We start from the raw sequence: 48,402 nt of genomic DNA, 5'->3' as shown, positions 1-48,402 counted from the left end.
AGGTTGGCCTGGGACGACAGCACGTCCATGACCTGGGCGCGGGTGATGCGCGGCATGAACTCCATGGCCATCGCCGTCACGCCCGCCTCGGCGTAGGCGCGCACCGCGTCGCGGTCGGCGTAGGGGTTGAGGATGGCGATCAGCGTGGCGCCGCGCCGGATCAGTCCCAGTTCGTCCGCCCCCCCCTCGGAGGCGAGCAGCGGGCGCTGCACCTTCAGCACCACGTCGGCGTCCTTCAGGGCCGCCGCGGCGTCCGGCGCGATCACCGCGCCCGCCGCCTCGTAGGCGGCGTCGGTGACGGCAGCGCTCACGCCCGCACCGGTCTCAACGACCAGGTCGAACCCCAGGGCCTTCAGTTTCTTCACCGTCTCGGGCGACGCCGCGACGCGCTTCTCGTGCGGCCGTCGCTCCTTCGGTATGGCGATCTTCAAGTTTTATCCCCCCTGCCGAGAAGACGCCGATGCGCAAGCGGATCGGCAAGAATGGTTAGGCTGAGCCTGCGGCAGGCATGTTTGCCGCATCCGCCGCGCTTTGTGAAGTCGCCCGCGCATCGGGCTAACCGGCACAGCGGCGCGGCACCCTAACGCGAGAGGCGTGAAAAGTGACCTACCCCAAAGGGCAGGAACGGTCCTCTCTCGCAGGACAGGCGTGGGATGGCGCCGGGGTGTGCCCGCGGCGCACACCGCCGCCGGGGATGCGCGCCCTGCGCGCCGCACCCCTTGCGGAGCGGCGGGCCGCCCGATATCGTCCCCGGCAGACACATGCACTCACCCATCTCGTTCAGTTCAGGGAAGTTTAACCATGACCGATGTCGGCGGCATCGCAGCGGAGCGTCTGAAGTCCTTCATCGAGCGCATTGAACGCCTTGAGGAGGAAAAGAAAGGCATCGGCGACGACATCAAGGAAATCTTCGCCGAGGCGAAGGGTACGGGCTTCGACACCAAAATCATGCGCCAGATCTTGCGCCTGCGCAAAATGGATACCGCCGACCGGCAGGAGCAGGAGACGATGCTGGAGCTGTACAAGCAGGCCCTGGGCATGGTCGACTAGGGGTTCCCGTGAACGCCGAGGCGGTGCGGCCGGACGGCCGCGGGCAGCGCGGGTTTGATCTGCGTCCCGTGCTCTACATCATCGGAGCGCTGGTCAGCGTCACGGCAATCGCAATGCTCGTGCCGATGATCGCCGACGTGGCATCGCGCAACCCCGATTGGATGGTCTTCGCCGCCGCCTCGGCGCTGACGCTGTTCTTCGGCGTCCTGCTGATGCTGACCAACCGGACGCCGGAGATGGCGCTGAACCTGCGCCAGGCGTTCCTGCTGACGGCGCTGAGCTGGCTGATCATCCCCGCCTTCGCGTCCGCTCCGTTCATGGTGTCGCAGATCGGCCTGTCTCCGGCCGACGCCTATTTCGAGGCCATGTCGGGCCTGACGACCACCGGGGCCACGGTGATCGTCGGCCTCGATTCGCTGCCACCCGGCCTGCTGCTGTGGCGGTCGCTGCTGCAATGGCTGGGCGGCATCGGCATCATCGCCATGGGCATCGCCATCCTGCCGTTCCTGCGGGTCGGCGGCATGCAGCTCTTCCGCTCCGAGTCGTCGGACCGATCCGACAAGGTGATGCCGCGCGCCGGCGATCTGGCGGTGGCCGTGGCGTGGGTCTACCTGACCCTCACGCTGGCCTGCCTGGCCCTGCTGGCGGTCGCCGGCATGTCGCTGTTCGACGCCCTCAACCACGCCATGACCGCCGTGGCCACCGGGGGCTTCTCGACCCGCGACGCCTCGGTCGGGGGGTGGCAGAACGATTGGGTCGAATGGATCCTGGTGGTGTTCATGCTGCTGGGGGGCATGCCCTTCGTGCGGTTCATCAGCGTCTCGCGCGGCGACCCCGCCCCCCTTCTGCGCGACACCCAGGTGCGCTGGTACGTCGGCTTCATCGCCGTGGTGTCCATGGGGCTGGCCATGTGGCTGCACGGGGTCGGCGACATCGAACTGCACGACGCGGTGCGTCTGGCCACCTTCAACGTGGTGTCGGTGGTGACCACCACCGGCTATGCCTCGGCCGACTACAGCCTGTGGGGGCCGATGCCCGTCATGCTGTTCCTGATCCTCATGACCATCGGCGGCTGCACCGGGTCCACCTCGGGCGGGCTGAAGATCTTCCGTTTCGAGATCCTCTTCATGGTGCTGCGGGTGCAGGTGCTGCGGCTCTACAGCCCGCACCGCATCATCCCGCTGCGCTACAACAACAAGCCGGTGGATGCCGACGCCATGGTGTCGGTGATGAGCTTCGGCTTCGTCTACATCGCCCTGATGTTCATCGTCGCCCTCATCCTCGGCGCCCTGGGGCTGGAGTTCGAGACCGCCTTCTCCGGCGCGGTCTCCGCCGTCGGCAACATCGGCCCGGCCCTCGGTCCGATCATCGGCCCCGCCGGCACCTTCTCCCCCCTGCCGGAAGCGGCGAAGTGGGTGCTGTCCTTCACCATGCTGCTCGGCCGGCTGGAGTTCTTCACCGTCCTGGTGCTGTTCAGCGGCGCCTTCTGGAAGCAGTAGGGGGAGGCGGCCGCAGCCGCCCCGCCCTCCCCCGTCACGCCGCCGCGGCACGGTCCCGCCGTCCGGCGAGCCCGGTCATCACCGCGGCGATCAGCCGCATGCCGATCCCGTCCTGCGCCGTCAGGATCGATTCCGGGTGGAACTGCACCGCCGCCACCGGCAGGGTGCGGTGCTCCAGCGCCATGACCAGCCCGTCCGCGGTCTGCGCCGTCACCGCCAGTTCCGGCGGCAGCGTCTCGCGCCGGGCGAACAGGGAGTGGTAGCGCCCGACCGCGAAGCGCTCCGGCAGGCCGGCGAACAAGCGGCCCCCCAGCAGCCGCACCTCCGACGCCTTGCCGTGCACCGGCTCCGGCAGGGTGCCCAGCGTGCCGCCGAACCGCTCGGCGATGCCCTGCAGGCCGAGGCAGACGCCGAACACCGGCACGCCCGCGGCCAGGGCGGCGTCCAGCGTGCCGGCCACGTCGAAGTCGGCGGGCCGGCCGGGGCCGGGCGACAGCAGCACCAGATCGGGCGGGTCCGCCGCCAGCGCCGCCCGGGCGTAGGGGTGGCGCAGCGTCGTTACCGCCGCTCCCGTCCGGCGGACGTAATCGGCCAGCGTGTGGACGAAGCTGTCGTCGTGGTCCACCAGCAGCACCCGCCGCCCCTGCCCCGCCGTCTCCTCCGGCCCGGCGGTCGCCACCGCGGGCGCCGATGAGGGGCGGATCGCGTCGAACAGGGCGGCCGCCTTCAGCCGGCACTCGGCGTCCTCCGCGTCGGGATCGCTGTCCGCCAGCAGGGTGGCGCCGACGCGCACATGGGCCATTCCGTCCTGCAGGCGGATCGTACGCAGGGTCAGCCCGGTGTCGAGGCCGCCGTCGAATCCCAGCCGCCCGAAGGCGCCGCCGTACCAGCGCCGCGGCGCCACCTCCGTATCCTCCAGGAACTGCATGGCCGCCCGCTTGGGCGCCCCGGTGACCGTCACCGCCCAGGCATGGGTGAGGAAGGCGTCCAGGGCGTCGAAGCCCGCGCGCAGCCGCCCCTCCACATGGTCCACGGTGTGGATGAGCCGGGAATACATCTCGATCAGCCGCCGCCCGATCACCCGAACGGAGCCGGGCTCGCACACCCGCGCCTTGTCGTTGCGGTCGACGTCGGTGCACATGGTCAGCTCCGCCGCATCCTTGGCGGAGTTGAGCAGGGCCAGCACCCGGCCTGCATCGCCCAAGGCGTCGGCGCCGCGCGCGATGGTGCCGGAGATCGGGCAGGTCTCCACCCGCCGCCCGGCGACGCGCACGTACATCTCCGGGCTGGCGGCCACCAGGAACTCGCCCCGCCCGAGGTTGATCAGCGCCTCGTAGGGTGCCGGGTTGGCACGGCGAAGGCGGCGGAACACGGCGGAGGGCGCGTCGGCGCAGGGTTCGCTGAAGGTCTGGCCGGGCACCGCCTCGAACAGGTCGCCGCGGCGGAAGGCGGCGCGCGCCCGCTCCACCACCGCCCCGTACGCGCCGGGTGCATGGTCGCAGCCGCCCTGCGCGTTGGTCATCGGGCGATAGGGATGATCGGTGCCGTCGCGGGGCAGCCCCTCGGTCGACCGCCCGTCCGCCGCGAACTCCCACGCGACGCACCGCGCCACGCCCGCCGCCGGGTCCACAGCGGTCAGCCGGTCCGGCAGGTACAGGACCAGGTCGCGCTGGTCGTCCGGCCGTTCCAGCCGCCGGCGCACCGGCTCGAACTGGAACGCAAGGTCGTAGCCGAACGCACCGTAGAGGCCGAGCAGCGGATCATCCGGCCCGGCGAACAGGTCGCGCACCACCCGCAACACCGAGAAGACCGAAGGCTGGCGGCTGCGCTCCTCCTCGGTGAAGGGACCGGCGGGCCGGCGGACGAGCGCCGTCAGGCGGGCCGGCGCCGCCTCCACCGCCGCCACCGCGTCGGTGCCCCGCAGAGCCACCGCCAGGGCCGGCAACAGAACGGTGCCGCGGTCGTTGAGCGCCTCCACCCGCACCGTGCGGCCGCGCGCGGTCAGGCACAGGGGCGGGTCGACGAACCCCAGGGCGGCGCGCCGGTAGCGCCCCGGCGCATCGACGCCGCAGGCCAGCACCAGGCCGCGGCGCCGGTCCAGGGCGTCGATCACCGGGTCGAGGGCGCGGGCGTACGGCAGCGGCTCGGCCGTACGCGTGACGGACAGGCCGCCGCCGGTGCTGCGGCGGCGGGGAAGCAGCAGGTCGGGATCGGCGAGGAACAGGTCGGGCGGGATCATGGGGGGCTCCGGGTATCCTGGTCGTTGATGACCGCGGCACACCCGGAGATCCCCCTGCGACGCAAGGCCCCCCCTGGATACGCGAGAGGCCGCCCGGGACATCCCCGGGCGGCCTCGATCTCGTTCACACGCGCACGCGCAGCGCTGGCCGCCCGGTCAGTCGGGCCACCACCAGCGGCGGGAAAGGGCGGGTGCGTTCGTGTTCATGGTGCCAAGCTTGACCCGCCGGGCCCGGTCCTGTCAACCGCCGATCCACCGTAGAGCGCTCGCATCCCGGCGCGCGCCTGCCGGATGGTGGACCACGCGGCGCTCAGGCACAGCGCGGCGATGCCGCCGGCGACGATGGTGTCCGGCCAGCCGGTGGCGGTGCTCCACACGCCGGCGGCCGCCGCCATCACCGCGATGCTGGCCATCGCGTCGTTGCGCGCGCAGAGCCAGACCGAGCGCAGGGTCGCACCGCCGCGCCGGCCGGCGAACAGCATCGCCGCCAGCGACAGGTTCACGCCCAGCGCCAGCAGACCCACCAGACTCATCACCGGCGCGTCGGGAACAGTGCCGGCGGCGGCGTTCCAGGCGGCCGAACCGATCACCCAAAGGCCCATGGCGCCCAGCAACAGCCCTTTTGCCAGGACGGCGCGCGAGCGCCACTCCAGCGCCCGGCCCAGCACCCACAGGCTGACGCCGTGGGTTGCGGCGTTCGCCAGGAAGTTCAGCGCATCGGCCCGCAGGGCCATGGAGTCCGCCGCGATGCCGGCGGCCGTCTCCACCGCGAACATCAGCGCGTTGATCACCAGCGCCGCGCGCAGGATGCGGCGGAAGTCCGCCTGCCGGTCCCCCGGCGCCCCCGTCCCGCACGACCCGCCGCAACACCCGGCCATGACCGCCCCTCCCGGCACCGCGCATAGGTCTTACCGCGTCGGTATCGGGGACAAAACCCTGACCGCCGGCGGCTCTTGCGGGAATGCTTATATGAACGAGGCCCCTTGCGTCATTGCGCCACATCAGTGTTACCCTTGATCGTTGGGCAGCCAAGCAAAGACGGGCGGCCGCCAACCGCCACCGCTGCCGCAGCCAGAGGGGAAGACGTTCATGACGACCATCGCCGATCTTCTGAAGTCGAAAGGCCACACCGTCGTCTCCATCCTGCCGTCGGAGACGGTGGACTTCGCCGCCCGCACCCTGACCGACAAACGCATCGGCGCCGTCTGCGTCCGGGACCGCCGCGGCAAGCTGGTGGGCATCCTGTCGGAACGCGACATCGTGCGCGCCATCGCCGAACGGGGCGAGGACGCCCTGAGCATCAAGGTGGAGGAGCTGATGACCAGCCAGGTCCGGACCTGCCGGCCCGGCGATTCCATCAAGGACCTGATGCAGATGATGACGACGCGCCGTCACCGCCACGTGCCGGTGTGCAACGACCTGGACGAGCTGGTGGGCATCGTCTCGATCGGCGACGTGGTCAAGGCCCGCCTGGAGGAACAGGCCCACGAGGTCGCGGTGCTGCGCGACCTCACCCTGGTCAAGGGCTGAGCGGCCGGGGGCGCCACAGCCCCCGGCCACAGCATCACTTGCCCCGCAGCGGCCGCTTGCCGCGGTCGTCGTGCGGGGTCGGCGGCACGTCGCTGAGACGGCCCGATGCCGGGCCGCGCGTCTGGCCGGTATCCTCGCCCACCGTGTCGGTGGTCCGCGGCCCGCCGCCCGAGGCGGGCGGCGCGTCGGTGTAGTCCCCGGTGCCGACCCCCATACCGCGTCCGGCGCGCCCGGACGTACCCCCGCCGGCGCCCATCGGCCCGAAATCGGGTGCGCGTTCGTTGGTCACCGTCTGCGCCTCGCGCTTCGGCTTATCGTCTTCAGCCATCTCCGAAATCCTCCGTTCGTCCCCGAAGGCCAACACCCCTGTCCGGGCGGAGTTCCGGATATCGGATTGGCACTACCCCCTCTCCACGCCGTGCGGTTGCAGGTCCCGGGACCGACATGGGGAAGCGAACGCCGCACTCTCCCCGGGACATTCGAGCCGCCGCCGACCGCCCATGCACACCGCCGCACCCCTCCCGTCCAACGGCCGTCTGCGCATCCTGGTTGTCGATGACAACCCGATGCTGCGGCGCGGCCTGCGCGACATGCTGAGCCTGTGGGGTCGGGCGACGGTGTCCACCGCGGCCGACGGGCTGGAGGCCAAGACGGTGCTGCGGCTGGAACCCATCGACGTGGTGCTGACCGACTGGGCCATGGCCCCGGTCAGCGGCGCCGCGCTGCTGGAGTGGATCCGCCGCAGCGACGACGGTCCCCGCCGCGACCTGCCGGTCCTGGTGCTGACCGGTCAGGCGGACGTGGCGACCGTGCGCGCCGCCTGGGACGCCGGGGCGGACGCCGTGCTGGCCAAGCCGGCCTCGGCCACCGCCATCGCCCGCCGCATCGAAGAGGTTCTCCGCCGTCCGCGCCGTCACGCGTTTGAACCGGACACACCGATGCCCGCCGGAACGGCGCCCGCCCCCGGCGACCCGCTGTTCCCCGGCCTGGAGGCGCCGAACCGCGCCGCGGTGCTGGCGGCCACCCGCCGCGCCGCCATCGCCGGCCCCGACGACCCGCTGCGCCTGCCGCTGCCGGGAACCGGAACGCCGGAGCGGCAGCGGCGGCGCCTGCGCCTGCTGATCGCCCTCGATCGGCTGGAGGCCCTGGCGGCGCAACCCCTGCCCGACCGCGACCGACTGCGCGACGCCGCCGCCGCGGTGCGCGACGCCGCCGACGACCCGCTGACGGAGGAGCTGGCGTCCGCGCTGGCCGCCTGCGTGCTGGAAATGCACCCCGGCGACGAGGGATTCGCCGAGGCGATGGCGGCTCACCTCGGCGCCTTCCGCTGGGCGCTGGCGGCCGACGACCGCAACCCCGGGACCCGCCGCAACCTGCTGGTTTGCCTGCGCGCCACCGTCCGCGCGCTGGCCAACCGCCGGCGTCCGCCGCAGGAGCACGGCCCCGCGCCCGACGACCGGCGGCCCGCCTCGCGCCCCGGCGGGCTCCCCCCGGGGCCGTTGCCGTCCTGATCGACGGAACGGGAATGTCCCGAACGCCCCTCAGCCACCATGTTGTGTTTCAGGCCGGGTGCGGGGACCCGACGCTTCCTTGCTTTTTGCACGGTCCCGCGCGCCGCCCGTTTACGGGTACGGCAGCAATGATTACCTTTCTTGAGCGCCAACAATAAGAACCACCGCGCAGCGGGCGCGCGCACCGGAAGGGGGAAAGACCATGGCTCTTGCGACCGTGACGTTGGAGGACAAGTACGCGCTCGAACAGGGACGCGTCTATCTCACCGGCACCCAGGCGCTGGTGCGCCTGCCCATGATGCAGCGCCGGCGCGATGCGGCGGCCGGCCTCAACACCGCCGGATTCGCCTCGGGCTACCGCGGCTCGCCGCTGGGCGGGCTGGACCAGGGCTTCTGGAACGCCCGCCGCTTCCTGGAAAAGCACCACATCGTCTTCCGCCCCGGCGTGAACGAGGAGCTGGGGGCGACCGCCGTGTGGGGCACCCAGCAGGTGGGGCTGTTCCCCGGCGCCACCCACGACGGCGTCTTCGCCATGTGGTACGGCAAGGGGCCGGGCGTCGACCGCTCCGGCGACGTGTTCAAGCACGCCAACGCCGCGGGCACGGCGCGCCACGGCGGCGTGCTGGTGCTGGCCGGCGACGACCACGCGTGCAAGTCCTCCACCTTCCCGCACCAGTCCGAGCACGCCTTCGTGCACGCCATGATCCCGGTGCTGAACCCCGCGGGCGTGCAGGAGATCCTGGACTACGGCCTGATCGGCTGGGCGATGAGCCGCTATTCCGGCTGCTGGATCGCCATGAAGACGATCGCCGAGACGGTGGACAGCTCCGCCTCCGTGTACGTCGACCCGCACCGGGTGGACATCCGCATGCCGGATGACTTCGTCATGCCGCCGGGCGGCCTCAACATCCGCTGGCCCGACCCGCCGCCGGAGCAGGAGCACCGGCTGATGCGGCACAAGCTGTACGCCGCTCTGGCCTTCGCGCGGGCCAACGCCCTGGACCGGGTGGTGATCGCCTCGCCGCGGCCGCGGCTGGGCATCGTCACCACCGGCAAGTCCTATCTGGACGTGCGCCAGGCACTCGACGAGCTGGGCATCTCCGACGCCATGGCCGCCGACCTGGGCATCACCGTCTACAAGGTCGCCATGCCCTGGCCGCTGGAGCGCGAAGGCGCCCGCCACTTCGCCGAGGGGCTGGAGGAGATCATCGTCGTCGAGGAGAAGCGCGCCGTCATCGAGAACCAGTTGAAGGAACAGCTCTACAACTGGCACCCCGACGTCCGCCCCCGGGTGGTTGGCAAGTTCGATGAGAACGGCGAGTGGATCCTGCCCTCGGCCGGGGAGCTGTCGCCGGCTCAGATCGGCGTGGTCATCGGCCGCCGCCTGCTGACTTTCGTCGACAACGAGCAGATCCGCCGCCGCGTCGAGTTCCTCGACCGGCAGGAGAAGCAGAAGGCCCACAAGGCGCGCGTGGAGCGCAAGCCGACCTTCTGCTCCGGCTGCCCGCACAACAGCTCCACCGTGGTGCCCGACGGCAGCCGGGCGCTGGCCGGCATCGGCTGCCATTACATGGCCACGTGGCTGGACCGCAAGACCGACACCTTCACCCAGATGGGCGGCGAGGGCGTGCCCTGGGTGGGCCAGGCCCCCTTCACCACGGAAAAGCACGTCTTCGCCAACCTGGGCGACGGCACCTACTACCACTCCGGCATCCTGGCGATCCGCCAGGCCATCGCCGCCGACGTGAACATCACCTACAAGGTCCTGTTCAACGATGCGGTGGCCATGACCGGCGGCCAGCCGGTGGACGGCACGCTGACGGTGCCGCTGCTGGCCCGGCAACTGTCCGCCGAGGGGGTGAAGCGCATCGTCGTCCTGTCCGACGAGCCGGAGAAGTACGACGCCGGCAGCGGCCTGCCGCCCTACACGGCGGTGGAGCATCGGGACGAGCTGGACCGCATCCAGCGGGAGCTGCGCGAGGAGGGCGGCGTCACCGTCCTGATCTACGACCAGACCTGTGCGGCCGAGAAGCGCCGGCGCCGCAAGCGCGGCCGGATGGCCGACCCGGCCAAGCGGGTGGTCATCAACGAACTGGTGTGCGAAGCCTGCGGCGACTGCTCCGTCAAGTCCAACTGCGTGTCGGTCGTGCCGGTGGAGACGGAGTTCGGGCGCAAGCGGCAGATCGACCAGTCCTCGTGCAACAAGGACTATTCCTGCCTCAACGGCTTTTGCCCCAGCTTCGTGACCGTGCACGGCGGCACCCTGCGCAAGCCCCGGCCGGCGGCCGGCGGCGGACCCGACGTGTCGGCCCTGCCGCAGCCGGTCCTGCCGGACATCGCGGTCAGGCCGTGGTCCATCTACGTCACCGGCGTGGGCGGCACCGGCGTGGTGACCGTGGGCGCCCTGCTGGGCATGGCCGCCCATCTGGAGGGCAAGGGCGTCGGCGTGCTCGACATGACCGGGCTGGCCCAGAAGGGCGGCGCGGTGACCAGCCACATCCGCATCGGCACGACGCCGGAGGACATCCACTCCGTGCGCATCGCCGCCGGCGGGGCGGACGCGGTCATCGCCTGCGACGTGGTGGTGGCGGCGGCCGGCGACGGGCTGTCGAAGATGGTGGCCGGGCGCACCCGCGCCGTGGTCAACGCCCACGAGACCATCACCGCCGACTTCATCAAGCGGCGCGACTTCAAGGTGCCGGTGGAGGATCTGGTCGGCGACATCCGCGCCGCCTGCGGCGGCGACGCCATGGTGTCGGCCGCCGATGCCACCCGGCTGGCCACGGCCCTGCTGGGCGACAGCATCGCCGCCAACCCGTTCATGCTGGGCTTCGCCTGGCAGAAGGGGCTGATCCCCCTGTCGGCCGAGGCGCTCCTGAAGGCGATCGAGCTGAACGGGGCGGCGGTGGCCATGAACACCCGCGCCTTCGAGTGGGGCCGGCTGGCCGCCCATGACCCGGCGGCGGTGGAGGCGGCCGCCCGTCCGCCGGCCGCTGCCGCGTCGGATGCGGCGATCCTCGACCAGCGCCGCCTGTCGGCGGGACCGGATGAGGTGATTGACCGCCGCGCCGCCTTCCTGACCGCCTACCAGGACGCCGCCTACGCCGGCCGCTACCGCGCCCTGGTCGACCGGGTGCGCGCCGCGGAGGCCAAGGCCATGCCCGGCTCCACCGCCCTGACCGAGGCGGTGGCCCGCGGCTTCTTCAAGCTGATGGCCTACAAGGACGAGTACGAGGTGGCGCGGCTCTACACCGAGAGCGGCTTCTTCGACCAGCTCGACCGCATGTTCGAGGGCGACTGGCGGGTGCAGTTCCACCTCTACCCGCCCATTCTCGGCGACCACGAGGCCGACGGGCGGGAGCCGAAGAAGAAGACCTACGGACCGTGGATGCGCAAGGCGCTGGCCCTGCTGGCCCGCGGCCGGCGGCTGCGCGGCACCGCGCTGGACCCCTTCGGCTGGCTGCCGGAGCGCCGGACCGAACGCCGTCTGATCGCCGACTACGAAGCGACGATCGCCGAGGTGCTGGGCCGTCTGACCCGCGCCAACCACGCCATCGCCGTGGAGATCGCCGGCCTGCCCCTGGACATCCGCGGCTATGGCCCGATCAAGGAGCGCAACCTGGCCGACGCCAGGGCGCGCGAAGCCAGGCTCCTGGACGCCCTGCGCCGGCCCGCCCCGCCGCAACCCCTGGCGGCGGAGTAAGAGGGGGCTTACCCACCGGCCCCCTCCGGCCTTCCCCCGTCGACGATGGGGGAGGGTCGGGTGGGGGCCCGGTGCGGGCTCTGCGCTCAGTATCCCTTGGCCAGACGGTCGAACGCCTGCAGGCGGGCCAGCAACTCCGGCATGTCGTTGAGCGGCACCATGTTGGGGCCGTCGCTGGGGGCGCGGTCGGGATCCTGGTGGGTTTCCACGAACAGGGCGGCGGCGCCCACCGCCAGGGCGGCGCGGGCCAGCACCGGGACGAACTCCCGCTGGCCGCCCGACGAGGTCCCCTGCCCGCCCGGCTGCTGCACCGAATGGGTGGCGTCGAAGACCACGGGAAAGCCGGTTTCGGCCATGATCGGCAACGACCGCAGGTCCGACACCAGCGTGTTGTAGCCGAAGCTGGCGCCGCGCTCGCACAGCAGGACGTTCTCGTTGCCGGCCGCCACCAGCTTGGCCGCCACGTTCTTCATGTCCCACGGGGCGAGGAACTGGCCCTTCTTGACGTTGACCGCCCGGCCGGTCTGCGCCGCGGCGACCAGCAGGTCGGTCTGACGGCACAGGAAGGCGGGGATCTGGAGGACGTCCACCACCTCGGCCACCGGGGCGCACTGGTGCGTCTCGTGCACGTCGGTCAGCACCGGGCAGCCGAAACGATCGCGGATCTCGGCGAAGATGGGCAACGCGCCGTCCATCCCCAGGCCACGGGCGGCGTTGATCGAGGTGCGGTTGGCCTTGTCGAAGGACGACTTGTAGATCAGCCCGATCCCCAGCCGCCCGCACATCTGCGCCAGAGCCTCCGCCATCTCCAGGGCGTGCTCCCGGCTCTCCATCTGGCAGGGGCCGGCGATCAGCACGAAGGGCCGGTCGTTGGCGACCGACAGCGGGCCGATGCGGACGGTGCGGGGGGTGGTCATGGGGACGTCCTCACAGGGTGCGGATCACACCAGCCGGCTCTGCGCGATCGCCGCCTTGATGAAGGAGGTGAACAGCGGGTGCGGATCGAACGGCTTCGACTTCAGTTCGGGGTGGAACTGCACGCCGATGAACCAGGGGTGTTCGGGGATCTCCACGATTTCCGGCAGTTCGCCGTCGGGCGACAGGCCGGAGAACAGCATGCCCACCTTCTCCAGCCGGTCCTTGTAGTAGACGTTGACCTCGTAGCGGTGGCGGTGCCGCTCGGAGATGTCGGTGGCGCCGTAGATGTCGGCGACCTTGGAATCGGGCAGCAGCCGGGCGGGATAGGCGCCCAGCCGCATGGTGCCGCCGAGGTCGCCGGCCTCGGCCCGCTTCTCCAGGCTGTTGCCGCGCATCCACTCCGTCATCAGCCCGACCACCGGGTTGCCCGGCCGGCCCAGCTCGGTGGAGCCGGCGTCGACGATCCCCGCGAGGTTGCGGGCCGCCTCGATCACCGCCATCTGCATGCCGAAGCAGATGCCGAAATAGGGCACGTTGCGCTCGCGGGCGAACTGGGCGGCGCGGATCTTGCCCTCGGTCCCGCGGGAGCCGAAGCCGCCGGGGACCAGGATGCCGTGCACCCCTTCCAGACGTTGGACGGCGCCGTCCGTCTCGAAGATTTCGGAATCGATCCAGTCCAGCCGCACCTTGACGTTGTTGGCGATGCCGCCGTGGGTCAGGGCCTCGCCCAGCGACTTGTAGCTGTCCAGCAGGCTGGTGTACTTGCCGACCACGGCGATGGTCACCTCGCCGTTGGGGCGGCGCACCCGCTCCACGATGTCGGTCCAGCGCGACAGGTCGGGCTCGCCGGTGGTGGGCAGGCCGAAATAGGCCAGTACCTGGGTGTCGAACCCCTCGTCGTGGTAGCTGATCGGCACCTGGTAGATGGTGTCCACGTCCAGCGCCGCGATGACCCGTTCCGGCCGGATGTTGCAGAACAGCGCGATCTTGCGCCGCTCGCTCTCGGGGATCGGACGGTCGGCGCGGCACAGCAGGATGTTGGCCTGGATGCCGACCGACAGCAGCTCCTTCACCGAATGCTGGGTCGGCTTGGTCTTCAGCTCGCCCGCGGTGGGGATGTAGGGCAGCAGGGTCAGGTGGACGAACAGCGCCCGCTCCTGCCCCACCTCGTTGCCGAACTGGCGGATGGCCTCCAGGAACGGCAGGGATTCGATGTCACCGACGGTGCCGCCGATCTCGCAGAGGATGAAGTCTTCGTCGCCCACGTCGGCGCGGATGAACTCCTTGATCTGGTCGGTGACGTGCGGGATCACCTGCACGGTGCCGCCGAGGTAGTCGCCGCGGCGCTCCTTCTCGATCACCGTCTTGTAGATGCGGCCGGTGGTGACGTTGTCGCCGCGCCGCGCCGACACGCCGGTAAAGCGCTCGTAATGGCCGAGATCCAGGTCGGTTTCGGCCCCGTCGTCGGTGACGAACACCTCACCGTGCTGGTACGGGCTCATGGTGCCGGGGTCGACGTTGAGGTAGGGGTCCAGCTTGCGCAGCCGGACCTTGTAACCGCGCGCCTGCAGCAGCGCCCCCAGTGCCGCCGACGCCAGGCCCTTGCCCAGCGAGGAAACGACTCCGCCCGTGATGAAGATGTAGCGCGTCATGACCGTCCAAAGACCTCAGATCCGGAATCCGTCCCCGACTCGCGGATCGCATGTTCCCCAAACGAAAGAGGCGGCTTCGGGGATGCCGCCTCTCGTGTCTTCGACCGCCCGGTCCCGGGCGGGATGGCGCCGGATCGCGGCGCCGCGGCCCTTTTATCACGGCATCGAAACGATACCGTCGCTATCACTGCGCGACCGGCGGGGCCGGCGCCGAGGGTGCCGCCGGAGCGGCGGGCTGCTCGACCGGAGACGCCGGGATGGTGTCGATGATCGAGGTCGGCGCACGGTGCGCGCCGGCGAGGATCGCCAGGATGATGCTGGTCGTCATGAAGCACGCGGCGAGGATCGCGGTGGTCCGCGTCAGCAGGTTGGCGGTGCCGCGCGCCGTCATCATGCCGCCCATCGTGCCGCCGCCGATCCCCAGCCCGCCGCCTTCCGACCGCTGGATCAGGATGACGCCGACCAGTGCGACGGCGATGAGCAGGTGAATGACCAGAACCACCGACTCCATGAACCCGCTTCCTTCCGAGTGACCAGATCCAATAGGGCAGAACTTCGCCCAAACCGAGAACGCGCCGCGGGCCACGTCGACCGTGGCCCGGGGCGCGCTTGCCCCGCCGTTTTAGCGCGCTCCGTCCGCGGACGCTAGCGGCAACTGGTGGCGATGGCCCAGAAATCGTCCGCCTTCAGGGAGGCGCCGCCGACCAGCGCGCCGTCCACATCGGCGACCGCCATCAGTTCCCCGGCGTTGGACGGTTTCACCGAGCCGCCGTAGAGGATGCGCACGGCGTCGCCGTCGGCCATGCGGTCGCGGAGCGCCCGGCGGATGAAGCCGTGCATGGCCGCCACGTCGTCGGGGGTGGCGGTCTTGCCCGTGCCGATGGCCCACACCGGCTCATACGCGATGACCGTGTCGGCGGCGGTCGCCCCCTCGGGGATGGAGCCGGCGAGCTGGCGGCCCACCACCTCCTGCTCGCGCCCGGCGTCGCGCTCGGCCTCGGTCTCGCCGACGCAGATGATGGCGACCAGGCCGCCGGCGTGCGCCGCGGCGGCCTTGGCGGCGACGGCGGCGTCCCCCTCGCCGTGGTCCTGGCGGCGTTCGGAGTGGCCGACGATCACGAAGCGGCAGCCGGCATCGACCAGCATGGCCGGGCTGACGTCGCCGGTGTGGGCGCCCTTCTCCTGCGGCGCGCAGTCCTGGCCGCCCAGGGCCAGCGGGCTGTCGGCGATGGCCTCGCCCACCGGGAACAGCAGCGGAAAGGGCGGGCAGACCAGCATGTCGAAGGGCACGGCACCCGCCCCCTTCAGCCGGCCGGCGAGGTCGGAGGCCAGATCCAGCCCGTCCCTCTTCAGCCCGTTCATCTTCCAGTTCCCGGCAATCAGCTTACGGCGTTCGGCCATGGCGTCGTGTCCTCCGGCGGTGTTTCGTTTTTCGACGCTTCGCTGTCTAGCAGGAGACCGGTGCGTTTTCCACTGCCCGACCGGGTGGCCCGGCCCCCCGCGTCCGGTCCATACGGCCGGAGAATGATCACTTCCATCATTTTCCGGCCGTGGAACCCGGCAGATCAATGCCAAGGCATTGATTGAGAGGGTGACACCGGCGGCACCTTTAAGGTGCCGCCGGTGTCAGGCGTCGCCGATGAGGGGGCGCAGGAACCGGTTGCCCAGCAGCAGGGGGGCCGGAATGTCCTCGTGGCGGACCGGCCCGCGACCGGCGATCGTGCCGTCGCGCAGCAGGTCGAGCACCGCCGCCACATGCGCCGCCGACAGCCGGTGCAGGGCGCCGATGCGGCTGCCGTCGGGCAGGCGCACGGCGGGCACCCGGCGCACGTACGTCTCCTCCGCCGCCACGCCGTCGCGCCGGCCGCGCACGGTGATGAAGAAGACCACCACGTCCTGGTCCGTCTCGGGCAGGCCGTTGCGCAGCAGGGTGAACAGCAGGTCGCGCCGCTCGGCCAGCCCCAGGTCCTCCAGCAGGAAGCGCATGCCGTCGAGATGGCCGGGGTAGCGGATGGTCTTGAAGGTCAGCCCGCGCACCCGCCCGGCCAGGACCTTGCACAGATCGCCCACCCCGCCGGCCGTCGTGAACGCCTCGTAGGGCGTGCCGTCGAGCACGAAGCGCTCGTAGCGGCCGAGCGGCTCCAGCAGCGCCGGGCGGCCGCCGACCAGGGCGTCGCAGGGGCTGGTGTACTCCTCGAACAGGCCGTTGAGGTCCCACGTCAGCGTGTAGCCCAGACGGTTCGACGGGTGGGCCGGCAGGGAGCCGACGCGCACGGTCAGGTCGACCGGCGGCTCCAGCACCCCGGCCAGGGAGGCGGCGATGTTGGACACCAGCCCCGGCGACACGCCGCAGCCGGGGATGAAGGCGCCGCGCGCCCCGTCGGCCAGGCGCCGCACGGCGTTCATGGCGCCGGCGGTCTCCGCCAGGTCCAGGTAATGGCAGCCCAGCCGGGCGGCGGCGTCCACCGCGCGCTCCGTGCAGTCCACCAGGGCGACCCGGTAGTCCCCGCCCTCGGCCAGTTGCCGGGCCACCGCCCGGCCGGTGCGGCCGGCCCCGACCACCATGACCTTCATCGCATCCTCTCCTTCCGGTGTCGGCTCAGGCATGGAAGCGCGCCAGGAAGGCCCGCAGCCGCTCGCCTTCGGGGTTGTGCAATACCGCGTCGGGCGTGCCGTCGGCGGCGATGACGCCCCGGTCGATGAAGACCGCGCGGTCGGCCACGTCGGCGGCGAAGGCGATCTCGTGGGTGACGATGGCCATGGTCATCCCCTCCTCCGCCAGCGCGCGCACCACGGTCAGCACCTCGCCCACCAGTTCGGGGTCGAGGGCGCTGGTCACCTCGTCCAGCAGCAGCACGTCGGGCTGCATGGCCAGGGCGCGGGCGATGGCGACCCGCTGCTTCTGCCCGCCGGAGAGGTGGTTGGGATAGGCGTCGCGCTTGGCGTCCAGCCCGACGCGGGCGAGCAGGTCCATGGCCACCGCCTCGGCCTCGGCGCGCGGCCGCTTCAGCACAACCACCGGCCCTTCGATGACGTTCTCCAGCACCGTCTTGTGGGGGAACAGGTTGAAGTGCTGGAACACCATGCCGACGTGGCGGCGCAGCTCGCCGACGCCGATGGAGCCGTTGCGGCTGCGGAAGCCGCGGGCGACCGGACGGCCGCGCAGGCGCAGCTCGCCCGAATCCGGCACCTCCATCATGTTCAGGCAGCGGATCAGCGTGGATTTGCCCGACCCCGACGGGCCGATGATGGCCAGGACCTCGCCGCGGGTGAGGTCCAGATCGATGCCGCGCAGCACCTCGATGCTGCCGAAGCTCTTGCGCAGGCCGCGCACCGACAGGATGGGGTCGTCGGCCGCCGGGGCCGCGGCGGCGGATCGCGGTGTGTTCATCAGCGTGCTTTCGTCCATCAGTCGCTCACCCTCAGGTGGCGCTCCAGCCGGTCGGCCATCTGCGTCAGCGGGAACAGCAGCAGGAAGTACAGGACCGCCACCACCGTGTAGGCTTCCAGCGGGCGGTACGTCTCGCCGTTCACCACGGCGGCCATGTACGCCAGTTCACCCACCGAGATGACGGAGATCAGCGAGGTGTTCTTGAACTGGATGACCGACTGGTTGATGAAGGCGGGGAGCATGCGCTTGGCCGCCTGGGGCAGGATGATGCGGCGCATCGCCTGCCCGCCCGACATCCCCAGCGCCGCCGCCGCCTCGTGCTGGCCGCGCTCGATGGAGGCGATGCCGCCGCGGAAGATCTCCGCGTAGAAGGCGCCCACGTACAGCGACAGGGTGAGGATCGCCGCCACCGAATTGTCAATGCTGACACCGATCAGCAGCGGCAGCGCGTAGTAGAACCAGAGAATCTGCACCAGCAGCGGCGTGCAGCGGAAGATTTCCTGATAGGACCGCGCCGCGATGCGCACGACGGCGAAATCCGACAGGCGTGCGAAACACACCAGCAGCCCGATGACGACACCCAGAACAATCGAGCCGACGGTGTAGAGCAGCGTCAACCACAGCCCGATCAGGAACAGGTCCCAGGATTGAACCACCACCTGGAAGTCCCAATGATACATCTCATCCCTCCCCGATAGATCCGGTTGCGGCCCGCGGCACCCGACACCGCGGGCCGCGGCCGGCCTCAACCGCCGAAGTCGAAGCCTTCGGGAAGGTCGTCGGCGCTGATGCCGAACGGCTCCAGCCCCTTGAGAATCCAGGTCTGATTGTTGCCGACGCGGCGGTTGTACTCGGCCCAGGCGGAGACGAACTGCTTCCACCGCTCGCCCGTGGCGTAGTTCAGGCCGACCACCGACGGCGACGACAGCGTGGGCCGCGGCACGTGGACCTTGCCCAGGGCCGGGTTGCGCTTGATCATCACCATGCCGTTCAGCACGGTGTTGACGATGCCGTCGGCCTTGCCGGTGGACACCGCGATGATCGCCTCGTCACGGGTCTTGAAGCGCAGCATCCGCGCCTTGGGCAGGTACTGCTGGGCGATCAGGTCCTGCGAGGAGCCGATGTCCACCGCCAGCGTGTACTTCGGGTCGTTGAGCTGCGCCCAGGTCAGCGACGCCAGCTCCGGCTTGGGGGAGACGACCACGAAGCTGTTGTAGTAGGTCGGCGCCGTGAAATACACGGACATGGCGCGCTTGGGCAGCGCCGTCAGGGCGAGCGCCAGGTCGGCCTTGCCCGACTGCACGTCGAGGATCGAGTTCGCCCAGGAGGATTCCACCACCTCCAGCTTCACGCCCAGCGTCTCGGCGATGTCGCGGGCCATCTCGATGGCGAAGCCGCGCCACTCGCCGGTGCGCGGGTCCTTGTTGAAATAGGGGTCTTCGTTGAGGATGCCGGGAACGCGCAGAACCCCGCGCTCGCGGATCTGGTCGAGCGTGTCCTTCTCCTGCGCAACCGCCGCACCCGCCAGGCCGGTCGCCGCGACCATGGCGAGCAGAAGAGAAGCAAGTCCTTTCTTGAACATCTTCATGATGAGTCGCCCTGTTCCGTTGTTATGAATGGTTGCCGGACGCTCCGGTAGCGAAGCGCCGCGGGTCGTCACCGTATCCCCCCACACGAGTCCTCCCGGAATACCGTAGCCGGTCAGGGGAAAGGGGCAATGCAAGAGTCGGCAGCGGACCTATGGTCTTTCTTGTAGGAGGCGGCGCCGACACCGGTCAGCCCCAGCCCTTCCAGCTCGGTCCGCAGCCGTACGCGCGTCTCCTCCCCGGCCGCCGCCAGCGGCAGGCGTACACCGTCGTCCATCAGCCCCAGCGCCGCCAGGGCGGCCTTGACCGGCACCGGGTTCCCTTCCAGGAACAGGGTCTCGGTCAGGCCGAACAGCCGGTCGTGAGCGGCCCGCGCCGCCGCCCCGTCGCCCGCCCGCGCCGCGGCGACCATGGCGACCACCTCCGCCGGGACGACGTTGGACAGCACGCTGGTCACCCCCACGGCGCCCAGCGCCAGGAACGGCAGGGTCAGGGCGTCGTCGCCGCAGTGAATGACGAAGTCCGGCCCGCAGACCCGGCGCAGTTGGGTCACCCGCTCGGCCCGGCCGCCGGCCTCCTTGATGCCGACCACCGTCGGCAGGTCGCGGGCGAGGCGGCCGGCGGTCTCCGGCGCGATCTCCACGCCGCAGCGGCCGGGAACGCTGTAGAGCACGACGGGCAGCGGCGTCGCCGCGGCCACCGCCGCGTAATGGGCGTACAGCCCGCTCTGGCCGGGCTTGTTGTAATAGGGGGTGACCACCAGCAGCCCGTCGGCCCCCAGGTCGGCGGCGCGCCGGGCCGCCGCCACGGCCTTCGCCGTGTCGTTGGCGCCGGCCCCGGCCAGCACGAAGGCACGGCCGGCGCAGCGGGCGACGGTGCGGCGCAGGATGTCGCGGCTCTCCCCGTCGTCGAGGGTCGCGGCCTCGCCCGTGGTGCCCAGCGGCACCACCCCGGCAACGCCGGCCGCGAGCTGGCGGTCGAGCAGCCGGTCGAAGGCCGCACCGTCCACGGCGCCGTCGCGCAGCGGGGTGACGAGGGCGGTGAAGACACCCGCCAGGCGGGTGCGGTCGAAAGCGGCGGACGGCATGGGTCCGAAATCTCCCTGGTCTGTCCGGACGCTCAGGCGTCCAGCGTATCGGCGGGGCTGTAGCGGCCCGGCGCGCGGCCCGGCCGGGCCAGCCAGCGCGCCCCCTCCAGCGCCCCGCGGGCGTAGGCGTCCAGCGTGTGGACGGTGAAGCTCATGCGCAGTTCGGTGACGCCGGGGTCGAAGCGGACGGCGTTGACGCCGACGGTGTCGCCCTCCCGGTGCACCTCGATGGGCACCGAGGCGCCGGGCGGCGCGCCGCGGGCATCGGCGATGTCGGCGGCCAGCCGCCGCGAGGTGCCCGACGGCTCCGCCTTCTTGCGGGCGTGGTAGGTTTCCGACACCACCGGGGCGGCGTCGGGCAGCAGGGCGGCGATGCGGCGGACGGCCGCCGCGAACGCCTCGAACCCCAGGGCGAAGTTGGCCCCCACCAGCAGCGGCCGCACTGCCGCGGCGGCGGTGAGCGCCGCCTCGCCGCGGCTGTCGAAGCCGGTGGTGCCGACCACCACGGGGATCGGCCGGTCCCCCATCAGGTCCAGCAGGCGCAGGGTGGCGGCGGGCGCGGAGAAGTCGATCAGCACGTCGCAGTGGGAGCGGTGGGCGGCATCGGCCGCCCGGTACTCCATGCCGTGGCCGCCGTCCACCGGGGTGCCCAGCCGGGGCGATCCCGGCGACACCAGCGCCGCCCCCAGCTCCAGGTCGGGCATGGCGAGCACCGCCTGCACCAGCCGGGCGCCGACGCGCCCGGAGGCGCCATGGATGCCGATGCGCATGGGGGTCCTCCCGTTCAGGCTTCGTCGATGACGACCTTGGGCTCGCTCATCTCGCGGGCGGCGATCCGCACCCCCTCGCGGCCGAGCCCGCTGCGCTTGATGCCGCCGAACGGCACGTGCTCCGCCCGGAAATCCGGCCCCTCGTTGATCATCACGCCACCGACCGACAGCTCGCGGGCGAACCGCCGCACCGCCGCGTGGTCGTTGGTGAAGACGCCGGCCTGCAAGCCGTAGGGGCTGGCGTTGACCTCGGCGATGGCGGCGCCGATGTCGTCGAAGCGGCGGACGGCGATCACCGGCCCGAAGGTCTCCTCGCGCAGCAGCTCGGTGTCCGGGGACACCGCGTCGATCAGCGTCGGCGCCACCAGGGCGCCGCGGCGCTCGCCGCCCAGCAGCAGCCGCGCACCGGCCGCCCGCGCATCGGCGACGCGCCGGACCACGCGCCCGGCGGCCTCCTCGTCGATCACCGGGCCCATGTCGGTGGCCTCATCCATGGGGTCGCCGGTGCGCACCGCGGCGACGGCGGCGGTCAGCCGCTCCAGGAACGGGTCGGCGATGGCGGTGTGCAGGTACAGCTTCTTGACGGCGGCGCAGCTCTGGCCGGCGATCTCGGTGCGCTGCGCCACCGCGGTGGCGACGGCGCGCTCCAGGTCCGCGTCGGGCAGGACGAACAGGGGGTCGTTGCCGCCCAGCTCCATCAGGCAGCGCACCAGCCCGCTGGCCCGCTTCAGCGCCAGCCCGGCGTCCGGCCCGCCGGTGAAGCTCAGCAGATCGATGGGCGCCTGCGCCAGGGCCAGGGCGGTGTCGGCGCCGCCGTGCACCACCTGAAACAGGTCGGGCGGGAACCCCGCGACCGCGGCCAGTTCGGCCAGGCGCTGCGCTGCCAGCGGCGCCTTGGGCGACGGCTTGGCGACCACCGCGTTGCCCGCGGCGATGGCCGGACCCAGCTTGTGGCACAGCAGGTTGAGGGGGTAGTTGAAGGGCGTGATGGCCCCCACCACGCCCACCGGCTCGTAGGTGATGACCGCCCGGCGGCGGGCGGCGCCGGCGACGATGGCGCAGTTCAGCACCTCGCCGTCCAGGAAGGCCGCGGTCTCGCCGGACAGGCGCAGGGTGTTCTGCGCCCGCCGTACCTCGTTGCGCGCCTCGCGGATGGTCTTGCCGACCTCGCGGCAGATGGTCTGCGCCAGCGGCTCCGCCTCGGCGGCGATGGCGTCGGCCAGGCGGTCGAGCAGGGCCCGCCGCTCGGCCGGCGTGGAGTGCCGGAACTCCGCCGCGGCGCGCCGGGCGCGCTGCACCGCCAGGGCCACCGCCGCGGCGTCCGCCGCCGCGACCTCGCCCACGGGGGTGCCGTCGAAGGGGTTGGTGACCGTCAGGGTGTGGCCGCGGGCCGGCCCTTCGGCCCAGTGCAATGCCGTCATGTCCGCTCCGTATCGGTTTCGCGCTCATCGGCGCGGGCGTGTTCATCGCGCTCTGCGGCGCGGGTGGTGTTCTGATCGAGGAAGGCCCGGATCGGCACCGGGCGCAGGGGCCAGCGCCGGCCGGTCATGGCCGCCGCTGCGGCCTCGGCCTCCGCCGCCCCCCGCTCGCGCAGGGCGGCGACGACCCAGTCGGCGCAGAAGCGGCCCTGGCAGGCACCCATGCCGAAGCGGGCGGTCAGCCGGACCTCGCGCGGGGACGGTCGGTCGCCCTCCAGGGCGGCCCGCAGGTCGCCCACCGTGCGGTTCTCGCAGCGGCACAGCACGGTGTCGTCGGGCAGCGACAGGGTGCCGGAGGCCGCCCCGTCGTACAGCCGCGCCAGCGCCGCCTGGGCGCGGCGGTGGCGGGCCAGCACCGGCCCCGGAGCGGGGCCGTCCGGATGGGGCCGGCCGAGCCGGTCGAGCACCCGCAGCGCTGCGGCGCGGCCGTCGGCGACGGCGGCCCGGCCGCCCAGCACCTCCCGGCAGTCGCCCGCCCGAACCACCGGGAAGCCGCAGGCGTCCCCCTCCTCCGCCAGGCCGAAATCGTTGGGCCGGATGCCGTCGTGCAGGGCCACCCGGTCGGTGTCGAGGGTGTGCCGGCGGCCGCGGCGGTCGCGCGCCAGCAGGCGCAGCCCGCCGTCCGCCGCCTCGATCCGCTCCAGCCGCCAGCCGGCGCGCACGGGCACCCGGCGGCGCAGCAGGTTACCGGCGTGCCAGGCGCCCTCGGCCAGGTACTCCGGCGCGGCCAGCAGGGCCGCCGCCGCCGGGCCGAGGGGGACGGACGCCTCCAGCAGGGCCAGGGGCGGGCGGCCGAGCGCGCTCATCTGCGACGCCACGGCCATCAGCAGCGGACCGGAGCCCGCCAGCACCCAGCGGCCGTCCGGCACCCGCCCGGTCCGCTTCATCATCACCTGCAAGCCGCCGGCGGTGACCACGCCGGCGTGATGCCAGCCCGGCACCGGGCGCACCCGCTCCACCGCGCCGACCGCCAGCACCAGGGCGCGCGGCGCCAGGGCGTCGACGCGGGCCACCGCGCGGTCCTCGATCAGGCACAATCCGTCGGCATCGACCCCCAGGAACAGGCAGCGCGTGCGCACCGTGACCCGCTCGGCGGCTGCGGCCAGCCCGGCCTCCAGAGCGCGCCAGCGGTCCTCCTGCCCCGGCGGGGCCGGCACCGGCGGCGTCGCCGCGTCGGCGGGCCGGCGGTGAATGGCGCCGCCGGGGCGGTCGCCCTGCTCCACCAGCGTTACCGGCAGGCCGGCCGCCGCCAGGGTGCAGGCCGCGGCGATGCCGGCGGGGCCGCCGCCGATCACCAGGACGGGGGTCTCAGTCATGACCGCCTCCTTCACCGGCAACCGGTTCCGCCACCGCACCGGGGCGCACCGGGGTCAGGCAGGCTTCGACGAGGGTCCCGTCGACGCGGATGACGCACCCCTGGCACGCCCCGATGCCGCAGAAATAGCGGCGCGGCAGCCCGCTCGGCTCGCGGCCCAGAACGCGTACGCCGGCGCGGTCCAGGGCGGCGGCGAAGGTGTCGCCGGCGACGGCCGGCACCGGACGCCCCCGCCAGAGGAAGGTCGCGCCGCCGCTCATGCCGCCCTCGCCGGGGCCGGAAAGCGGGCGGGATCAAGGGGGGCGGTGTCCGCCACGGGCGCCTCGCCGCACAGGCGCTGCTGCAGGACACGCCCCATCAGAGGGCCGAGGCAGATCCCGTCCCCCTCGAAACCGGTGGCGATCCACAGGCCGGGCCGGGTGGGATGGGGGCCGACCAGCGGCACCCCGTCGCGCACCGCCACGCGCACGCCGGCGAAGATGCGCAGCAGCCGCAGGTCGGCCACCGCGGGACAGAGGTCGGCCGCCGCGGCCAGCAGGTGGCGGGCGGCCGCCAGGTCGGTGCGCCGGGCGTCCCCGTCCTCCTCGCGCGTGCCGCCGATGAGGAGCTGGCCGGTGCGCAGCGGGTCGATGACCAGGCCGAAACTGCGTGCCGCCGGACCGGCGTCGCCGACGCTGCCCTTGCTGACGAGGTAGCGGGCGGACATCAGCGGTCCCGGCAGGCGCGGGCCGCCATCCGCCCGTTCCGTCACCAGAAGCTGGCCGCGCCGCGGCCGCAGCACATCCTCCAGCCCCAGCAGGACGGCCGAGCCGGTGCCCGCCGCGACCAGCACGGCGTCGCCACCGATGATCTCCCCGTCCGCCAGGTGCACGCCGCGCACCCGGCCGTCGCGCTCGTCCAGGGCGACGACGCGGCGGTTGCGCAGCACCGGAAAGCCGCCGGCGCGGCGCAGCCGGTCCACCACCTCGTAGCCCACGGCGTGGCCATCGTCGGCCACCTCCACCGCCAGCCGCACGGACGGCGCGGCCATCGGCAGGCGCGCCGCCAGCTCCGGACCGGACAGGGCGCGCACGGCCACGCCGGCGTCGGCCAGGCTGCGGGCGTGGCGATGCAGCACCGCCTCCTCCGCCGCCGTGCCGGCGACCAGGAAGGTGGGGCGGCGGGCGAAGGCGCCGTCCAGCACGCCGTCGCGGGCCAACGCGGCGTAGAAGGCCACCCCGGCGCGGGCCAGGTCCATCAGGACGCCCGGCCGCTTGCTGGCCACCGACACGGCCCCGTCGGAGGCGCCGGTGGCGCCCGCCGCCGGGGCGGCGGTGTCGACGACCACGGGGCGGACGCCGGCGCGGCTCAGGAAGTACGCGGCGGAGATGCCGACGATTCCGGCACCGACGATCACGACGCTTCGGGGTGTATGGGCCATGGATGGCACACCGGGTTGGTTCGTTCCGGGGGGATGGTCGCCCGCGGCGCCCCCGCGGTCGATACAAATGGCCGCAGGCGGTTTCCCCGAATTCTTGGAAGTGGTCGATGATGCTTGCCCCCGCCCCGCCGGGTGCTACCATCGAACGGGTGCGCGGACCACGGGACGGCCACTCGCGATGACCGACATCAGCCTGACCCTCATCCAGACCTTTTACATGGTCGCCCGGCACGGGTCCTATTCCGCCGCAGCGCGCAACCTGGGCCTGTCCTACCAGTCCGCGGCGAACCATGTGCGGCGGCTGGAACAGATCCTGGGCGAACGCCTCGTCCATTCCGAACAGGGCGTGAAGCAGGTCGCCCTGACGCCGCGCGGACGCTCGCTGTACGCGCTGCTCCACCCTGAACTGGACACCATGCTGGAGCGGCTGTCGCTGGTGATCCGCAAGCAGCGGCCGATGCTGCGCATCGGCCTGCCGCAGGCGATCTTCTTCTATTTCTTCCCGGCGGTGCTGATGCGCTTTCGCGAACGGTTCCCCGGCGTGGAGATCCTGGCGTACGAACGGGACACCGTGCTGGCGGAGATGGTGAAGAACGGCAGCCTGGACGTGTGCGTGAGCGAGCGGTTCTTCGGCGACCCGGTGGTGCCGCAGCGCCTGCTCAGCACCTACCGGCTGGCCCTGGTGTTCCCGCGCGCCTGGGGGCCGCCGCCGGCGCCGGAACGGGCGGCCGCGTGGACCGCCGGGCGGCCGTTCATCACCTACGAGCCGGGGCAGACCCTGCGCAACCTGGCGGTGGACTTCCTGACCAAGGGCGGCGCCCCGCCGGATATCGCCCTGTCCACCTCCGGCAGTTCCAGCGTCAAGCGTTGCGTCGAGGAGGGGCTGGGCTTCTCCATCATCCCGTCCTGGTGCATCGGACCGGCCGACACCGCGGTGCTGAAGGTGGAACTGCCGGTGCTGCCGGAGGTGCCGCTCTATTTCGGCAACGCCCAGTTCCTCACCGACAGCGTCTACGTCGCGGCACTCTACGACGCCTGCCGCGCGGTGCTGGCCCCGGCCACGGCGGAGCAGCCGGCCGACACCGGCGCTGTCGCCGCTGCCGCTGCCGACGCCTGAACGGCGCCGTTACTTCAGCCCATCGCCGTAAAGGTCGCAGTCGTGCTCGTCGGTGCCGGGCCGGGCCCGCCCGCCGTTGGAGGTGCGGTAGCGCGGATCGTCGCATTGACCGTTGTGGGCGTACTGCATGCTCCAGCCGGGATCGCCCCAGGCGGGGTGCGACGCCTCGGCCCGCGCGGCATAGCGCAGGGCGGACGCGGTGGAGGCGGCGGAGCCGCCCGTCGCCACGTCGCCACCATCGAGATTGCAGGCGGACAGGAGGAGCAGCAGGGCGGCCGGCAAGGCGGCGGACAGCGGACGGCGGATCGCGGTGGCCATGGCGGGGATGGGGATCGGCTGGTGGGGGTGGTCAGGGGACTTCCACGGCGACGAACGCCGGCGGCGCCATGTCTATTCCCGAAATTCCATCAAAAGGATTCCGGCGGCCCCGCGGGCTCCGGCGCGGCCACGGGCAGGCGCACGCGCACCGTGGTCCCCTGCCCCTCGGCGCTGTCGATGTGCAGCGTGCCGCCGTGCATCTCCACGAAGGAGCGGACCAGCGGCAGCCCCAGGCCGGTGCCGCCGGCGCGGCGCAGAAGCTGGCTGTCCACCTGCCCGAAGGGCTGCATGGCCAGCGCCAGGCCGTCGGCGTCCATGCCGATGCCGGTGTCCGCCACCTCCGCCAGCACCGCCGGCCCGCCCGGACCGTCGGGATCGCCGCGCACCGCCAGGCTGACGGACCCGCCCTCCGGCGTGAACTTCACCGCGTTGGACAGCAGGTTCAGCAGGATCTGCTTCACCCGCACCGGGTCCGCCAGGACCGGGGGCGTGCCGTCGGCCACGGCGACGTGCAGCGCGACCCCCTGCGCGACGGCGCGTTCTCGGATCAGCAGGACGGAGCTGTCGACCGCGTCGCGGATGTCCATGGGCTGCGGATGGATCTCGAACCGCCCCGCCTCGATCTTGGCGACGTCGAGGATGTCGTTGATGACGGCCAGCAGGTGCTCACCCGACTTGCGGATGACGGCGGCGTACTCCCGGTACCGGGGATGGCCCAGCGGGCCGACCAGCTCGCTTTCCATCATCGTCGAGAAGCCGATGATTGCGTTCAGGGGGGTGCGCAGCTCATGGCTCATGTTGGCCAGGAACTCGCTCTTGGCGCGGTTGGCCAGTTCCGCCTGCTCCTTGGCCTGCATCAGCTCCGCCTCGGCGCGGCGCCGCTCCTGGATCTCCTGGAGAAGGGCGCGGGTGCGGTCGGCCACGTGGCGTTCCAGTTCGCCGTGGGCGCGCCGCAGCGCCCGCTCCGCGCGCTTGCGCGGCGTGATGTCCTGGCCGACGCAAACGACGGCGGCCGTCGCCGCATCGGCATCGGCCAGGCGGCTGATCGTCCACAGCACCACCCGCTCGCCGCCGGCGGCGTCCTGGCGGGCGTGCTCGAACTGGCGGGCATCACGGCCCGCCGCGACGGCGGCCAGATGGGTGGCGAACGGCCCGTCCGCCTCCCCGCCGCCCAGCTCCCGCCAATGCCGGCCGATCCGTTCAACCGCGACGACGCCGAAGATGCGCTCGGCCTCCCGGCTCATGTCCTGGATCCGCCCGTCGTCGTCGAGCACCAGGATGATGCCCGGCGCGGCGCGGATCAGCGAACGGAAGCGCGCCTCGCTGCGCCGCAAGGCCATTTCGCGCTCCTTCAGGGCGGTGATGTCGCCGATGGACCCCACCATCCGGTAGGCCCGGCCGTTCGCCCCGCGCAGAGCCAGCCCGCGCGCCAGCACCCAGCGCCACGCCCCCGTTCGGTCGGCAACCCGGTACTCGCACTCGAAATGGTCGGTACGGCCCTTCAGGTGCTCGGCCACCGCCGCCTCGTAGGCCGGACGGTCGTCGCGGTGGACGATCTTCAGCCACTCGTGGGTGGTGGTGCGCACGGTGTCGCCGTCGAATCCCAGGATCGACAGCAGCCGGGCGGACAGGAACAGTTCCTTGGTTTCGGGATTCCAGTCCCACAACCCCTCGTTCGGCCCGCGCATGGCAAGACTCAGCAGCTCGTTGCGGTCGCGCAGGGCCTCCTCGGCGGCGCGGCTGCGCTCCAGCGCCGCCTGCGAGCGCCGCTGCTCGGCCTCCAGTTCGGCGATGCGCCGCTCCAGAGCCCGCAACTGCCCCGGACCAGCCGCCGTTCCGTCCGTTCGGTCTTCCGCCATCCCAGCCACCGTCCCCACCCGGACCGGTGCGTCGCGCCACCGTCGTTCCGGCGCGCGGAGTATGCCGCCACCCGCGGGCCCGCGCAATAGTCAGACGTACGACACGTTAAAGTTGACAGCCCGGACTGCGCATCCGGAGGTGGCGAATTGATGCAGATCAATGCCCCGAAGCCGCCGGTGCTGCTGGTATGACCCCGGACGAATTGTGTCTTTATATCCATATTATTTTTATGGATATTGTGCCGTCGGCGCCGCCGCGCCGGTGGCCGGGCGCGTTCAGGCCGGGGGCCCCGACAAGGGGGAAACGCAGTCATCGCCAGGGTTTTGGGGGGAAACATGCCCGACGGTCTTGCGGCACTCGACGCGCAGGGGTGCGTCGATCAGCACATCGGCGACCTCGACGGTTACGACGGGGCGCTCGGCGGCATGAAGCGCCGCGATTTCCTGCAATACTGCACCGGTGTCGCCGCCGCGCTGGGCCTGTCGCCGGCGCTGGGCGTCACCATCGCCAACGCCGCCGCCGCCGCCGCCAACCGGCCGGCGGTCATCTGGCTGTCCGGCCAGGCGTGCACCGGCTGCGTCGAGACGCTGCTGCGCACCAGCCATCCCAGCCTGGAAACCCTGATCCTCAGCCAGATCTCGCTGGAATACTGCGAGACGCTGAACGCCGGCAGCGGCCACCAGGCCGAGGCGTGGAAGCAGCAGGCGATGAAGGACAACTGGGGCAAGTACATCATGGTCACCGACGGCTCCGTCCCGATCAAGGACGGCGGCGTCTACTGCAAGGTGGCCGGCAAGACCTACCGGGAACAGGTGGAGGAGTGCGCGGCCGGGGCCGCCGCCATCCTCACCATGGGCTCCTGCGCGTCGTGGGGCGGCTGGCCGTCGACCGGAGTCAACCCCACCGGGGCGGTCGGGCTGGGCGACGTCATCACCGACAAGCCGATCATCACCATCCCCGGCTGTCCTCCCAACCCCTACAACTTCCTGTCGACGGTGCTGCACTTCATCGCCTTCGGCACCCTGCCGGCGCTGGACGACAAGGGGCGGCCGAAGTTCGCCTACGGCCGCCTGATCCACGAGAACTGCGAGCGCCGGCCCCATTTCGACGCCGGCCGCTTCGCGATGGAGTTCGGCGACTACGGCCACCGCCAGGGCTACTGCCTGTTCAAGCTGGGCTGCAAGGGGCCGGAGACGTACGCCAACTGTCCCGCCATCGGCTTCAACGACGTGGGTCAGGGCACCTGGCCGGTGGGCACCGGCCACCCCTGCTTCGGCTGCACCGAGGAGGGGGTGGGCTTCACCAAGTCCATCCATGAGCTGGCGACGCTGAAGTCGGTGGCGCCGCCCGACAGCTACCCCGGCGTGGCCGCGGAGAAGGGTGCGGGCGCCAGCCCGGGCGCGGTGGCGGCGGTGGCCGGCATCGTCGGCGCCGCCGTCGGCGCCGGCACCGTCATCGCCAGTCGTCTGGGGAAGCACGACGAGTCCGGCACGTCCGCCGGCCCCGGCGCCTGAGGAGGCCGCCATGTCCGTATCGCGACGCGCGTTCCTGCGCACGGCGGTCAGAGGCGGCGCCGGCGCCGCCGCGGCCGCCTGCACCGCGGTGGCCGGCGCACCGGCGGCCACCGCCCTGCAACGCCCGCCCAAGCCCGCGGCCCCGCAGGCCGTCGGCCTGCTCTACGACAGCACCCTGTGCATCGGCTGCAAGGCCTGTGTCACCGCGTGCAAGGACGCCAACGGCATGCCCCCCGACGTCAGCCCGGACCAGACCGCCTGGAACGACGCCGGCCAGTGGGACACCCCGGTGGACCTGTCCGCCCGGACGCTGAACGTCATCAAGGTCTACACCCACGGCACCATGGCCGCGAAGGACCGCGAGACCGACGGCTTCGCCTTCGTCAAGCGCCAGTGCCTGCACTGCACCGATCCGTCCTGCGTCTCGGTGTGCCCGGTGTCGGCGATGACCAAGGACCCGGTGTCGGGCATCGTCAGCCACGACCCCGACGCCTGCATCGGCTGCCGCTACTGCGTGCTCTCCTGCCCCTTCGGCGTGCCCCGCTACGACTACAACGACGCCTTCGGCGAGATCAAAAAGTGCCAGCTCTGCAAGCACCGGCTGGCCGAGAACACGCTGCCGGCCTGCGCCGACGTCTGCCCCACCGGGGCCACCCTGTTCGGCCCGACGCCCGACCTGCTGGCCGAGGCGAAGCGGCGCACGGCGCTGACGCCGGGCGAGCGCACCCACTTCCCGCGCGGCGACATCGCGGGCACGGTGGGCGGCCCGCGCGACGGTCATGAGGCGACGGTGCACGCCGCCTATCTGCCGCACATCTACGGCGAGCGGGAGCTGGGCGGCACCCAGTGCCTGGCGGTGTCGGCGGTGCCGTTCGACAAGCTGAACCTGCCGACGAACGTGCCGGACAACGGCTACCCCACCCTGTCGGAAGGCATCCAGCACACGCTGTACGCCGGCATGGTCGGTCCGGCCGCGCTGTTCGCCGGGCTGGCCTATCTGGCCCACCGCACCGCACGCGACCACGACGACGATTGAGGGGCGCGACCATGGCCACGTACGTCTCCGCTTCCGCGCCCGCCGCCACCCCGCACACGGGGCATGCCGCCGCGCACGAGCACCGCCCCCTGGGCGGCCCGATCTTCACCCTGCCCTTCCTGGTGGCGCTGCTGTTCGTGGTGATCGCCGGGTTCATCCTGGTGGAGCGCTACGCCCACGGGCTGGGCGCCGTGTCCAACCTGTCCGACGGCTACCCCTGGGGCATCTGGGTGGCGGTCGACATCGTCATCGGCACCGCCTTCGGCTGCGCCGGCTATGTGATGGCGCTGCTGGTCTACATCCTGAACAAGGGCGAATACCACCCGCTGGTGCGCCCGGCGATCCTGGCCAGCCTGTTCGGCTACGGCCTGGCCGGCGTCGCCGTGCTGGTCGACCTCGGCCGCTACTGGAACTTCTACCACATGGTGCTGCCCTGGTACGCCCAGCCCAACTCCGTCATGCTGGAGGTGGGGCTGTGCGTGGCGGCGTACGTCACCGTGCTGACCATCGAGTTCACGCCGGCGGTGCTGGAACGCTTCGGCTTCTCCGGGCTGCGCCGCACCCTGTCGCGGGTGCTGTTCATCTTCATCGCATTGGGCGTGCTGCTGCCGACCATGCACCAGTCGTCGCTGGGCACCATGATGGTGATCGTCGGGCACAAGCTGTCGCCGCTGTGGCAGACCCAGTTGCTGCCGGTCTTCTTCCTGATGACCGCCGTGCTGATGGGCTTCGCCATCGTGGTGTGGGAGGCGGTGCTGTCCTCGCTGGGCTTCCGCCGGCCGATGGAAACGCCGCTGCTGGCCAGGCTGTCGGGGCTGATGCTGGCCACCGGCGCGGTCTTCCTCGTCCTGCGCGTCGTCGATCTGGCCATGCGCGGCCAGCTCGACGCGGTCTTCACCGCCCATGGCGGCGCCATGTTCTGGGTTGAGACGGCGCTGCTGGCGGGCGGCCTGCTGCTGCTGGTGCCGCCGGCCAACCGCCGGCGCGCCCGCGCCCTCTTCGTGTCGTCCTCGATGCTGCTGGCGGGCGGCATCGTCTACCGGCTGAACGTCTACCTCATCGGGTTCACCCCGGCCGTCGGCCCGTGGAGCTACTTCCCGTCGCTCAGCGAAATCCTCGTCACCGTCGGCATCTTCGCGCTGGAGGTCGCCCTGTACCTCCTGTTCGTGAAGACGCTTCCCGTCATGCACGCCGTCGACGCTCAGCGCGGCTGATTCTGGAGGACACGAACCGTGGCTCAGCGAATTGTCGTAGATCCCGTCACCCGCATCGAGGGCCATCTGCGGGTGGACTGCGAAGTCGACGGCGGCAAGGTGACCAAGGCCTGGGCGTCGGGCCAGATGTGGCGCGGGATCGAACTGATCCTGCAGGGCAAGGACCCGCGCGACGCCTGGGTGTTCGCCCAGCGCATCTGCGGCGTCTGCACGACGGTGCACGCCATCACCTCGGTGCGCGCGGTGGAGAACGCGCTGAAGCTGGAGGTGCCGCTGAATGCCCAGTACATCCGCAACCTGATCCAGGGCGCCCACGCGGTGCACGACCACATCGTGCACTTCTACCACCTGTCGGCGATCGACTTCGTGGACATCGTCTCGGCGCTCAAGGCCGACCCGGCGGCCACCGCCAAGCTCGCCCAGTCCCTGTCGGACTGGAGCATGAACGGCGTCTCCGACTTCGCCGAGGCGCAGAAGCGGCTGGCCGCCTTCGTCGGCTCCGGTCAGCTCGGCATCTTCGGGTCGGGCTACTGGGGCCACCCGGCGATGACGCTGACGCCGGAGGTGAACCTGCTGGCCGCCACCCACTATCTCCAGGCCATCGAGTTCCAGCGGCGCATCAACAAGGTGGTGGCCATCCTCGGCTCCAAGACGCCGCACATCCAGAACATGGCGGTGGGCGGTGTCGCCAACCCCATCAACTTCGACAGCCAGTCCACCCTGACGCTGGAGAAGCTGTACTACATCAAGCAGTTGATCGACGAGGTGGGCGACTTCGTGCGCAAGGTGTACATCCCCGACGTGTGCGCCATCGGCGCCATGTACGCGGACTGGACGCAGGTGGGGCGCGGCATCGTCAACTATCTCGCCTGTCCGGACATGCCGCTGGACACCACGGGCACGCAGATGGCGCTGCCCGGCGGCTTCATCGAAGGCGGCGACCTCACCGCCGGCTTCCACGCCATCAGCGGCTTCGGCGACCCCTATTTCGAGAAGGGGGTGAAGGAGAGCGTCAAGCATGCCTGGTACCAGGGCGGCAAGGGCGCCCTGCACCCCTACGAAGGGGAGACGGTGCCGCGCTACACCGACTGGCAGGACGACGGCAAGTATTCCTGGATCAAGTCGCCGACCTTCTACGACAAGCGCGCCCAGGTGGGACCGCTGGCCAACGTGCTGTGCATGTACGCCGCCGGCCATGAGCCGACGGTGCGCTGGACCAACGCCGCCCTGTCGCTGATGTCGGGCCATCTCGGCGCGCCGGTGGGACCGGACATCCTGCACTCCACCATCGGCCGCCACGCCGCCCGCGCCGTGCGCGCCGCCGTGCTGTACGAGGAGCTGAGCCGCCAGTGGACGCTCCTGATGGAGAACCTGGGCAAGGGCGACTTCACCACCTTCAACAAGCCGGTCTTCCCGAAGGGCGAGATCCGCGGCTTCGGCTTCCACGAGGCGCCGCGCGGCATCCTCTCCCACTGGGTGGTCATCGAGAACGGCAAGATCCGCAACTATCAGGCCGTCGTCCCCACCACCTGGAACGCCGGGCCGCGCGACGAGAACGATCAGCCCAGCCCCTACGAGGCGGCGCTGCTCGACAACCCCGTCGCCGATCCGGAAAAGCCGCTGGAGGTGATCCGCACCGTCCACTCCTTCGACCCGTGCCTGGCCTGCGCCGTGCACCTGACCGATACGGAGAGCCGCAGCACCTATCAGGTGAAGGTGGCCTGACGGCGCCGCGTGCGGTTGGATTGATCCACTTCACGGCCCCGCCGGGCGGGGCGGGGTATCGACCCTCGTCCCCTTCCCGCCCGCGGAGCCGGTCTCATGCCCATTCTCGTCCTCGGTCTCGGCAACATCCTCCTGTCCGATGAAGGTGTGGGCGTGCGCGTCATCGAAGCGCTCCAGGAACGCTGGACCGTTCCCGACGGCGTCAGCGTGGTGGACGGCGGCACCTGCGGCATGGACATGCTGGACATCATCGCCAGCCACGACACGCTGATCGTCGTCGACGCCGTGAAGACGGGCGCGCCGCCGGCCACGGTGGTGCGCCTGACCGGCGACGCGGTGCCGGCCTTCTTCAAGGGCAAGCTGTCGCCGCACCAGCTCGGTCTGTCCGACCTGCTGGCCACCCTGCGCCTGCACGGGGAGGAGCCGAAGACCCTGGTGCTGTTCGGCTGCGTGCCGGAGCGCATGGAGGTCCGCCTGGACCTGTCGCCTGCCGTCGCGGCCCGGGTGCCGGACCTGGTGGACCGCGTCGTCGCCGAACTGCGCGCGCTGGGCGCCGCACCGCACCCCAACGCCGGCGCGCATGGCGACGGCGAATACACCTGAATTCATCTATCGGAATTTCATCTTCATCGCACGATTGCGGCGTGCTGCACTGCGGCGTAAGATTCTCCGGCACCGTCCGTCCATGCGCACGGCGACGGTCGTGCCGCGACAACCCAGCCCGGAGCACGCCATGGGGAGCCTCTTCAGCCGTCTCGACTTCACCCGGAAGCTCGTCGCCCTGAACGTCATCGGCACGCTGGTGAGCTGTGCCGCCATCGTCGCCTCCGCCCTCTTCTTCATGACCACCGAACTGAAGAAGGAGGAGATCGCCCGGCAAGAGATGAACATCCGCGTCGCACTGGAGATCCTGAACCCCGACAACCGGCCCTACCGTCTGATCGACGGCAAGCTGGCCGCCGGCGATCGCCTGCTGGAGGGCACCTTCGAACCGGTGGACGAGATCAAGCGCACCCTGGGCGTCACCATCACGCTGTTCCGCGCCAACGTCCGTGTCTCCACCACGCTGGTGGACACCGATGGCCGCCGCCCGGTCGGCAGCGAGATGCCGGCGGAGATCTTCGAACGGGTGGTGACACGCGGTTCCGGCTTCCTCGGCGAGTATCCCGTGCGCGGGGTGAACTACCTCGTCTCCTACCAGCCGCTGCGCGATGAGTCGGGCAAACCCGTCGGCGCCATCGCCGTGGGCATGCCGTCCGGCGAGTTTTATGCCGTCATCGGCAAACTGGGCTGGCGAATCGGTGCGGTGTCGCTGCTCATCGGCGTGGTTCTGTGCGTCGTCACCTTCGTTTATGTGAAGGCGCAGATGCGCTCGGTCCACCGCCTGGCCGGGGCGATGGACGCCATCGGCCGCAAAGAGTACACGGTCGCCGTGGGGGACACGGGGCGCAGCGACGAGATCGGCGTCATGGCCCGCGCGGTCGAGGGCTTCCGGCTGTCGTTGCAGGAGGCCGACGCGGCGGATCGGCAGCGGCGCGAGGGCGAGGCCGAACAGGCCCGCCGCCGCGACGAGATGGACCGCGCCACCCGCGCCTTCGCCGGGACCATCGACGTGGTGGTGCGCTCGGTGTCGGAATCCGCCTCGCGCATGCAGGGCAACGCCGAACGGTTGTCGCGCAACGCCGAGGAGACGCAGGCCGCCGTGGTCTCGGTGTCGGCCGCGTCGCAGCAGGCGTCGACGAACGTCGAGACGGTGGCGGCTGCGGCCGAGGAACTCGCCGCGTCCATCGGTGAGATCAGCCGCCATGTGGGCGAGGCGACGCGGGTCGCCGACCGCGCGGTCAACGAGGCGCAGACCACCAACGCCACCGTCCAGGGCCTCGCCGACGCCGCCCACCGCATCGGCGAGGTGGTCAACCTCATCAACGACATCGCCAGCCAAACCAACCTGTTGGCGCTGAACGCCACGATCGAGGCGGCGCGGGCCGGCGAGGCGGGCAAGGGCTTCGCCGTGGTGGCGCAGGAGGTGAAGAACCTGGCGAACCAGACCGCCAGGGCGACCGAGGACATCCAGAGCCAGGTGGGCTCCATCCAGGGCGAAACCCAGCGGGCCGTGGGCGCCATCACCGCCATCGTCGACATCATCCGCCGCATCAGCGAGATCACCACGACGGTGGCGGCGGCGGTCGAGCAGCAGGGCGCCGCCACCTCGGAGATCGCCCGCAACGTGCAGCAGGCATCGGCCGGCACCCGGTCGGTGAACGGCAGCATCGAAGGTGTCGACCGTCAGGCGCGCGAGACCGGCACCAGCGCCGAGGACCTGCTCGCCGCCGCACGCGCCCTGAAGGACGAATCGGCCAAACTGGGCAGCGAGGTGGCCTGCTTCCTGTCGGTCGTGCAGCAGACGTAAACCACCGCAACCGCCACTTCGGCGGTGCGCGTCAGGGCCGGAACAGGTGCGGCACCATCGCCGCCTCCGGTCCGACGCGGGGGTCGGCGGACTCGCGCACGCTCATGCCCAGGCACTTGTCGCCGACGATCCAGGCGTGCAGGACGGCATGGACGCCGTCCTGTTCGAACACCGGCGGCGTCTCCATCCACAGCCAGCCGCCGGGGTTCGCCACCACCGGGCCGGAGTCGGCCACCGGCGCGCCGTGCCGCGTCAGCCGTTCGGTCGGATGGTCGAGACCGAAGAAGGACCGCACCGTCACCGCGTCGCACCCGGCCAGGTCGGCCTCGTTCACCGACGCCCGGCACAGGTTGGGATGGCCGGGATAGAGACCCCACAACAGGGCGACCAGCCCGTGGTTGGACATGGGCCAGCGCCAGATCGGGTCCAGCACGGCCATGCCGCCGGCGCGCATGCCGGTGGTGAACACGCTGTCGGCCAGGGCCTCCCAGGGATAGAGCTTGTACAGCCAGGCGATCGCCTCGCCCTCCGGATCGACGAAGCGCATCCCGTCCCTGGCGATGGCCTCCAGCTCCACCCGGCGGGCGGCGATCCCCGCTTCCGCCGCCGTGGCTGCCAGATAGGCGGCTTCGCCGGCGCCCATCGGATCGTGGGCGGCGCAGGCGACATGCACCGCCTCGCGCCCGCTCCCCGCCGCCAGTTCCTCCCAGCGCTCCACCAGCGCTTCGTGAAGACTGTTGAACTGGTCCGCGTCGCCGGCCATGGCCTCGCGCCAGTTGCGCTGGACGATGGCGGCGGCGAACAGGCCGTCCGGTGTGTCGTAATTGCAGCCCAGCAGCTTCAGGGAATCGCGCCCGTCGTAGGCCAGCGTCAGGCGCCCGACCAGCCCGCCCGCCCGTTCGTTGATCCCGCCCTGGCGCCAGTAGTCGGCCCACGACGCCTCGATCAGACGCACCGTATCGGCACGATACCCCAGCGCGGCGCACGCCCGGTCCGCCATCACCCGGCGCAGCGCCTCACGGATCATGCCGTGCAGCTCGTCGGCCACGCTTTCGATCAGGTCGATCTGCTGGACGGAGAACTCGTAGCGCACGTCCTCGCGCCACAGGGCTCCCGCCCCCACCGCGGCCATGCCGAACGGGTATCGCACCAGCCCCGGACGCCAGTTGGCCCGGGGCGTCACCGTGGATCTGCGCATGATCGCGGTCGGCCCGTCTTCGGACTCAGCGGCCGCCGGCGCGCGGCGCGCGCGGCGGATCGGCGGGGCGGCTCGGGCGGAACGGCGGCAGGCGCAAGGACAGTCCCCTTTGTATCCGGACGGCACGGAAGCGGCCGGCATGATTCCCGCAGCGGGCCGCCGATACAAGAGGAACGCAGCACTAATCCGTTCCGCCGGGGGGGCCGGCCGCGGGCAGGTCGATGGTGAAGGTGCTGCCCCGCCCCGGCGCGCTGTCGACCGCGATGGTGCCGCCGTGCGCCTCGACGATGCTGCGGCAGATGAACAGGCCCAGGCCGACCGACGAATCCCCGGCCAGCGCCTTGACCGACGTGCGGGCAAAGGGATGGAACAGCCCCTCCAGCTCCGCCGCGGGAATGCCGGGGCCCTGGTCGGCGACGGCGATCCGCACACCCGCACCCGCCGCGTCCACCGTCACGGTGATGCGGCCGCCGGACGGCGAGTGCTTGGCGGCGTTGGACAGCAGGTTGTTCATCACCTGCTCGATCCGCGGCGGGTCGATCGACACCGGCGGCAGAGCATCGGCGATCCGGCAGTCGATGGCGACGTCGCGCCCCTGCGCCAGGATGGTGTTCATGGCGACGTTGCGCCGGACCAGGTCACCCGCGTCCACCGGCCGGCACGTCAGCGTCAGCCGCCCCGCCCGCAGCGCCGACAGGGACAGCACGTCCTCGATGAGGTGGCGCATGAACAGGCTCGATTCCCGGATGCGGTCCAGCGCCATCAGGTCGCGCTCCTCCGCCCGGCCCTCCCACCGCTCCGACACCATGCGGGCGAAGCCGGCGATGACCTGAAGGGGAGTGCGCAGGTCGTGGGCCAGCATCCCGAGAAGGCGGGCCTTCTGCTCGTTGCTGGCCGCCAGCTCGGCGTTGGCCTTGGCCAGCTCGCGCTGGGCGGTGGCGAGCTGGCTGTTGAGGCTGGCCATCTCCCCGAACAGGGTTTCCATGCTGGGCATGGGCCGCACCGCGGCCGCGGGGGGTGCCGGCAGGGCGGACGGCGGCCGGTCGCGGTTCAGGTCCTCGAACAGGCGTACGGCGCAGGCGGGGCGCGCGGCGAGCGCCACCAGAACGCTGCGCCCCTGCGTACGTCCGGACACGTACACCAGCCGTGCACACCCCCGCAGCGTCACCTCCAGCACCCGGTCGTCGATGCGGCCATCGCGCAGCAGCGCCGCGAACAGCTCCAGACTGCGCCCGAAGGGGTCCGGACCGAACAGAACGGGAAACGGAGCATCCGGCCGATCCGGCAGGCCGGGCAGGCCGCCGCCCACGGCCCGGGAGGCGGTGATCCGCCCGTCGCGATCGCAGATCAGGACGGTGCCGCGCACCGCCTCCGGCTCGTCGGACGGTGGCCCGGCGCCGCTCACCGTGCCGCCTCCCCGGCCGGCGGCGGCAGGATGCCGACCAGCCGGCCGGCGATGCGCACCGCCTCGTCGGCGGCCCCGGCAAAGGCGTCGGCGCCCACCTTGTGCCAGAGGTCGCTGTCGATGTTGAAAGGGTATCCGCCGACCAGCACGTACGGCGGCGGGGCCGCCGCTTCGGCGCGCAGGGCACGGACCAGATCGGCCACGGCACCGATGTGTCCGGTGATGGTGGCGGATACCGCCAGCACGTCGGCCCGCCGTTCGCGCACCGTGCGCAGGATGGCGGGGGTCGGGGTGTTGGCCCCGACGTAATAGGTGTCCCAGCCGTCCATCTCGAAGAAATCGGCGACCATGCGGATGCCGATCTCGTGCTGTTCCCCGCTGATGCAGGTGGCCACCAGGGTGCGACCGATGCGGTGCCCGGAGAAGATCCGCGGATAGAGCATGCCCATGACCGCCTGGGTCGCCGCGGTGGCGAAATGCTCGTGCGCCACGCTGATGCGCCCGGTCTGCCACAGCCGCCCGACCTCTCGCATCGCCGGCTGGAAGACGTGCAGATACACGTCGCGCACCGGCAGCCCCGCCTCCACCCGGTCCACCACCAGGGTGGCGGCGCGCCGCCGGTCGCCCTCCAGCAGCGCTTCCAGATAGGCCGACGCCAGGTCGGCGTGGGGAGCATCGGGGGCGATCAACGGCGGCAGGTCGTCAGGTGCCCCGGGAAGTGCCTGCAGGGCCGCGGCGATGCAGGCCCGGGCCCGGCGGGCGGTCTCGCCGCCGATGGTGTCTTCCAGCACGTCGTCGAGGATGCGCAGGGACTCCTCCAGATCGGTCCACGGGATGCCCAGCCCGGCGAACAGGACCTTCACCCAGGCGACGTATTCTCGGAACAGCGCCGGGCTGTCCGCCGCCACCGCCTCGCTCAGGTACAGCAGATGATAGCCGATGTCCGCAACGCACTTCTCACGGCCGAACGGGCCGTACCGGTCCGGCAGATCCGGACGGCGTTCGTACAGGCGGTCGACCACGGTTCGGGCAAGGTCGCCGCGCCGTGCCTGGATGGACGAAGCGGAGTCCACGGGCCTGCCACTCCTCGGACGGCCGGCGGCAGGTCGCCGGCGCCTATGATCATTAGCGCTTTCGCCCGGACGATGCACGAGGCTTCGACGGGCTACGCACCCGGAGCGGCCGTGGATCAGGTGCGCTGCTGCAAGGCGAAGATGAGGCGCTTCACCAGATCGGCCTTGGCGATCGGTTTGACGAGATAGCCGGAGATACCGTAGGCGATGGCGCGTTTGACGGTTTCCGCCTCGCGGTGCACGGTCAGGACGATGACCGGTGTGCCGGCGTGCGGATTGCCGGTGGCGGTGCGCAGGGCGTGCAGAAGGTCCAGCCCACCCATGCGCGGCATGTCCAGGTCGCAAATGATCACGTCGACCTGGTTGCCCAGCTTGCGCAAATGGTCGAGAGCGCCGACGCCATCGGCCGCCTCCCACACCTCGCGCACATTCAGATCGCGCAACAGCCGGTAGATGAGCTTGCGCGTGAACGAGTCGTCCTCGACGAGCAGGACTCCCAGACTTTCGATGCCCCGCACCCGCTCCAGCCCTGCGCCGCCCGTCATCGTCCGCACCCCCGGTAGGAAACCGTGCCTCACCGCCGGGTTGAGGAGAAACCAAGCACCCGGCCTTTGTCCATGGGGAAGCGCCCGTGATGCGTGTTCATTCGTCGCCGGCCCTGCGGAATCGATGGAGCGCACCGCGATCGCCGCGGCGTCGGGTTGAACGGATGAAGCCGGTGCCTATGAGCGGGAACGAACGACGGGGGCACCGGGCCATGACCCGATGCCCCCGCCAATCGAGCTCCCCTGGCACGGGGGGTGCGCCGTTACCGGGTGCCGCGCTCGCGCAGCGATGTCATGGTGCCGTCGTTCTCGAACTCCTGCATCGCTTCGAGCTGCTCGCGCGTCGCATCGACCGTCAGCGCGTCGCGCGCGGGATCGAAGGACAGGCGGTTGTAGTCGAGAGCCACGTCGCGCTGGCCGATGCCGAGGAACCCGCCGATGCCGACGACCACCTGGTGAACGCGGCCGGACTGGGGATCGACGATCACGTCCTGAACGTCGCCGATGTTCTCACCGGCCGCCGAATGGACGTCACGCCCCATCAGGTCGTCGACGCTCATCCCGGCCGGCCAGCCGCGGATGCCGGTGTCACCGGCCGCCGCCGAATCCTGTCCGGGCTGGATGACGGCAAGGTCGGACTGGCTGCGATCCAGGGGCCGGGCCTGCTGATCGCTCTGCCGGTCGACCTGCACCTCGGCCTGTTCGGACTGCTCGACCCGGACCTCAGGCTGGCCCGACTGCTCGACGGCAACCTCCGGACGGGGCTGGTCGACCGTCACTTCGGGCTGCGGCTGCTGGACGGTCACCTCCGGACGGGGCTGCTGCACCGTCACCTCCGGGCGCGGCTGCTGCACCTGAACGTCCGGCTGCTGCGCCTGCACGGTCACCTCGGGTTCACGCTGCCGCACCGTCACCTCGGGCTCCGGCTGGCGAACCGTCACCTCCGGGCGGGGCTGGTGCACGGTCACCTCCGGCGGCGGCTGCTGCACCTGAACCTCCGGCTGGCGCTGCTGCACGGTCACCTCGGGCTGGCGCTGCTGCACCTGGACCTGAGGCTCCGGCTGCTGCACCGCGACCTGCGGCGGGGGCTGCCGGACGTCGATCTGAGGGTTGGCCTGCTCGACGCTGATCTGCGCCCCCTCGGCGTCGGAGCGCTGTTGGGCTCCGCCCTGCTCCTCCACCACGATGATCGTCGCCTCGACGTCCTCGATGGCCCGCATGCCCTCGTCGTTCACGGCGGAGCCGGACTCGATGGTGGCCATGGCCGTGCGGGAACGTTCCTCGAGCTGGGTGCCGACCTGCCGGTACGCATCGTCCTGCCGGAGATCCGCGGCCGCCTGCTCAAGCTGCCGTAGCGCGTCGTGAACGCGGTTGCGGGCCTGCTGGCCGGCGTCGCCGGGCTGCTGAAGGTCGGCGCGGGCCTGCTCCAGGTCCTCGCGCGCCTGACGGATGGTGTCCTTGGCCCGCCGGACTTCGGCCGACTCGGCCTGGCCGCCCGGCGCGGCCTGCTGAACGGTCTGGTTCGGCTGCGTCGGCTGAGCCTGCTGGGCCGCGGCAAGTCCCGGCATGGACAGGGACAGAACAACCGCAGTCGTCATGAGAAGTGCGGTGCGCATGGTGGTCTCCGACGATTGGTGTTCGTATGATCTTTGACGCTGCAACGCATCATTCCGCTGCCGGCGTCCAGCCCTGCGAACCGGAAACCCGGCGAATGGTTCCGCACCGATTCCTCAGCAACGATGCTCAGGCCGGCGGGCCGCCGGCCAGCAGATCCAGCGTCGTTCCCTCGCGCGCCGCGAACACCGGCGGCCAGACCGCCCGGGCCTCAGCCTCGATGGCGGCCATGGCCGCGTCGTCGTGGTCGGGATCATGATGGAACAGGGCAAGTCGCCCCACCCCCGCCCGCCGGCACAGCCGCACCCCTTCCGACCAGGTGGAATGCCCCCAGCCCACCCGCCGGGCGAACTCGTCGTCGGTGTAGGTGGCGTCGTAGACCACCAGGTCCGCACCGGCGATCAGATCGAGCACGGCGCGGTCGGGCGCACCCGGCACATGCTCCGTGTCGGTGACGTAGGCCAGGGAGCGGTCGGCCCAATCGATGCGGAAGGCCGTAGCTCCGTCGGGATGGTTGAGCGGCGCCGTGCGCACCCGCACCCCCTCGCCCAGGTCGAAGCTGTCGCCGGCCGTCACCTCCCGGAAGTTCAGGTCGCCGCCCATGGTGCGCAGCGGCACGGGGAACAGGGGCCGCTCCATCTGACGGGTCAGGGCGGTCTCGATGCCGGGGCCACCGTCGGCGCGGCCGCCGATGATGCGCAGGTCGAAGCCCGGCGTGTAGGCCGGCGCGAAGAACGGAAACCCGCTGATGTGGTCCAGGTGGGCGTGGCTGAGCAGCAGGGTTGCCGACCGCACCCCCTCCTTCACCAGCCGCCGCCCCGGCAGGCGCAGACCCGTACCGGCGTCGAGGAAGACGGTGTGGCCGGCCACGCGCACCTCGATGCACGCGGTGTTGCCGCCGAACTCCATGTGGGAGCGCAGGGGACAGGGCACCGTCCCGCGCACCCCCCAGAACGTCACGGTGTAGTCCATGCCCACCTCGCCGATCGGGATGGCATCCCCATCCTAACACCGAAAGCGCACAAGAAGGTCACGGCCGTAGCCGGGCTCTATGGCGTCAAACCCGCTTCCGTCTCGCTCAGGCGGGGCCGAACTCGGCCCGCCGTGCGTATATTCCGTCGGCGATGGCCTCGGCGACCGCGCAAACGCGCCGCGAAGCGGCAAGGTCGGCGTGAGTTACCATGAATACGGGACGCTCCATCACGCCGCCGTCGGGCAGATGCGCGGCAAGGAGGTTCAAGCCCGCGGGACGAGCGAGAAAGTGCGGCAAGACGGCAAGGCCGAGCCCCCGGCGCACCGCCTCGACTTGCGAGTCGAGCGTATTTACGGCGAATCGCGGCGCATCCGGCCCGGCGAAGGCGCGCGACCACGCGAGAACGGTACCGAGGCTGACCTGCTCGGGCCATGAGACATGCCGAGCCGGGCGCGCGCCGTCGGGCGGACCGTAGAGACCGAAGCCCATCACGACGAGTTGCCGCACGCGCAGATGGCCATGATCCGGGCGCAGCATCCGCAGTGCCAGATCGGCGTCGTGGCGATGCAGGTTCACCGCCTGCGTGCTGAACAGGATCTCAACATTCAGGCCGGAATGTGCCGCCATCAACGGCGCCAGCGCAGGCACCAGCAACGGCGTGATCAGGCTCTCGATGCTGGCGATGCGAACATGGCCGCGAATCCGGTCCTGCTCGCCGGCCGCCTGCCGCAACCCGCTCAGTGCCTCCTCGGCCGCTTCCGCGCGCGGCAGCAGCGCCGTGCCCTGATCGGTCAGGCTGTAACCACTCTGGTGGCGCAGAAAGAGCGGCACGCCGAGCGCGGACTCGAACCGTTCAATGCGGCGCGAAACGGTGGCCACGCCCGCGCGTAGCCGCCGGGCGGCGCCCGTCAGGCTGCCCTCGCGAGCGAGTGCGAGGAAAACACGCAGATCGTCCCAGTTCGGTTGCATGGTCTTCCGAAATCAGAAAACGGATTTCCTAAACCTTCCATATTCGGGCCGCCCGCGGAAGATGATAGTCGCGGGCAACACCAAGCCGAGGGCTTCTGCGATGTCCGACACACACCTGACCACCTGCCATAACCCGGACACACGGGCGCTGCTGCTGAGCGCGCTGGCCGCCGTGTTCTGGGGGACGAACTTCGAGGCCACACGGGTCGTGCTGACCGAGATGCCGCCATGGACAGCCGCCGCCCTGCGCTTCGCGATGGCGGCCGGCGCGGCTCTGCTGTGGCTGTGGCTGACGCGCGGCCTCGATCCCGGCGTACTGCGGCGCAACGCCGTGGCCTTCGTGACGCTGGGCCTGATCGGCGTCACCGGCTTCAACGCGGCGCTGTTTCTGGGGATGGAGACGTCCAGCCCCGTCGTCGCCGCCCTGATCATGGGGACGAGCCCGTTGACGACCAGCCTGCTCGACGCCCTCATCAACCGCCGCCGTCCGGCGGGGACTGCGCTCATCGGCATGGGGATCAGCCTGATGGGCGTTGCGTTGACGGTGGGAGCGTTATCCGGAGCGCGTTTCGCCTCCGGCGATCTGCTGATCGCGGGCGGCAGCCTCGCATGGGCGCTCTATTCCATCGGCTGCCGGCGTTGGGTGGCGGGTGCGGCGCCGCTGGAAACCACGGTCTGGACGATGATCTTCGGCGCAGCGGCGCTGATCCTGATTGCCTTCGCGGCGGAGAGCCCGCTGCGGCTGATGGCCGGGGCATCGCCCGTCTTCTGGCTGGCCAGCCTGCACATGGCACTGATCGGCTCGGTGCTGGCCTTCGTCTTCTGGCAGATCGGCATCGCCCGGCGTGGACCGGCGGCAACCTCGGTGCTGTTCAATCTCGTGCCGGTCTCGGCGCTTGCCGTGGCCGCGGGGTTCGGGCGGACACCCGGATGGTCGCAGGTGCTCGGCGTTGCCGTGGCGATCTTCGGCGTCTGGCTCGCCAGCCGGCCGAAGCGGGAACGCCCGGCGCCGGAACTCACGACACGATCCGCGTGATCGTACTACGCCCGGATTGCACCGTCTTCGGGTGCCCCGGGCGCTATTGCGCCGTCCAGCCCCCGTCCATCGGCAACGCCGTCCCGGTCATCTGCGCCGCCGCGTCGGAGCACAGGAACACCGCCAGCGCGCCGAGCTGGTCCGGCGTGACGAAGGCACCGGAGGGCTGCTTGGCGGACAGAAGCTCCGCCGCCGCCTCGGCCTCGGACAGGCCCTTTGCGGCGGCCAGGGCGTCCACCTGCTTCTGCACCAGCGGCGTCAGCACCCAGCCGGGGCAGATGGCGTTGCAGGTGATGCCGGTGCCCGCGGTTTCCAGCCCCACCACCTTGGTCAGCCCGACGACGCCGTGCTTGGCCGCCACATAGGCGGACTTGTCGCGCGAGGCGACGAGGCCGTGCGCCGAGGCGACGTTGATGATGCGCCCCCAGCCCCGCTCCTTCATCCCGGACAGCACAAGCCGGGTGCCGTGGAACACGGCGGAGAGATTGACGGCGATCACCGCGTCCCAGCGCTCCGGCGGGAAATCCTCCACCGGGCTGACGTGCTGGATGCCGGCGTTGTTGACGAGGACATCGACCTTCCCGAACGCCGCCTCCGCCCCGTCGATCAGCGCCTGCACCCCGGCGGGGGTCGACAGGTCGGCACCACTGTAGGCGACGCCCACGCCGCATGCGTCGGCCAGCCCGGCGCGCAACGCCTCCATCTCCGCCGCGTCGCCGAAGCCGTTGATCACCACATCGGCGCCGGCGCCGGCCAGCGCGCGGGCGATCCCCAGCCCGATGCCGCTGGTCGACCCGGTGATGACCGCTACCTTGCCCTTGAGCATTCTCGTGCCTTCCTCGTTCCCGTGCGCGCGACGGCGCTGTCCACCGTTCAACGCCGCAAGCCCTCGATCAGCCCGCGAATCACATCACGGGGCTGCGGCGGCGCGCTGCCGTTGGGTGTCGGCACGGGGACCGGCACGACGCCGGGCACGGCACGCTCCAGAACCGCACCGGCGGCCCGCCGCGCGATGAAGTCCTGAAGCTCCGCCATCTCGAAGGCGCGGGTCGGCCGGGCCAGCGGGCCGGTCAGCCGCACCGTCATGGGCGGCAGGTCCTGCGCCGCCTGCGGTTCCACGCGCACGCGCATGTCGATGGTGTCGGCCGGAAGATCCACCTGGCCGACGGCACTGGCCCGGCCGACGTCCGAAACCAGGAGCATGTCGTCGGTGCGGGCCACCCCTTCAACGATCCGGAACGTGCCGTCCAGCCGGGCGAAGCGGGTTTCTCCGCCCTGCAGGCCCCGCAGCACCGCCTCCAGCACATCCTGCGGCCGGTCCAGCCGGGCGCTCAGCCGGTCCCGCAGGGCCGACAGATCGAAGCCGCGGACCACGCCGTCGCGCGCCGCCACCCGCCCCTGACCGGACAGCCCGCCGAGCATGGCGGCCCGGCCCACGCCGGACGTGGTCAGGGTGGCGTCGAGGTCCACAAGGCCACCCGCCAGATCGACGGCGCCGTCGCCGATGGCCCGGGACAGCGCCGCCCCGACCACCGTCAGCTCCACCGCGGCCTCCGGCACCGTGCCGGCGGGAGCGGCGTAGCGCCCGCTGGCTCCCAGCTTGCCACCGTAAAAGTCGCTCTCGAACTGCCGCAGCGTCAGCACGCCGCCGTCCAGCGTGGCGGCCAGCGCGGCGTTCTCCATGCGCAGGCCGCCGGCCGTCAGCGCCGCCGCGGTCAGCCCCACCCGACCGTCGGCGGCTCGCAGCCAGGCGACGGCGTCGTCGCCGGCCGATGCCGGTGCCGTTGAGGGTGCCGGGCCGGCCGATTGCCCGCCTTTGCGCGGTGCGGCCGGTGGCGGCGCGGCGGCCGGGGCGGCGGTGAAGCGGGCAAGATCCAGTTCGCCGGTTTGCAGATCCGCCTCGATGCGCGGGCGTGCCCCGCCGGCGTCCACCCTGGCCTCGCCCGTGACGGCAGTGCCGGCGACCACGCCCTGGATCGCCGTCACGCCGAACGCGGCGGGCGACCCCGACACCTCGGCATAGAGGTCGAGCGGCCCCAGGGCGGACGGCACACCGTCGGTGAACAGGCGGGCGAGCTGCGCCAGCTCCGGGTGGGTGGCGCGCAGCTTCAGGTCGCCCGCCCCGGTCCCGCCGGGGCTCAGCGTGCCGCCGGCCTCCAGGGTGCCGCCGGCCGCGGTCAGCGTCAGCTCCAGCGCCACGTTCGCCGGGTCGCCGGCCAGGCGTCCCTGCAGGGTGACGGCCCCCAGGCGTTCCGGCGACGGGGCACCGGTCGGCCAGGACACGTAGCGAGTGAGGCCAGACAGGCTGGCCGCCTCGGCCGACACGGAAAGATGGGCGCCGCGCAACGGCGCTGCGCTCTCCACCTGGCCGGACAGCCGGGCCGACACCCCGGCCAGGTCGGCCACCCGCACGTCGCGCAGGGTCAGCTTGCCGGCGGCGGCGGCGGCGTCGACCCGCAGCCCGTCCACCGGCACCCCGCCGGCCACCAGGCTGCCGACCGACAGCTCCAGATTGGCGTCCACCTCCCGCAGCAGGCGCAGCGCCGGCGGCTCGGCGGCCGCGGACGCGCCCGTCCCGCCACCGCCGGTCCCGCTGCCCGATACCGTCCCGGCAATGGGACCGTAGGCGTCCAGGTTCAGCCGGTCGATGTCAAGACGCACGCCGAAGGCCGGGCGACCGTGGTCGGCATAGGCGATGGCACCGGTGATGCGGCTGGTATCGACCCGCAGGTCAAGGCCGCTGATGTCCACCCGCTCGGACTTGCCCTGGATGTGGGCGGCCAGCGACGCCTTGCGCAGCCGGTCGGCCGGAATGCCCGTGACGTCAATCCTCAGCCATTCCAGAACACCGCGCAGATTGTCCGCGTTCGACTCCACGCGCAGATCGAGGACCGGCTGGTTGCCCGCGGTCGTCAGCGATCCCGCCGCCACCAGGTCGGAGCCTCCGGGCAGCAGCGCGCTCAGCCGGTCGATGGCGAGGAGTCCGCCGGCCAGCGACGCCTCCAATCGGCCCTGGCGGACCACGCCGCCGTTGTAGCTGACGCCGTCGACCGCCAGGTCGAGGCGCGCCGTCATGCCATCGGGCAATTCCAGGCCGAAGGGGGTTCCCGCGGCGGCACCCGGCCCCGCACCCGCCCCCGCCGCCCCCGCACCCGACACCGCCGCGGCCCGCCCGCCCGACGGGGGGGCCGCCGGCGGGGTGGCACCCGCCTGGCGCAGCCAGGCATCCACGTCCAGCCGGTTGAC

The 48,402-nt window shown here is 71.6% G+C and carries 42 protein-coding genes (1 of these 42 cut by a window edge); 13 read left to right on the top strand and 29 right to left on the bottom strand.

Annotation, left to right across the window (positions count from 1 at the left end):
• On the bottom strand, positions 1–431 hold a 431-nt coding region (locus G472_RS0119915; protein ID WP_029009612.1), incomplete at its 3' end, for a hypothetical protein.
• 370 nt (positions 432–801) lie between these two features.
• Between G472_RS0119915 and G472_RS0119910 the strand changes: the two genes are divergently transcribed.
• Both G472_RS0119910 and G472_RS0119905 read left to right on the top strand, forming a co-directional pair.
• Entirely contained in the window at positions 802–1,050 is a 249-nt protein-coding gene (locus G472_RS0119910; RefSeq protein ID WP_029009784.1) for a DUF2312 domain-containing protein, read from the top strand.
• An 8-nt stretch (positions 1,051–1,058) separates the two neighbouring features.
• Positions 1,059–2,549, top strand: coding sequence for a TrkH family potassium uptake protein (locus G472_RS0119905; RefSeq protein WP_245593534.1), 1,491 nt, complete (start codon positions 1,059–1,061; stop codon positions 2,547–2,549).
• Between the two features lie 34 nt (positions 2,550–2,583).
• Here G472_RS0119905 and G472_RS0119900 read toward each other — a convergent pair whose 3' ends face one another.
• Together G472_RS0119900 and G472_RS34445 are read right to left on the bottom strand one after the other, a co-directional pair.
• Positions 2,584–4,788: an anthranilate synthase gene (locus tag G472_RS0119900; protein ID WP_029009782.1), complete on the bottom strand. Its 2,205-nt coding sequence runs from the start codon at positions 4,786–4,788 to the stop codon at positions 2,584–2,586.
• 203 nt (positions 4,789–4,991) lie between these two features.
• Positions 4,992–5,666, bottom strand: a complete 675-nt coding sequence (locus tag G472_RS34445; protein WP_051341054.1) for a cation efflux transmembrane domain-containing protein — start codon at positions 5,664–5,666, stop codon at positions 4,992–4,994.
• 211 nt (positions 5,667–5,877) lie between these two features.
• On the opposite strand from G472_RS34445, the gene G472_RS34440 reads away from it, so the two are divergent.
• A complete protein-coding gene (locus tag G472_RS34440; RefSeq protein WP_035693145.1) occupies positions 5,878–6,318 on the top strand; it encodes a CBS domain-containing protein in 441 nt (146 codons plus the stop codon).
• A gap of 34 nt (positions 6,319–6,352) precedes the next feature.
• Here G472_RS34440 and G472_RS0119885 read toward each other — a convergent pair whose 3' ends face one another.
• Complete coding sequence (locus G472_RS0119885) at positions 6,353–6,646, bottom strand: hypothetical protein (RefSeq protein WP_029009781.1); 294 nt, start codon at positions 6,644–6,646, stop codon at positions 6,353–6,355.
• Positions 6,647–6,818: 172 nt separating this feature from the next.
• Between G472_RS0119885 and G472_RS34435 the strand changes: the two genes are divergently transcribed.
• Both G472_RS34435 and G472_RS0119875 read left to right on the top strand, forming a co-directional pair.
• A complete protein-coding gene (locus G472_RS34435) occupies positions 6,819–7,829 on the top strand; it encodes a response regulator (RefSeq protein ID WP_051341053.1) in 1,011 nt (336 codons plus the stop codon).
• A gap of 202 nt (positions 7,830–8,031) precedes the next feature.
• The gene (locus G472_RS0119875) at positions 8,032–11,532 is read left to right on the top strand and encodes an indolepyruvate ferredoxin oxidoreductase family protein (protein ID WP_029009780.1); all 3,501 of its coding nucleotides are present in this window, start codon (positions 8,032–8,034) and stop codon (positions 11,530–11,532) included.
• An 86-nt stretch (positions 11,533–11,618) separates the two neighbouring features.
• On the opposite strand, the gene kdsA is transcribed toward G472_RS0119875, so the two are convergent.
• The 14 genes from kdsA to G472_RS0119805 form a co-directional block, all read right to left on the bottom strand.
• Entirely contained in the window at positions 11,619–12,449 is an 831-nt protein-coding gene (gene kdsA / locus G472_RS0119870) for a 3-deoxy-8-phosphooctulonate synthase (RefSeq protein ID WP_029009779.1), read from the bottom strand.
• A 24-nt stretch (positions 12,450–12,473) separates the two neighbouring features.
• On the bottom strand, positions 12,474–14,102 hold the full coding sequence (locus G472_RS0119865) for a CTP synthase (RefSeq protein WP_029009778.1): 1,629 nt from the start codon (positions 14,100–14,102) through the stop codon (positions 12,474–12,476).
• A 184-nt stretch (positions 14,103–14,286) separates the two neighbouring features.
• On the bottom strand, positions 14,287–14,613 hold the full coding sequence (gene secG / locus G472_RS0119860) for a preprotein translocase subunit SecG (protein WP_029009777.1): 327 nt from the start codon (positions 14,611–14,613) through the stop codon (positions 14,287–14,289).
• A gap of 134 nt (positions 14,614–14,747) precedes the next feature.
• A complete protein-coding gene (gene tpiA / locus G472_RS0119855) occupies positions 14,748–15,503 on the bottom strand; it encodes a triose-phosphate isomerase (protein ID WP_029009776.1) in 756 nt (251 codons plus the stop codon).
• Between the two features lie 225 nt (positions 15,504–15,728).
• Positions 15,729–16,676 (bottom strand): saccharopine dehydrogenase family protein, encoded by a 948-nt coding sequence (locus G472_RS0119850; protein ID WP_029009775.1) that lies wholly within the window; start codon positions 16,674–16,676, stop codon positions 15,729–15,731.
• Positions 16,677–16,701: 25 nt separating this feature from the next.
• On the bottom strand, positions 16,702–17,493 hold the full coding sequence (locus G472_RS0119845) for an ATP-binding cassette domain-containing protein (RefSeq protein WP_084536793.1): 792 nt from the start codon (positions 17,491–17,493) through the stop codon (positions 16,702–16,704).
• Positions 17,494–17,510: 17 nt separating this feature from the next.
• Complete coding sequence (locus G472_RS0119840) at positions 17,511–18,173, bottom strand: amino acid ABC transporter permease (RefSeq protein ID WP_029009773.1); 663 nt, start codon at positions 18,171–18,173, stop codon at positions 17,511–17,513.
• Between the two features lie 65 nt (positions 18,174–18,238).
• Entirely contained in the window at positions 18,239–19,081 is an 843-nt protein-coding gene (locus G472_RS0119835) for a transporter substrate-binding domain-containing protein (RefSeq protein ID WP_029009772.1), read from the bottom strand.
• Between the two features lie 113 nt (positions 19,082–19,194).
• Positions 19,195–20,166, bottom strand: a complete 972-nt coding sequence (dapA, locus tag G472_RS34430; RefSeq protein WP_084536787.1) for a 4-hydroxy-tetrahydrodipicolinate synthase — start codon at positions 20,164–20,166, stop codon at positions 19,195–19,197.
• 32 nt (positions 20,167–20,198) lie between these two features.
• Positions 20,199–20,936, bottom strand: a complete 738-nt coding sequence (locus G472_RS0119825; protein WP_029009771.1) for a 4-hydroxy-tetrahydrodipicolinate reductase — start codon at positions 20,934–20,936, stop codon at positions 20,199–20,201.
• Between the two features lie 14 nt (positions 20,937–20,950).
• On the bottom strand, positions 20,951–22,357 hold the full coding sequence (locus G472_RS0119820; RefSeq protein ID WP_029009770.1) for an aldehyde dehydrogenase family protein: 1,407 nt from the start codon (positions 22,355–22,357) through the stop codon (positions 20,951–20,953).
• Positions 22,354–23,730 carry an FAD-dependent oxidoreductase gene (locus tag G472_RS34425; RefSeq protein ID WP_084536786.1) on the bottom strand — a complete coding sequence of 459 codons (1,377 nt, stop codon included), beginning with the start codon at positions 23,728–23,730 and terminating at the stop codon, positions 22,354–22,356. Before G472_RS34425 ends, G472_RS0119820 begins: the two co-directional genes overlap by 4 nt.
• A complete protein-coding gene (locus tag G472_RS34420) occupies positions 23,723–23,989 on the bottom strand; it encodes a 2Fe-2S iron-sulfur cluster-binding protein (RefSeq protein ID WP_051341052.1) in 267 nt (88 codons plus the stop codon). Before G472_RS34420 ends, G472_RS34425 begins: the two co-directional genes overlap by 8 nt.
• Positions 23,986–25,149 (bottom strand): NAD(P)/FAD-dependent oxidoreductase, encoded by a 1,164-nt coding sequence (locus G472_RS0119805; RefSeq protein WP_029009769.1) that lies wholly within the window; start codon positions 25,147–25,149, stop codon positions 23,986–23,988. Before G472_RS0119805 ends, G472_RS34420 begins: the two co-directional genes overlap by 4 nt.
• A gap of 178 nt (positions 25,150–25,327) precedes the next feature.
• On the opposite strand from G472_RS0119805, the gene G472_RS34415 reads away from it, so the two are divergent.
• On the top strand, positions 25,328–26,266 hold the full coding sequence (locus G472_RS34415) for a LysR family transcriptional regulator (protein WP_084536785.1): 939 nt from the start codon (positions 25,328–25,330) through the stop codon (positions 26,264–26,266).
• 9 nt (positions 26,267–26,275) lie between these two features.
• Here G472_RS34415 and G472_RS0119795 read toward each other — a convergent pair whose 3' ends face one another.
• On the bottom strand, positions 26,276–26,584 hold the full coding sequence (locus tag G472_RS0119795) for a hypothetical protein (RefSeq protein ID WP_029009768.1): 309 nt from the start codon (positions 26,582–26,584) through the stop codon (positions 26,276–26,278).
• 89 nt (positions 26,585–26,673) lie between these two features.
• Positions 26,674–28,443 carry a hybrid sensor histidine kinase/response regulator gene (locus G472_RS34410; protein ID WP_084536784.1) on the bottom strand — a complete coding sequence of 590 codons (1,770 nt, stop codon included), beginning with the start codon at positions 28,441–28,443 and terminating at the stop codon, positions 26,674–26,676.
• Between the two features lie 336 nt (positions 28,444–28,779).
• On the opposite strand from G472_RS34410, the gene G472_RS0119785 reads away from it, so the two are divergent.
• The 6 genes from G472_RS0119785 (at position 28,780) to G472_RS34400 (ending at position 36,343) form a co-directional block, all read left to right on the top strand.
• A complete protein-coding gene (locus G472_RS0119785; protein ID WP_029009767.1) occupies positions 28,780–29,958 on the top strand; it encodes a hydrogenase small subunit in 1,179 nt (392 codons plus the stop codon).
• 10 nt (positions 29,959–29,968) lie between these two features.
• Positions 29,969–30,994 (top strand): hydrogenase 2 operon protein HybA, encoded by a 1,026-nt coding sequence (hybA, locus tag G472_RS0119780; RefSeq protein WP_029009766.1) that lies wholly within the window; start codon positions 29,969–29,971, stop codon positions 30,992–30,994.
• Between the two features lie 11 nt (positions 30,995–31,005).
• Positions 31,006–32,208 (top strand): Ni/Fe-hydrogenase cytochrome b subunit, encoded by a 1,203-nt coding sequence (gene hybB / locus G472_RS0119775; RefSeq protein WP_051341051.1) that lies wholly within the window; start codon positions 31,006–31,008, stop codon positions 32,206–32,208.
• Between the two features lie 18 nt (positions 32,209–32,226).
• Positions 32,227–33,933, top strand: a complete 1,707-nt coding sequence (locus G472_RS0119770) for a nickel-dependent hydrogenase large subunit (RefSeq protein WP_029009764.1) — start codon at positions 32,227–32,229, stop codon at positions 33,931–33,933.
• A 96-nt stretch (positions 33,934–34,029) separates the two neighbouring features.
• Positions 34,030–34,536 (top strand): HyaD/HybD family hydrogenase maturation endopeptidase, encoded by a 507-nt coding sequence (locus tag G472_RS34405; RefSeq protein ID WP_051341050.1) that lies wholly within the window; start codon positions 34,030–34,032, stop codon positions 34,534–34,536.
• Positions 34,537–34,666: 130 nt separating this feature from the next.
• Entirely contained in the window at positions 34,667–36,343 is a 1,677-nt protein-coding gene (locus tag G472_RS34400; protein WP_051341049.1) for a methyl-accepting chemotaxis protein, read from the top strand.
• A gap of 31 nt (positions 36,344–36,374) precedes the next feature.
• Here G472_RS34400 and G472_RS0119755 read toward each other — a convergent pair whose 3' ends face one another.
• The 7 genes from G472_RS0119755 to G472_RS0119725 form a co-directional block, all read right to left on the bottom strand.
• Entirely contained in the window at positions 36,375–37,541 is a 1,167-nt protein-coding gene (locus tag G472_RS0119755; protein ID WP_029009763.1) for a glutathionylspermidine synthase family protein, read from the bottom strand.
• 181 nt (positions 37,542–37,722) lie between these two features.
• Entirely contained in the window at positions 37,723–38,946 is a 1,224-nt protein-coding gene (locus G472_RS37425) for a sensor histidine kinase (RefSeq protein ID WP_051341048.1), read from the bottom strand.
• Positions 38,943–40,019 (bottom strand): cobalamin-dependent protein, encoded by a 1,077-nt coding sequence (locus G472_RS0119745; protein ID WP_051341047.1) that lies wholly within the window; start codon positions 40,017–40,019, stop codon positions 38,943–38,945. Before G472_RS0119745 ends, G472_RS37425 begins: the two co-directional genes overlap by 4 nt.
• Positions 40,020–40,135: 116 nt before the next feature.
• Positions 40,136–40,564, bottom strand: a complete 429-nt coding sequence (locus G472_RS0119740) for a response regulator (RefSeq protein ID WP_035693144.1) — start codon at positions 40,562–40,564, stop codon at positions 40,136–40,138.
• 263 nt (positions 40,565–40,827) lie between these two features.
• Positions 40,828–42,180: a PRC-barrel domain-containing protein gene (locus G472_RS37420; protein ID WP_051341046.1), complete on the bottom strand. Its 1,353-nt coding sequence runs from the start codon at positions 42,178–42,180 to the stop codon at positions 40,828–40,830.
• A gap of 127 nt (positions 42,181–42,307) precedes the next feature.
• Positions 42,308–43,150, bottom strand: coding sequence for an MBL fold metallo-hydrolase (locus G472_RS0119730; RefSeq protein WP_029009760.1), 843 nt, complete (start codon positions 43,148–43,150; stop codon positions 42,308–42,310).
• Between the two features lie 106 nt (positions 43,151–43,256).
• Entirely contained in the window at positions 43,257–44,120 is an 864-nt protein-coding gene (locus G472_RS0119725; RefSeq protein WP_029009759.1) for a LysR family transcriptional regulator, read from the bottom strand.
• Between the two features lie 100 nt (positions 44,121–44,220).
• On the opposite strand from G472_RS0119725, the gene G472_RS0119720 reads away from it, so the two are divergent.
• Entirely contained in the window at positions 44,221–45,156 is a 936-nt protein-coding gene (locus G472_RS0119720; protein WP_051341045.1) for a DMT family transporter, read from the top strand.
• Positions 45,157–45,199: 43 nt separating this feature from the next.
• Here G472_RS0119720 and G472_RS0119715 read toward each other — a convergent pair whose 3' ends face one another.
• Positions 45,200–45,982: a 3-hydroxybutyrate dehydrogenase gene (locus tag G472_RS0119715; protein WP_029009757.1), complete on the bottom strand. Its 783-nt coding sequence runs from the start codon at positions 45,980–45,982 to the stop codon at positions 45,200–45,202.
• A 47-nt stretch (positions 45,983–46,029) separates the two neighbouring features.
• On the bottom strand, positions 46,030–48,402 hold the 3' portion of the coding sequence (locus G472_RS34380; RefSeq protein WP_084536791.1) for an AsmA family protein. 975 nt of this gene lie beyond the right edge of the window; only the last 2,373 of its 3,348 coding nucleotides appear in the window; the start codon falls outside the window, past its right edge; its stop codon occupies positions 46,030–46,032.

Source organism: Azospirillum halopraeferens DSM 3675, from assembly GCF_000429625.1.
GTDB lineage: Bacteria > Pseudomonadota > Alphaproteobacteria > Azospirillales > Azospirillaceae > Azospirillum > Azospirillum halopraeferens.
Note: the sequence above shows the minus strand (reverse complement) of the source record. Positions and strands in the feature narration are given on the sequence as shown.

Excerpts from the sequence above, each read along its gene's own strand:
- G472_RS0119910 (WP_029009784.1), top strand. The coding sequence starts at position 802 with ATGACCGATGTCGGCGGCATCGCAGCGGAGCGTCTGAAGTCCTTCATC.
- G472_RS0119900 (WP_029009782.1), bottom strand. The coding sequence starts at position 4,788 with ATGATCCCGCCCGACCTGTTCCTCGCCGATCCCGACCTGCTGCTTCCC.
- G472_RS34445 (WP_051341054.1), bottom strand. The coding sequence starts at position 5,666 with ATGGCCGGGTGTTGCGGCGGGTCGTGCGGGACGGGGGCGCCGGGGGAC.
- G472_RS34440 (WP_035693145.1), top strand. The coding sequence starts at position 5,878 with ATGACGACCATCGCCGATCTTCTGAAGTCGAAAGGCCACACCGTCGTC.
- G472_RS0119885 (WP_029009781.1), bottom strand. The coding sequence starts at position 6,646 with ATGGCTGAAGACGATAAGCCGAAGCGCGAGGCGCAGACGGTGACCAAC.
- G472_RS34435 (WP_051341053.1), top strand. The coding sequence starts at position 6,819 with ATGCACACCGCCGCACCCCTCCCGTCCAACGGCCGTCTGCGCATCCTG.
- G472_RS0119875 (WP_029009780.1), top strand. The coding sequence starts at position 8,032 with ATGGCTCTTGCGACCGTGACGTTGGAGGACAAGTACGCGCTCGAACAG.
- kdsA (WP_029009779.1), bottom strand. The coding sequence starts at position 12,449 with ATGACCACCCCCCGCACCGTCCGCATCGGCCCGCTGTCGGTCGCCAAC.
- G472_RS0119865 (WP_029009778.1), bottom strand. The coding sequence starts at position 14,102 with ATGACGCGCTACATCTTCATCACGGGCGGAGTCGTTTCCTCGCTGGGC.
- secG (WP_029009777.1), bottom strand. The coding sequence starts at position 14,613 with ATGGAGTCGGTGGTTCTGGTCATTCACCTGCTCATCGCCGTCGCACTG.
- tpiA (WP_029009776.1), bottom strand. The coding sequence starts at position 15,503 with ATGGCCGAACGCCGTAAGCTGATTGCCGGGAACTGGAAGATGAACGGG.
- G472_RS0119850 (WP_029009775.1), bottom strand. The coding sequence starts at position 16,676 with ATGAAGGTCATGGTGGTCGGGGCCGGCCGCACCGGCCGGGCGGTGGCC.
- G472_RS0119845 (WP_084536793.1), bottom strand. The coding sequence starts at position 17,493 with ATGAACACACCGCGATCCGCCGCCGCGGCCCCGGCGGCCGACGACCCC.
- G472_RS0119840 (WP_029009773.1), bottom strand. The coding sequence starts at position 18,173 with ATGTATCATTGGGACTTCCAGGTGGTGGTTCAATCCTGGGACCTGTTC.
- G472_RS0119835 (WP_029009772.1), bottom strand. The coding sequence starts at position 19,081 with ATGAAGATGTTCAAGAAAGGACTTGCTTCTCTTCTGCTCGCCATGGTC.
- dapA (WP_084536787.1), bottom strand. The coding sequence starts at position 20,166 with ATGCCGTCCGCCGCTTTCGACCGCACCCGCCTGGCGGGTGTCTTCACC.
- G472_RS0119825 (WP_029009771.1), bottom strand. The coding sequence starts at position 20,936 with ATGCGCATCGGCATCCATGGCGCCTCCGGGCGCGTCGGCGCCCGGCTG.
- G472_RS0119820 (WP_029009770.1), bottom strand. The coding sequence starts at position 22,357 with ATGACGGCATTGCACTGGGCCGAAGGGCCGGCCCGCGGCCACACCCTG.
- G472_RS34425 (WP_084536786.1), bottom strand. The coding sequence starts at position 23,730 with ATGACTGAGACCCCCGTCCTGGTGATCGGCGGCGGCCCCGCCGGCATC.
- G472_RS34420 (WP_051341052.1), bottom strand. The coding sequence starts at position 23,989 with ATGAGCGGCGGCGCGACCTTCCTCTGGCGGGGGCGTCCGGTGCCGGCC.
- G472_RS0119805 (WP_029009769.1), bottom strand. The coding sequence starts at position 25,149 with ATGGCCCATACACCCCGAAGCGTCGTGATCGTCGGTGCCGGAATCGTC.
- G472_RS34415 (WP_084536785.1), top strand. The coding sequence starts at position 25,328 with ATGACCGACATCAGCCTGACCCTCATCCAGACCTTTTACATGGTCGCC.
- G472_RS0119795 (WP_029009768.1), bottom strand. The coding sequence starts at position 26,584 with ATGGCCACCGCGATCCGCCGTCCGCTGTCCGCCGCCTTGCCGGCCGCC.
- G472_RS34410 (WP_084536784.1), bottom strand. The coding sequence starts at position 28,443 with ATGGCGGAAGACCGAACGGACGGAACGGCGGCTGGTCCGGGGCAGTTG.
- G472_RS0119785 (WP_029009767.1), top strand. The coding sequence starts at position 28,780 with ATGCCCGACGGTCTTGCGGCACTCGACGCGCAGGGGTGCGTCGATCAG.
- hybA (WP_029009766.1), top strand. The coding sequence starts at position 29,969 with ATGTCCGTATCGCGACGCGCGTTCCTGCGCACGGCGGTCAGAGGCGGC.
- hybB (WP_051341051.1), top strand. The coding sequence starts at position 31,006 with ATGGCCACGTACGTCTCCGCTTCCGCGCCCGCCGCCACCCCGCACACG.
- G472_RS34405 (WP_051341050.1), top strand. The coding sequence starts at position 34,030 with ATGCCCATTCTCGTCCTCGGTCTCGGCAACATCCTCCTGTCCGATGAA.
- G472_RS34400 (WP_051341049.1), top strand. The coding sequence starts at position 34,667 with ATGGGGAGCCTCTTCAGCCGTCTCGACTTCACCCGGAAGCTCGTCGCC.
- G472_RS0119755 (WP_029009763.1), bottom strand. The coding sequence starts at position 37,541 with ATGCGCAGATCCACGGTGACGCCCCGGGCCAACTGGCGTCCGGGGCTG.
- G472_RS0119740 (WP_035693144.1), bottom strand. The coding sequence starts at position 40,564 with ATGACGGGCGGCGCAGGGCTGGAGCGGGTGCGGGGCATCGAAAGTCTG.
- G472_RS37420 (WP_051341046.1), bottom strand. The coding sequence starts at position 42,180 with ATGCGCACCGCACTTCTCATGACGACTGCGGTTGTTCTGTCCCTGTCC.
- G472_RS0119730 (WP_029009760.1), bottom strand. The coding sequence starts at position 43,150 with ATGGACTACACCGTGACGTTCTGGGGGGTGCGCGGGACGGTGCCCTGT.
- G472_RS0119725 (WP_029009759.1), bottom strand. The coding sequence starts at position 44,120 with ATGCAACCGAACTGGGACGATCTGCGTGTTTTCCTCGCACTCGCTCGC.
- G472_RS0119720 (WP_051341045.1), top strand. The coding sequence starts at position 44,221 with ATGTCCGACACACACCTGACCACCTGCCATAACCCGGACACACGGGCG.
- G472_RS0119715 (WP_029009757.1), bottom strand. The coding sequence starts at position 45,982 with ATGCTCAAGGGCAAGGTAGCGGTCATCACCGGGTCGACCAGCGGCATC.